This is a genomic window from Bacillus sp. AF62 (assembly GCF_050312695.1).
GTDB classification, from domain to species: Bacteria; Bacillota; Bacilli; order Bacillales; family Bacillaceae_G; genus Bacillus_A; species Bacillus_A cereus.
The window spans coordinates 57672-115164 of sequence record NZ_JBNPJZ010000069.1; the positions used below are offsets into that span (position 1 = coordinate 57672).

Sequence of the window (57493 nt, forward strand, 5' to 3'; positions counted from 1 at the left end):
TATACATTAAGCAGCTGAAAAAGTGGATTCTTCAGAAAATCATACTGATTATATTGAGTTGTAAATATGAAAATGGTGATGAAAACAATAGAAATTATCGTAGGTGCTCCCGAATGTTGGATTGCACCTTGTTTGTTGTTAAATAAACAAGGGATTCCTTTTTAAATTTTAATCTATCTTAACGTTAATTTATAAATAGAAGAATGGAAACATGTGAGTAATTCAATTAGATTGTACAAATAATTTGGTACGCGGATATACGCAATGTATTCACAGGTAAGAGGGTTGTCTCATAATATATATAGATTTTTCTATTAAGATGAACAGAGGGTGTGAATATATGGAAGATGTTTACGCTAAAATTGACAGTCTCAAGGCGGAGCAAAAAGAAATGATGAGAGACATTCGAAATTTAGAAACGCGTACTACTATTAATGAGAAAGATATAGCAACAATCAATAAGCAATTAGAAAAAATAAGTACAAACACTACTTGGATTTTGCGAATTATTATTAGTGCGATAATAATGTCAGTTTTAGGATTGATATTAAAAGGGATGATTTAAAAGAAAGAGGGGAGCTCCCTCTTTCTTTTATGTAAATGAGAAACTATAAATTTTCCGTTTCCTTTTCGTCTGCATACTTATCCTCTAAGGAAATTAATAGAGGGATTGATATAGTTACAAGAATGATTAAAGTGGTGATAAAAGATTTAGAAAGAGAAAAAGAACCTTCAATTAAAGGTGATAAAAACTTGAATGAAAGTATACTTGTTATGAAGGAAATTACTAAAAAGCTCAAAAGAGATATATTTTTATTCTTTATAGATGTCTCTATAAAGTCTTTAACACAGGTTATTACGACAAATATAGTTAATATGATAAGAGAAACAAAATAATGTGTTAAATTCGTCATATTAATAGTAGGATCGTCTATTATGTAAGCAAGTAACTTAGATACTAATATTCCTCCAAACAATAAAATAATAAAAGCAAGTAATCCTTCCAATATATAAGTGCTGAAATTGTCTTTCTTGTTAAAGAGTTTATAGTTTAGAGTAGATTGGGTTATTTGAATTAGGAATAGGGTAATAATCCATACATAATATACAAATGGTAATTCTCCTGAGAATAGAGAAATTAGAAAGTTTACTACTGTCCTTAAAATTTCAATCATTACGAAAGTCCTCCTACTTGTTCAGCTTTATGACATTAGGAATATATGAGTATATCATTTTATAATTAGGTTTATAGATTCAAACTATTTCTAATTATTCCATAATAAGGTGGTTATATCAAGTAGTTATCTTCTATGGCGTGTATTAGTTGTTCACTAATATAAAAAGAACATTTGAACGTTAATACTAGAAAAATAAAAGTAATATGTAATATAATTGAAAAAGTATATTTAAAAATCGATGTTAATATTACCCTCCTATAAGTATTAACATACGTAATTGAGGTGTTTTCTTTGTTGTTTTATGACCGGATTTCTATAATGGCCCCTCCTGTTCCGTAGCTAAGGAAAGTCTTTTTACTTCTGAGATTTTCAAAGTTATAGGAGGGTATGAAAAATGAAAAAAGTCTCAGTACCATCACTTTTGTTAATGATTATTCTTGTCGCATTTCCGCAAATTAGTGAAACGATTTACACACCGTCTTTACCAGACATTTCAAAGGCATTACATGTAAGTAATAATGAGGTGCAGTTAACACTTAGTGTGTATTTTGCTGGATTTGCGTTAGGTGTATTTTTTATTGGGTGGTTATCAGATATAATTGGCCGTCGCCCAGCAATGTTATTTGGAATTGTAATATATGGCGTTGGGAGTTTCTTATGCTTTATTGCAAATTCCATTGAAGTTTTATTGGTAAGTCGTTTTATTCAAGCGTTTGGAGCAAGTGCAGGATCCGTTGTTACACAAACGATTCTTCGGGAAAGTGTAGAAGGGCATAAGCGGCATGTTATGTTTGCTCAAATTTCGGCAGTCATTGCTTTTACACCAGCGATAGGACCTTTAATTGGTGGTTTTCTTGATCAAATGTTTGGATTTAAAATAGTATTTTTAAGTTTAGTAGTTATGAGTGTCGGAATTTTTCTGTATACATTTGTTTCTCTTCCCGAAACTAAGACGGGTTCAGTAACGAATAAAATAAATGTGTTTTCAGTCTTGAAGAGGCTAATTACAAATCCGAAAGTAGTAACATATGGGCTATTAATTGGAGGAGCAAATGGTGTTTTATTTAGCTATTATGCAGAAGCGCCGTTTATCTTTATTGAATACTTTCAATTATCGCCTAGTATGTATGGATTTCTAGGAATTGTTGTAGCGTCTGCTTCTATTGTTGGAGCGAAAGTTTCGAAACGTTTACTTGCTACTTATAAACCAGAGAAAATTATATATATCGGTTGTCTCGTAATGACAGGAGGAGCTATCCTTTTATCTGTTATTACGTTTGTGGAATCAAATCCGAATGTAATATATATGGTTGTATTTTTAATAGCGATGTTTATATTGTTATTAGGGATTGGAGTAGCGTTACCTAATTGTTTAAGTTTAGCGTTAGTAGATTTTCAAGATGTCATTGGTACAGCTGGAGCGTTGTTTAGCTTAGGGTACTATATAGTAGTAACGATGACAATTTGGGGAATGAGCCAACTTCATACGGGTTCATTAATGGTGATGCCACTTTATTTTCTGGCTATAGTAGTTGTAATGTCAGTGTTTACTAGAGTGTTTATTTTTGGTAAGCAAACTTTGAAATCGGTTTAAATATGAAATCGTAAAAGAGTCTCATTTTTAAATGAGGCTCTTTTATATTTTGGCTGGGGTAAAGAAGTTAGTAGTTTATTAATATATTAAATTTCTCATTAGTATATAAATCGAATGTGTGGGAAATTACGTTATCAACTATAAAGGTTGAAGTATTTGACATATGAAACCGAGGAAGAAATGCTCTCCTCTGTTATTTATATTGTAATAATATACATGCCGGAATCATATTGAATAGATGTATTTTATTGTTAATTTAGTTAAAAATTAACCGGACTTATGTATAATAATTTATTGAAAAAATAATTGAATTTTTCAGATTAATTAATTAATATAAGGTAAGTAATTTTAAGATTTATAGAATATTGGAAGATGAAAGGTTTTGAGAATTTTATTAGGAGCACAAAACGATTTTAGGATAGCTTTAAAGCTAGTGTAAAATGACGTTTGCTTCATCATTTTCAGAGCCGAAAGGAATTAGGGGAAAACATCTTGTGTTAAAATGCGGCTATGAATCATCTAAGAGGGGGAAGTGAAGTGGCAAACAAAGAATTGAAAAGAGGTTTAGAAGCACGTCATATTCAAATGATTGCTTTAGGTGGAACCATTGGTGTTGGTTTGTTTATGGGGTCAGCCAGCACAATTAAATGGACAGGTCCGTCAGTAATGCTTGCTTATGCAATTGCAGGTATTTTCATATTCTTCATCATGCGTGCCATGGGAGAAATGTTGTATATGGAGCCAAGTACAGGCTCATTTGCGACGTTCGGTCATAAGTATATTCATCCGCTAGCTGGTTATATGACAGCGTGGAGTAACTGGTTCCAGTGGGTTATCGTTGGGATGTCAGAAATTATCGCGGTTGGAGCGTATATGCAATATTGGTTCCCGGATTTACCAGCTTGGATACCAGGTATAATCGCAATGGTTATTCTTGGTGCAGCTAACTTAATTTCAGTTAAGTCATTTGGTGAATTTGAATTTTGGTTCGCGATGATTAAAATCGTTACGATTCTATTAATGATTATTGCGGGATTTGGACTTATTTTCTTTGGAATTGGTAACGGCGGAGAAGCGATTGGTATATCAAATCTTTGGTCAAATGGCGGTTTCTTTACAGGTGGTTTTTCAGGATTCTTCTTTGCATTATCACTTGTAGTTGGAGCGTATCAAGGTGTGGAATTAATCGGAATTACTGCTGGCGAAGCGAAAAATCCGAAGAAGACACTTACAAGAGCGATTCAAAGTACAATTTGGCGTATTTTAATTTTCTACATCGGTGCTATTTTCGTTATTGTAACTGTGTATCCGTGGGATCAATTAAGTACAATTGGTAGCCCGTTCGTAGCAACTTTTGCGAAGGTTGGTATTACAGCAGCAGCTGGACTTATTAACTTTGTTGTTATTACAGCAGCAATGTCTGGTTGTAATAGTGGTATTTATAGTGCTGGTCGTATGCTTTATACGTTAGGTGTAAATGGACAAGCACCGAAATATTTCACGAAACTTTCTGGAAATGGTGTACCTTTATTCGGTACAGTTGGCGTAATTATCGGTCTGGCGGTTGGTGTTGTTTTAAGTTACATCGCACCGAAAAATTTATTCGTATACGTATATAGCGCGAGTGTACTCCCTGGTATGGTACCATGGTTTGTCATTTTAATTAGTCAAATTAATTTTAGAAAAGAAAAGGGAGCAGAGATGAAAGATCATCCGTTCAAAATGCCATTTGCTCCTGTAACAAACTATTTAACGATTGCCTTTTTAATTATGGTATTAATCGGAATGTGGTTTAACGATGATACTCGTATTTCATTAGTTGTAGGTATTATTTTTTTAGCTATCGTTACAATTAGTTTCTATGCTTTTGGAATAGGAAAGCGAGCTCCGTTAGACGTTCAAAATAATAAAGAGATTTCAAGTAAATAAAGAAAAGGCTGTTCATCTGGAACAGCCTTTTCTTATTGTTGCTATTTGTCGATAAATCGATATACCTTGACGAATCGTTGATATAATTTGATTTATGATAGATATATTTGAAAAATCGTTGATATATTGTACGTTATGATAGATATATTCGAAAAATCGTTAATATAGTTTCACATACTATCTGTCACTATCATGATTAAAATCTCTCTAATACGATTTTCCCAATGGTGTGCCCGCTTTCAAGTAGTGCATGTGCTTTCTTTAAGTTTTCAGCGTTAATCGGTGTTAATGTTTCATTTTTATGTAAGCTGTACTGATAGTCTAGAAGGAGTTTATTTCTAAAAAGAAGAATTTTTTATTGTATTACTTTATCCCAAACTAAATGTAAAGGTGGATACATAATGACAGTAAAGAAGCTTTATTTCATCCCAGCAGGTCGTTGTATGTTAGATCATTCTTCTGTTAATAGTACACTCGCGCCGGGGAATTTATTGAACTTACCTGTATGGTGTTATCTTTTGGAGACAGAAGAGGGGCCTATTTTAGTAGATACAGGTATGCCAGAAAGTGCAGTTAATAATGAAGGGCTTTTTAACGGTACATTTGTTGAAGGACAGATTTTACCGAAAATGACTGAAGAAGATAGAATCGTGAATATATTAAAGCGTGTAGGTTATGAGCCGGACGACCTTTTATATATTATTAGTTCTCACTTACATTTTGATCATGCAGGAGGAAACGGTGCTTTTACAAATACACCGATTATTGTGCAACGAACGGAATATGAGGCAGCACTTCATAGAGAAGAATATATGAAAGAATGTATATTACCGCATTTGAACTATAAAATTATTGAAGGGGATTATGAAGTGGTACCAGGTGTTCAATTATTGTATACGCCAGGTCATTCTCCAGGCCATCAGTCGCTATTAATTGAGACAGAAAAATCCGGTCCTGTATTATTAACGATTGATGCATCTTATACGAAAGAAAATTTTGAAGATGAAGTGCCGTTCGCGGGATTTGATTCGGAATTAGCTTTATCTTCAATTAAACGTTTAAAAGAAGTTGTGATGAAAGAGAAGCCAATTATTTTCTTTGGTCATGATATAGAACAGGAAAAGGGATTTAAAGTGTTCCCTGAATATATATAATGCAAAAAGTCATGAGCTTACGTGCTCATGACTTTTTCGTTTAAATAATTTTTTTGAATAAGTTATAAACCTTTTTTGAGCTATCTTCATTTAATTGATAGTACGTAAGGTTTACATCATCAGGAGTATCTTGCTGAGCAATCATCACTTCGCTGCTGTGATGATCAACTACCCATATGAAATATTTTTTATAAGTTCCATCCTCGAAAGTAATCCACATATCACAATCTATTAAGTCTGATCCTTCTTCATCTAATGTTAATTTACCTTTTTTTGCGGTATTCATACTGTTAATAAACGTTTTTAATTCATCTGTTTTTGTGAGAAAGATATCCTGTTTTGTTTTAATTGATTCTACATGTATATCTTTTATTTCCTGTTTTCCTAAAAAAACAGGGGGCTCATTTGGATCTCGCGAGCTTGAAATAATAGTAGCTTTCTTTTTCGGTTTATTTGCAGTATAGAGATCTTGAATAGATTTTCCCGAGTTTATAAACCATGCAATTCCAGAAATAATTAATACGCTACCTAGCAATAAAATAATTTTTTTAATAGGATTTTCTCCTCTCTATTACTTCGTGTGAAGAGCTTTTCTATTAATATATGATAGGTAAGCGTAAAGTATTATAGTTGAACTTGGTTATGCTTCACAGTTTTTATCGGGCGATCTATGAGTAAATTGTAAGTGAGCCCAATTAATACGAAAATGCCACCGATAACTTTACCAATTGAGAGTTCATTTGTCAGGAAGAAATCAATAATAGTCCCCGCAAATAATTGTCCGATAAAGATGAGTAATGTTAAATAAAAGGCTGATATTTTAGGAGTAATATAGTTGGATAATGAAATAACGATAACGCCTACTAATCCGCCTAAGTATACGGCGATAGGAATAGATTGCAACTTATGAATAGGGATATACAATGAATCTGAACTGAAAATTAAAAATAACATAGAGAAAAATAATCCAGTAATATAATTGAAAAACGTGCCTTCCCAGTTTCCAATTTCCTTTGCTAAATTCGCGTTAATAATTCTAGCAACAACGATAGAAACACCAGCTAAAATAGCGATCGTAATATATAACATTTTCTTGCCCCCCATTAATAAATTGTCATGATTATAATTCCAGAAGAGATGAAACATAATCCAATTAGTTTTTTCTTTTCACACTTTGCAACTTTCATTCCTAATAAGCCGAAATGATCAATAACGATGGAAGCAATAGATTGACCGAGTAAACTTAATGCGATCGTAATAGAAGCACCAAGGACGGAGAAACTTATATTGTTAAAAAGAACAGTGAATACTCCAATCGCTCCAGCGCTATATAAAAAAAGTGGAATACTTTTATCGAAACGAATTTTATTTTTGTTTATGATTAAAATGAAGATAACTGCAATTAAACCGACAAGGTGAATGACCACGCTTGCTGTGTACTTGCCAATTAACTCAGATAAAATCCCATTCAATGGAAGCATAACGGCGATGAGCACACCAATAAAGACAGAAAGAAAGTTATACAATGTAATATCCCCTTTGTATTTCATATTTGTAATGACTGTATCATGCTGAAATTGTGTATTGTTATGACATATGTCATAGTGGAAGAAGAAAATTTTGATTACAATGGGGATGAGTTGTAAAGGTGGGGAACTATGAAGAAAGTATGTAATTCTATTAAATTAGCAGAGTATATGAAGAAAAATAATATTGATTCATTTTTTAGTCATGATATGAAGCCATATATGGAACTTATATTTTTTAAAAAGAATGAGTTTATTTGTAGAGAAAATGAAGAGATAGATTATTTATATTTCTTTGTTGAAGGAAAAGCGAAAGCGTTTAACACATTAAGTAACGGGAAATCCGTATTACTGTGTTTTTATGATAGTTTGCAGTTACTTGGAGATGTGGAGTTAATTCATTCCCAAAGGATTACTTCAAATGTACAAGTAATGGCAGATTCATATTGTGTTGGTTTACCATTAGGAAAAGTGAGAAATCAGCTATTTCATGATGCGAAATTTTTAAGATGTATTTGTGGATCGTTAGCACATAAGTTAAATCGACTTTCAAAAAATAGTACAATTAATTTATTGTATCCGCTTGAAAATAGACTTGCGAGTTACATGTTAGCAGCAGGGGAACGAGCAGTTCAGCATGAAAATAGAATTGTATTTAGTGGGAATTTAACGGAAATAGCGGAATTGTTAGGAACGAGCTATCGGCATTTGTTGCGAACATTAAATATTTTTTGTGATAAAGAGATAATAAAGAAGAACGATGGATGCTATGAAGTAGTAAACGTGGATGTTTTGAGAGAATTGGCAGCAGATGTTTATAAATAGGAGGAGAGTATAAATGATAACACCTATATTTAGAATTTTTGATATTGAAAAAGCAAAACTATTTTACTTAGGTTTTTTAGGATTTAAACTGGATTGGGAACATCGGTATGAGGAAAATATGCCATTATATTTGCAAATTTCGTTACAGGATGCTGTGATACATTTATCAGAACATCATGGTGATGCCTCACCAGGTGGTGCGATTCGGATCAAAATAGATGATGTAAAGGATTATCATTCTGTATTATTAAGTAAAGAATATGCTTATTCGAAGCCGAATATAGAAAAAACACCTTGGGGTACAATTGAATTAACTGTAATTGATCCGTTTTCAAATAGAATTACACTGTACGAGGAAAAATTGTAGAAATGGAATGAAGAGTAGTTCATAGAGCAGTGAACTGCTCTTTTTTATTTTGAGTAGATATTGAATCATATAAAAAGAAAATGTTATGATTATGGAAACGTATGAATATATGAACAAGTATTCATATGTTTAAGAAGAGGAGGGATTAGAATGAAAGATCTAATTATTATTGGGGCGGGTCAAGCTGGATTAACAATGGGGTATTACTTGAAGCAAGAAGGGTATAATTTTTTATTACTTGAGGCAGGAAAACGAGTTGGTGATTCATGGAGAAATCGATATGATTCTTTGCAGCTTTTTACCTCAAGGTCTTACAGTAGCTTGCCGGGTATGACGTTAATAGGTGAAAAAAATGAATTTCCATATAAAGATGAAATTGCAACTTATTTAGAAGAATATGCAAGACATTTTCAATTACCGGTACAATTACAAACGGAAGTTTTAAAGATAAAGAAAGAAAAAGAAATATTTGAATTACACACTCCTACAGAAATTTTACAAACGAAAAAAGTTATTATCGCATCAGGTGGTTTTCAGCAACCGTTTATTCCCTCAGTTTCAGCAAATCTATCATCACATATTTTTCAAATACATTCATCACAATATAAATCACCATCACAAATTCCTAAGGGAAAAGTACTAGTAGTAGGTGGTGGGAATTCAGGAATGCAAATTGCAGTAGAACTGGCAAAGACTCATGAAGTTACGGTGTCTATTAGTCATCCTTTAACGTTTTTACCGTTACAACTTTTTGGAAAAAGTATTTTTAATCTGCTAGAAAAAGTGGGTTTATTGTACGCTGAAATAAATACAAAGAGGGGAAGATGGTTTCAGAAGAGAAAGGACCCTATTTTCGGTTTTGAAGGTAAGAAACTTATTCGTAATGAAGCAATCAAACTGCAAGAAAAAGTAGTAAGTGCATCAGGAAATAACATTATGTTTCAGAATGGTGATACTTATAGTGCAGAAAGCGTTATATGGTCAACTGGTTTTGTACAAAATTATAATTGGATTGAAATTGAACAGGCAGTGAATGAGAAAGAATTTCCTAATCATATAAAGGGAATCAGTCCAGTAAAAGGATTGTATTATATCGGTTTACCTTGGCAATCTCAAAGGGGTTCCGCACTTATTTGTGGTGTAGGAAAGGATGCAGCGTATGTACTTTCTGAAATCAAAAAAATAGATCAGTAGCAATAACTACTGATCATCCATATGTACATGAATTAGGAGAGGTCAAACATTTATTAACTTTATTATAATAGATTTTCATAGAATTAAAAACTGAAAATTCAAATTTAATGTTGAGAAAGTTTTTTGTATCGAAATATATGAAAAAATAGGAATTTTTATTAAAACAGAAAAAGATATTTCTATTTTAGTAAATTATGATATAGTCTAAATAAGCGTGTTTTTCCATAAATGTAATTATTTTCATTGTAGTTTTGTTTATATGAGGGAAGGAGAAGTAATTATGAAGTTTGATGATCAACGCTTACTAGGAGTCCGATTAGGTTCTGTACTTGTGACAGAGGAAAATCAATATTTAGTAATTAAGAAAAAAGATCATTATGCACTGTTAAATATACATAATTTAGAATGCACTCATGTTGAAGTGCAGTTAGAACATTTGGAAGAAATGTTGCGGGAAGATTTCCAAGAAAGTATAACGGAGATTATCGCACCAGAACATATAAAAATTGTTGCGAAAAATGTTATATAGATAAAGAAGCTGGAAGGAACAGCTTCTTTATTTTCATTATAAGGATAACGTTTTTACAACCTCACCAATGATCCCTTCCATTTGATGAACACCTAAATCGGAATTAGTCATAATAACAGCACCATTCCCGCAGTATGGATAACAAACCATCATACATTGAAATCCAACGCCCCATCCGAGTGAATAAACCTGTAATTTCCCATTAGAATCATCTAGAAAAACACCTAATCCAGTCCATTTTGAGCAACCTTGAGGAGAAATCATGTCTATTACTAATTTTTGAGAAAGTTTTAGTTTGCCCTTTCCTTGTAAGGAATGAATGATTTCAATAACTAAAGCTGATAAGTCAGTTGGTGTTGTCCAAATACCTGAAGCAGCTGCAAATGGATAAAATGGATACTCCTCATTTGTTACAATTCTATCTTTATTATGTCCGCAAGCAAAAACATCGGTTTTATCTATGTCTTTTGGAGAAAAAAGTGTACTATTTTTCATTTGTAATGGCTGGAAGATGTGTTCTTCTAATAACTGACTAAATGATCTTCCTGTAATATCTTCAAGTAGTAGTTCGATTATACAAAAGTTTGCGTCTGAGTAGTGAAATTCACTTTCTGGTTTATAAGTTACCTCTATAGGTACGGGGCAATATAGTGTTTTACCGGAAAGGAGCTCAGACATATTAGGTAAGCCTTTTGCAGGTGTATAATGTTCAAAACTATTAGGTGGATCAATGAGTCCAGATTGATGGCTTAATAAGTTTCTCAAAGTGATGCTTTTTTGTGAAGTAAATAGATTAGTAGGAATGTTCCAAGATGTGAGTTTATCATTTACGTCTTCGTCTAAATGCAAGATTTCTTGATCTGATAACATTAGTACAAGCATTGTAGTGATGAATTTGCTGATAGAACAAGAATTAAAGAGAGAATTTGTAGTAACAGCTCTAGTTGTTCCAGCTTCAAGTGTTCCAAAGGCAGTCGCTTCATCTAGTTTGCCATTACATATAACAGCGAGGCTTAAACCTGCAACGGAATATTGGTTCATTTTCTCGTATATATTGCTACTTTTTAAGTTCATGGTGACTCCTTTCTTTAAAGACAGAATATTATTTTTATTATACAGTAGTAAAAAAAAGAAAACACTTCGTCATTCACCAATGAAGTGTTTTCTTTTTTAGTTAGTTTGAAGTGAACTTTTGAAAAAATTTGTCTCGGTACATGTACATAACCCATGAGATTGTTATTAAAGAAATGATGATTTGTTTGTTTTTAATTGGTGCATTGAAAACAAGCCAACCAACTATATCAAATAACAAATGTAGCACGATTGAAAGAACTACAAATTGAAGTAACGTATTTAAAAATCTTTTCATAAAGTGTCCCCCTAAAATAATAGGTTTTATTAACAGTTTGATATAGTGATATTATACATTAAATGTGTATTGTGGTAAAATTTACATAAGTTAGTGGAATAAAGCAAATGAAAGTTAGTAAGGGGGAACATTCATGGAATTCTGGATGGTTATACTGATAGTAGCTGTTGGTTTCATTTATATCGCTGAAAAATTAACTACAATTGAAAAGAAAAATGATGCGCGTTTAAAGAGAATTGAAGATAGATTACAATTAATTACGAAAGAAATGGGAATTATAGAAAGAGAACCTGAAATTAATAAAGAACTACGCCAGCTTGTAGAAGAAGGCAAAAAAATTACAGCAGTTAAGAGAGTAAGAGAAGCTTTTGGTTTTTCCTTACTAGAAGCGAAGCAATATGTTGATAAATTATAAAAAAGATCATCCATTTGGGTGATCTTTTTCACTGCACCATGCGTGTATTTACATAAGCCGCGATTATAAAGTGTCCAATTAGAGTGATAGGAATAACGATTGTGACATTAGGCGTAGTGAAGACACTACCGATTGTCGCAATGACACCAGCAATTAAATTATAAAGACCTACTATTTTTGATAGTTTCACTTTATCAGGCACGCGGCGTTCGTTGAATCCTGATAAGAGCCAAGTGTACTGCTTTACTCCGATGAAATAAGCTAGTGCAAATGAAATGATTGCTACTATAAATAATGTTGGTGAAGCGAAGAGAGTCATTGCAAACACCTCCGTTAATGGGCTATAAATAAATTATAGTCCGAATGTTATAATTTAACAAAATATAATTTTGGTTTTAAGTGTAATAGAAAAATGGAGTATTGGTAATGAGGGGAGATTAAGTATGAATATTGTGGAGTTTCAGAGGTATGTATCAAATTTCAGTAAAGAAAAAGGATTTCAAGATACAACAATTGAAGAGCGTACGATATATACGATGGCGGAATTAGGTGAATTAGCGGAAGTCATATTAAAGCGTGATACAATACAAGATGCGAAAAGAGAAATCGGTTTAGAAATGTTTGATGTAATTTGGAATGTATGTGATTTAGCAAATAAATTAAATATTGATTTAGAGAAGGCGTTTAAAGAAAAAATGAAAATTAATAAAAAGCGTGAATGGTAAGTAGAATTTTAATTTGTAAAGATGGGTGATATGAATGAAAAAGAAGCTTTTTATAGGAGGAATCTTTACTTTAATTAGTGTAATAAGTGTTGTCGTTTACTTAGTTTTTCAAGGCATATTCATTCCGAATCAAATAAGTGCTGATAAGTATGAAATAAAAGGTGTAGATGTCGCATCGTATCAAGGGGATATAGATTGGAGAGAGTTGGAAAAGCAAAATATGAAGTTTGCGTTTATAAAGGCGACTGAAGGAAGTTCGTTTGTGGATGAGTACTTTTCGAAAAATTGGAGGAATGCGAATAAGACAGATATGCGCATCGGAGCGTATCATTTTTTTAGTTTCGATAGTAAGGGTGAAACACAAGCAGAGCAATTTATACGAACTGTTCCAAAATATAAACAAGCACTGCCACCCGTGATTGATGTTGAGTTTTACGCTAACAAAAAAGATAATCCGCCTAAGCGTGAAGATGTTACGAAAGAGTTGGCGGTCATGATTGAAATGCTAGAAAAACATTACGATAAGAAAGTAATATTGTATGCAACGCAAGAGGCGTATGATTTATATATAAAGGATGCGTATCCAAAATGTAATATATGGATTCGTAGTGTTCTTACAAAACCGAGTTTATCTGATGAGAGAAAATGGACGTTTTGGCAATACACGAACCGCGGGAGATTAAGCGGTTATAATGGAAAAGAAAAGTATATTGATTTGAATGTATTTTATGGGAATGAGGAAGAGTTTGAGAATTATGGAATGGAAGATTAAGTTTTAAAGCGTACAAAATTGTGTACGCTTTTTTGTTAATTACATAAAAGTATGCAAATGAAGATGGAACAAACATTTGAGATGAATTGTCTAATATAGGTAATAACTATTTAGCTTGAAAGAAAGGGTTGATAACATGAAAAAGAATACGTTGTTAAAAGTAGGATTATGTGTAAGTTTACTAGGAACAACTCAATTTGTTAGCATGATTTCTTCTGTACAAGCATCACAAAAGGTAGAGCAAATAGTAATCAAAAATGAGACGGGAACCATTTCAATATCTCAGTTAAACAAGAATGTATGGGTTCATACGGAGTTAGGTTATTTTAATGGAGAAGCAGTTCCTTCGAACGGTCTAGTTCTTAATACTTCTAAAGGGCTAGTACTTGTTGATTCTTCTTGGGATAACAAATTAACGAAGGAACTAATAGAAATGGTAGAAAAGAAATTTCAGAAGCGCGTAACGGATGTCATTATTACACATGCGCACGCTGATCGAATTGGCGGAATAACAGCGTTGAAAGAAAGAGGCATTAAAGCGCATAGTACAGCATTAACCGCAGAACTAGCAAAGAACAGTGGATATGAAGAGCCGCTTGGAGATTTACAAACAATTACGAGTTTGAAGTTTGGCAATACAAAAGTAGAAACGTTCTATCCAGGGAAAGGACATACAGAAGATAATATTGTTGTTTGGTTGCCACAATATCAAATTTTAGCTGGAGGCTGTTTAGTAAAATCTGCGGAAGCTAAAGATTTAGGAAATGTTGCGGATGCGTATGTAAATGAATGGTCTACATCGATTGAGAATGTGCTGAAGCGATATGGAAATATAAATTCGGTAGTACCTGGTCATGGAGAAGTAGGAGACAAGGAATTACTTTTACATACATTGGATTTATTAAAATAAGAAATTGTAGAAATACAAAAGAAAGGAGAAATAATTTTCTCCTCTCTTTCTTCTAACTATATTTAAATGCTGAATCTGTCGATTACGTCAGCATATATTACTGAGATTTTAATTCCAAGTATACAAATACTAGTACTGTCATAATTGCAATAACAACGTAAGTAGCATCAAGCATTATAAGTGTTTTTAAAGTTTCAGTCATCGTAATTCACCCCTGTTATAAAAATATAACATGATCTTTTTATTGATTAGATTAGAGATCATAAAGATAAAATGTATATGAAATTTCTTAAGTAGCTTCTATATAAATATATCATATAAATAATGTAAGTAATGTTAAGATAGTGTAAATGTATTGTAAATAAAGAGGTTTACAATGAAGGCTTTAATAAAAAAATGATAGTTCCTTAAAATAAAAAATACGCTATTCTTTCTATTGAATGATAGAAAGAATAGCGTATTTGTATGTCTATTTTCATATGTGATGAATTGCAATTATTTGTATAAGGGATTCAAAAAAATTTTTTCGTTGTATATATTTCTCCAAATTAATTATTTAGCTATTTAAAAGTATCGAAAGATGTGTGCACACTAATGTATATTTTTTTGGATGTCAATAAAAGTATTATGTCAACAATATGGACTGACACAAATCTTTATATATTATTGTGATTGATATCACATCACTTTTTTTCAATGGGTATTATGCTTAAGGTGTAACGAATGATTGGGAGAGGGTGGGATGATATGTTTTGTTATCAATGTGAACAAACGCCAACAGGCGGATGTAAAGTAATGGGTGTTTGTGGCAAGAATGAAACGATTGCGAGTTTACAAGATACGATTGTGTTTGGGCTAAAAGGAATTGCAGCTTATCGCACACATGCTGCTCAGCTAGGGTATACGGATGCATTTGTAGATGCTACAACACAAGAAGCTTTATATATGACATTAACAAATTCTAACTTTAACGAACAAGAGCATATTGATATGGCTATGAAAGTTGGGAAATCAGCTTTACGGGTGATGGAGTTATTGGATGAGGCACATACGAATCATTTTGGTGTGCCAGAGCCTGTACAAATTACACAAAATCGTATAGAAGGTAAAGCAATTGTAGTTACGGGCCATAATTTATTTGCATTAGAAGAACTATTAAAGCAAACAGAAGGAAAAGACATTAATATTTATACGCATTCTGAAATGCTACCAGCACACGGATACCCGCAGCTGAAAAAATATAAACATTTAAAAGGAAACATCGGTAAGGCATGGTATGATCAAAGACGCCTTTTTGAAAAATTTACTGGTGCCATATTAGCTACAACGAACTGTGTTATGCCAATTAAAGGCTCGTACTCTGATCGATTCTTTTCATATGAAATTGCAGGTTTAGAAGGTGTACAAAAAATTGAAAATGATGATTTTACACCATTGATTCAAAAAGCACTAGAACTTCCAGAAGTACATATGGAGTCGGATGAACAGTTAGTGACAGGGTTTCATCATAATACAGTATTATCATTAGCTCCAGAAATTATTGATGCAGTAAAAGAGGGGAAGATAAAGCGTTTCTTTGTTATCGCCGGTTGTGATGCACCGGGAAAAGGCGGAGAATATTATCGTGAATTAGCAACGTCACTTCCGCCAGAAACGGTTATTTTAACAACTTCTTGCGGGAAATTCCGCTTTAATGATGTGGATTACGGTGTTGTACCTGGTACGGAAATTCCGCGTTACATTGATTTAGGACAGTGCAATAATTCAATTTCTACAGTGAAAATAGCGGCTGCTTTAGCTGATGCTTTTCAATGTGAAGTGAATGAATTGCCAGTAAGTATTGTACTATCATGGTTTGAACAAAAAGCGGTTGCCATTTTACTAGGGCTATTTAGTCTTGGGATTCAAGATATTCGCATCGGTCCAAAGGCTCCTGAATTTATTTCACCTGGCGTGCTTGATGTATTACAAGAAGCATTTGGTTTAAAACTAATTACAAATGCAGCAGAAGACATGGCTATGATGTTATCGTAACGGAAAAGATGTTTTCACTTAATTGTGGCTTTATAAATCATTTGTATGTGTGTGAGTAAACGCACATACAAATGATTATTAATAAAGAAAATCGCTATATCTATAAATTTTATAGAGCTTTTAAAGTATAACACCACATGCCCATCACCTTAAGATTTTAAGTATCCCCAAAACGAAATTTCTACATGAATATCTATAATTTTACCTCTTTTTCATTTGATTTGAAAATAAGCTTTCTATTTTTAAAAACCAACGATACCACCTCAAATTATAGGAATAAAATCCATTCATTTATTAGGAAAATGGATTGAAAATAATAAGGTAGACTAAAAAGTAAAATATTATTTATGATAATCATTCTTTTATAAAATTTAAATTGGAAATAGCCCTACTCATTTTGATTGCGCATTTTCAAAATGGAGGGGCTTTTTTTACTGTAAAATCAATAACTGCATCTTATTTTTGTTGAAAAAATTCTCATTCTTATTTTGAAAGTGATATGGGTACATTTACATGCACATCAATCTTTTATTATGAAGTGGACCTTGAATATATTGTTTTTTATTGATAGACATAAAAATGATTTATTTGCTGTATTGATAATTTGTAGACGTTATAATAAAATGTTTATGTATATGTAAACTTAATTTATTTTTGTTTGGTTTTATTAGGAGGTTAGGTAGTGTTGATAACAATAAAATAATGGATGTATCACCTGTAAAAAGAATGAAACTAATACGGAGAAGATGATTTCGTTAAAAATTCGAAAAATAAGCGTTATTAGCTCTTGAAGAAAAATTACAAGCATATGGAAAATAGGGTTATACAAAAAGTCCTAAAGGGGGGACGGAATTATGGAGAAAAGAAAGTATTCAGTAACACCACAAGATCGAATGAATTATGTATTAGGTCTTTATTCTGCAGATCAACAAATTAATGCAGTTCTTTATTTTCCTGTAGGTATATCCAAGGAAATACTTGAAGAATCAATAAGGATAACGTTGCAATTGCAACCAGTTTTGAACAGCCGGTTTGTAGAAAATGATATTCCTTACTGGGAGGAACATTCATCTGACACTAACTCATCTATTTGCTTTTTTGCAGAAGGAAATAATCAAGAACTTGAAATAATGGCAATAGATTTTATTAAGGAACCTGGTGATCGTATTCAGGGGCCTATGGTTCAAACGAAATTATTACGGGGCACTACAATAGATATGTTAGTTGTGAAATTGTCTCATCTATGTTCAGATGGTGCAGGAGTCAAGGAATATATAAAATTGCTTGGAACAATATATACTCACCTTTCATTGGGACGGTCTAAGAAGCAAATTATAAAGGAATTTGATGAGGGAAATGAGAGTTGTCGAGATCAATCACATGTATTCAAATACGCTGGAATATCGGACATAAAAAGTGCGTATCGTCCTAACCAAGAACAACAGGCATCGTTATGGTCTTTTCCATCTCAACCTAACAAAAATAAATTTCCCCAAATGTCCGTACGGCGATTGAGCCATAAGCAAACTCTACGTTTAACCCAATGGACAAAAGCACAACAGGTTACCTTGAATGATGTAATCATGACTGCTTACTTCCGAGTTTTATCACATTTCACTGTGTATGCAGAACCTCGCACTGCAGAAAAAATGATTGGTTTGACAATTGATTTACGTCGATATTTGCCTAATAATACAACTGGTGCTATTTGCAACTTATCCGGTATGGAAATGCCAGTGATTAAAATGGAAGACGATGAAACATTTAAGCAGACTCTTGTTCGAGTTAAACAATCAATGGATAAAATAAAGTCTCAAAATCCAGGTCTTTCTTCAGCAGCAGGAATGGAGTTACTGGCAGAAATGAAGCTATCTACAGTGAAGGAAATGTATAATCAGCAATATGAACAGGCTGTACAGATGGGGATGGCGTTGCCATTACTGACAAATTTGGGAGTGATTGCTGAGGAACCTATTCAGTTTGGTCAAATTCAAGCTGAGGACGGGTATATGGCATCACCTATTATGTATGCACCATTCTTTTCAATGGGAGCAAGCTCTTATAATGGAAGGCTTACATTTACGATCGGTTATCATGCGCCGGATACATCAAAAGAAAAGGTAGAAAAATTTTTAGATAGTGTTGCTAATCAACTATCAGAAATAAAATAAAAGAGAATATAGAGAACAGATTTCTAACAGAATTGTATTTTAGGGGCTCGTATCATGTACGGATAATCTCTGGAAATTTTCTCTGACCGCACTTGCCTTTATGCTTTATATGCAATGGGAATGGTAGTGAGAAACAATTTGTATCGTGAAAAAACAAGATATATCGGTATAAAAACAATAAAACAGAGCTGATTTAAATTACACTTTGAATCAGTTCTGTTTTGCTAGTGTGATGGTCCTTTCAACAAAAAAAGTAGGCTGTATCCGGTTAGGGTAAAGCGGATTTTTAATTTTTTTGAAAATAAAGTTGACATCCATAACTACTTAGTCATACAATGTAGATGTAATAAGTGATACTGAATAGTTCGGATTCACAAAAACTGTTCAGTAAAAAATTCGCCTTAGTACTCTGTGATACTGAATATAAGTCAGACAGAATAGGGGGTAAAGGAGGATCAGGACATGGAAAATTTAACTGAAATGCTGAAAGGTTCACTGGAAGGGTGTGTACTGGAAATCATTAGTCGCCGTGAAACGTATGGCTATGAGATTACCCGCCACCTGAATGATCTTGGGTTTACCGAAGTTGTGGAAGGTACGGTGTATACCATCCTCGTACGATTAGAGAAGAAAAAGCTTGTGAATATTGAAAAGAAACCATCAGATATGGGACCGCCTCGTAAGTTTTATTCATTAAATGAAGAAGGCCGCCAGGAGCTTGAATTGTTTTGGGAAAAATGGGATTTTGTATCGTCAAAAATTAACGTCTTGAAGTCAAAATAGGTTCATAAGATAAAATGTTCCGGCCGATATTTTGAGAATTTCTTGTTCGGTTTTATAAAAAAGGAGGAAAATAAGATGTTAGAAATGTTCAAAAAGTTAATTGGTGATAAAAAAGAGTACAAAATGATGATGGCACGAGTTGAGGCTCTGCCAGAGGACTACCAATTTGTATTTAAGAAAATTCAAAACTACATGTGGAATTTTTCAGCGGGTAACGGGATGGATATGTTACACATACAGTATGAATTAATCGATTTGTTCGAAGCGGGTGCAGCGGAAGGAAGACAAGTGCTTGACATTACTGGGGATGACGTGGCTTCCTTTGCTGACGAACTAGTGGCAAATGCTAAAACTTACGTCTCCAAGTATCGTGAAGATTTGAATGAAAGTATTATGAAGAAATTGAGAAAAAAATAAATGGAATAAGTAGTACCGACTGATTAGCTGGTTACACATATGAATTGCCATCATAGCTATTCAGTTATATTTTTAACTCGGTACTAAGTAATACAGAATATCGGTGATACTAAATAGATAGAGGTAAATAAATAGTCTTCGCAAAACATTTTTATAGGGAGGAAAAAAGTATGAGTCATGCAGCGATTTCTGTAAAAGGCTTGAAAAAATCCTTTAAAGACAAGGAAGTTTTAAAAGGGGTAGATTTTGAGGTGCAGCGTGGAGAAATTTTCGCGCTGCTAGGCTCAAATGGAGCTGGAAAGACGACAACGGTTAACATCCTTTCGACGCTAATGAAGCAAGATAGCGGTGAAGTAAGTATTTGCGGATTTGATGTACAGCGTCAACCAGATCATGTTCGTCAAAGTATCAGTTTGACAGGGCAGTTCGCAGCTTTAGACGGTATGCTGACAGGGAGGGAAAACTTGATAATGATCGCCAAATTACGTGGTGTTTCCAATCCCGCTCAAGTTGCTGACAATCTACTTGCAAGATTTAGCCTGACTGATGCGGCAAACCAAAGGGCAGATCAGTATTCAGGCGGGATGAAGCGCCGGCTTGATATCGCGATGAGTTTGATTGGGGCGCCAGCAGTTATTTTTCTTGACGAACCAACGACTGGACTTGATCCTGAAGCGCGAATCGAAGTGTGGGATACAGTCAAGGAACTTGCTGGTAGCGGTACAACTATTTTGCTTACGACTCAGTACTTGGAGGAAGCAGAACAACTGGCAGACCGTATCGCTATTTTGCATGGCGGAAAAATTATTACGACAGGTACTCTTGCTGAACTAAAAGAGATGTTCCCGCCAGCAAAAGTGGAGTATATCGAGAAGCAACCGACATTGGAAGAAATATTCCTTGCGATCATTGGCAAAAAGGAGGAGATGTAAATGAAAAGTAAAACAGGTGTATTACTAGGTCGTTTAATGCGTAACATTATGCGTAGTCCGGATACAATTATTACAGTAGCGATTACACCGATTATGATGATGCTATTATTTGTCTACGTGTTTGGCGGCGCAATAAAAACTGGAACGGAAAACTACGTTAATTATTTATTGCCGGGAATTTTGCTAATGGCTATCGCATCCGGTGTAGCTTACACTTCCGTGCGACTCTTTACGGATGTAAAGAGTGGGCTGATGGCACGTTTCATTACGATGCCTATTAAGCGCTCATCGATATTGTGGGCTCACGTTCTAACCTCTCTGGTTGCTAATGTACTTACTATCGTGGTGGTTATTCTTGTTGCACTCTTAATGGGTTTCCGTTCCAGTGCTAATATTCTAGATTGGCTCGCGGTAGCTGGGATACTTGGGATGTTTACGCTGGCGCTAACATGGCTAGCTATCATTCCAGGATTGAAAGCGAGGTCTATGAAAGGGGCGACTGCTTACTCGTACCCGCTAGTTTTTCTTCCATTTATTAGTTCGGCCTTTGTGCCTACCGAAACGATGCCAAAAATTGTTCGTGCGTTTGCAGAGAATCAGCCTGTAACTTCAATCGTGAATGCGATTCGTGCTCTTTTATATGAAGGAACTGTTGGAAACGATATTTGGATTGCGCTTGCTTGGTGCGTAGGTATAATGGTCATCTCTTACTTTTTCGCCAGTAAAGCATTTAAACGTCAGTTAGGGTAAGAAACGTGATAAACGAAACCTTCAGGAATAATATATATTTAGAAAAGCACGGGAGATTTTCCGTGCTTTTATTATTTATCATGCTCTCATTGTAGTAAATGAAATGGTATTTAAAAATAGGATAATTATCCAGTGATAAAGCTTAATATTTGAGGCTCACTGCTTATGGAATGTATAAGCACACTCGTTTTTGTAAATCTGCTAATACTTCATCTGGTATTTCTTTGATTTTAATATCCTTCCCTAGAAAAAGCAGCCAATTTATTATTTCCGTCACTTCATCGGGATTGTTAACATTGATAAAAGTTTTTAAAATGGCTGTGGATTGGTAAGGATTAGTATAAGATATTGAAATTTTTAAAGGATGGTATTTTTTGAACTGGGCAATTGCTGTCGGACCAAGTTCAAATACAAGGTTAATTGCTTCGTCCTTCTTACTTAGTTTTTCTAAAATCTTTTTCTTATTTAGCCTTTTGTTCGTCGTGTATGGTTCGATATTAATGAGATCATCGACAGGAAACATCATCTTCTTTTCTTCTTTTAAGTCAAACCCTTCAATGATCCAATGGCTTTTTTCTTGATAAAGGTGCAATAGATAAATTGGATAAGTCTTGATTTCTTCATCTTTTTTCATAGTAATCAATAAATGGTTATCCAAAAGAAGGATTTGAATAAGTTTTTCTAACATAGGATGGGGGAGATCAGAAAGCTCAAGTAGATCGGGATTATGAGGGTTAGTCCCTTGGAAAAGCAAGAGTTGATTTAAAAGAACGAGGTCATCTTGCTGGGTTTCTGAGATGAGTCCTAGTAGTTTTTCGGCTAAAGATTGACGACTCTTTAGGTAGGGAAGTTGTTGATTCCTCGTAGCCATAAAGGCAATAAAAAGAGCTTTCACTTCATTATCAGTAAAGCGAACAACGGGCAGGATAGAATTATGCATAACAAAATATCCACCCGTTCTCCCAACTTCAGCGACAAGTGGCATTCCCATAGCTTCAATTTCTCTAATGTCTCTAATAGCTGTCGACCGTGATATGTTAAATTCTTGTATAATTTCAGAAATTGTAAAGTGAGAGCGGTTGTTGATATACCGCATAATTATATTAATCCGTTCAACTTTTTTCATTTTAGTCTCCTAAACAGTATCATTTTTTGACATGGTTTAAAGGTATTATAAACGTATCAGATGAAAAGATAAATCGTTTGATTAATAAAAAAAGAGGCAGGTTTTGCATATGAAAAATTATACTATAGAAGAAAAAGATAGCTTTATTGTGTTAGGTATTGGAACTGAAATTAAGAGTGAATACACAGACTTTGCTGGAATAAATAAAGAAAAGGAAGACTTTTGGTCGGCTGTTAAAGAAGATGGAAGGCTGGACACTTTAAAAGCTTTAGCGACAAATGAATACATTTTTTCTGTGAGCGAAGCGGTGAATAACAAAATGATGTATTATGCGGGTGTCATGACAGAAGCACAAATAGAAGAAGAATCTAGAGTGATTCAGTTTCCTAAGGGAGAATACTTAGTAGTAAAAGGGGAAGACAAAACAGCTGAAGAGTTAAGTAATAAGTTGACTGGCATCGCCTTCGGTCAAGCTTTACCAGAAGCAAAGGATTTTGCCTATGTTGGTGGACCGAATACAACGGTTGAGATGGGGCAGAGAAATGGCTTAGTATTTGGTGAAATGTGGATTCCTGTTGTTAGGAAGTAAAGTGATAAAAGGTGCGAATCTGGAAAGTAGAGGCTAACGATCTTGGATTGTTGGCCTTTTTAACATGAATATAATATTCATGTGCTGCTACGCAGTATGTTCTGATAAAATGGAATAAAAGGTAATTTCTGTAAGGTGGTGGTGGGGTGAATAAAAAAAGGTTATTTGAGCTATTCATAGTAACGTTTGTTTTTCTATTCCTTCATGTAAGTACATTTACTAATGAAAAATTTAACGATAAATTGGGATCCTTTACTTTCATTGTGCTACTTCTTATGCTTTCTATTTACACTGCATTTATAGAAAAGTATTTTGATGATATACAAAAGTGGATTCGAAATATTACATGTTGCTTTATCCGTAGTGGTTTTAGTAGCCCTATGGATAGGTTATTTTTAGTCCTTACTTAAGAGAATGAGAAATATGTGATTACACTACATTCGATTCGATAATATTACTTAGTTGCATCGGTCTATATTAATTTTTTCTCTCCCCAATCAGGATAAAATGTACAATAGGAAATTTTATGTAACATAAAGAAGGAAGGTTTATGGTGAGCCTGAGTACTTTGCTAGCTTTTGCGCTTGTTTCACTTAGTATGGTTTGTTCACCTGAGCCTATTTTGATTTATCTTATTTCTCATTCCATTACGTAGGGGCGTATGGCAGGATTTATTTTTTTATTGAGCATCATGCTTGGATTTGTAATTCATATAAATGAAGCAACTTTAGTATTCACTCAAAAATCCATTGTCTATGAAACAACTAGATTTGTAAACGGCTTTAATAGAAAGATGTCTATTGTATTTTTTGCGGCAAGATTAAATAGCTTTTTTGTTACTTTACAATAAAGTATACTTAATATCAGTAATTCATGTAATTAGGGGTGGTTTCTATATTTAGAGAAAATACAAAAAGGATACTTCTGTCATTAGTAACAAATCCAATACTAATAATTGTATACGGGATTTTTTGTTATGAGTTGGCCTTATACTGTAAGTACGGAAGAATGAATTATAATATTTACATTTTGTTATTATGTATAGTACTTTTTATATCCATAACTACATTTACTACAATACGGGTGATAAAAAATAGAGAATATGAATCTAAAAAATTAACTAATTCAATAGCATGGAGATCCATTTCTATTATCATTATTGCTGTAATTACATCATTTTATGGGATGCAGATTTATAAAAGTGCAATAAATTACAATGGTAAATTGGCATGGTTTATAGAAAAGTTAAAACATGAAAGGTCAGTTAAACTTAAACATAATAATATATATAAGTCTGGAGTAGAAGGTATTTTTGAAGATATAAATAAAAAATATCCTTTGCCAAAGAAATTGTATATGGCAACTGATTTTGATCTTACATTTCATTCAGACGGAACAATCACAGCGTTTGATACATTTGTTTATGGGAAAAATGATGATGGGAAAGAAGAAACTTATTTAATCTCTTATAATAAGAAGAAGTCAGAAGATATTACTATAATACGAGACGGATACGCAAAGCCTGATTATAATGATGATAAATTAGTAGAACCTTTAATTGAAACGGTTAAAGCGATTCCAGTTAAGCAAACGGTTAGAAAATGGAATGAAAGTAAGTATGGGTTGATTTATTATGGAAAAAGAAATTGGGGATCCAATACAGAGGGAATTATTAATATTACTGAGGATGGTAAGGGGCAGATTCTTAAAAAAGCAGCTTCAGATATCATTGGATATACTGTATCTATATTTGTCCCTGGAAAAGAGCAAGAGCTAGTCCCTGCTAGATATAATTTAATAAGTGACGCAAGTTGGAGTAAATCAAAGACGCCTCCAAAAGAAGATATGCTTAAAGAGAAGAAACAACAAGATTTAAAGAATGAAAAAGAACAGTTTTTCCTATCGAAAGAAGTTGGTTATAAACTAAATATGACAGATAAAGCATTAGGGAGCGCCTTTTATTCATTAAGCAAGACTAGTGATGAAGGGAAAACATGGGAGGTTATCAATCCAGACCCATTTAATGGGGGGATTGGTAGTGTATCAGGAATCACTTTTATAAATGATAAACTTGGGTTTTTAGGAGCAATTAGGCCTTCTGGTAATGAAGGAGAGTTATATCGCACAGATGATGGGGGAGTATCTTTCAAAAAGGTAGAATATCCGCCGCATGAAGTGAAATTAGATCATACACAGTCCACAATAAGTCCTTTTGATTCACCTAGTATGCCATATGAGAAAGATGGGGTTTTTAATATGTTAGTTGGACAAGGGGCAGATGGAGACTACAATGGCGATAGTAGTGCACTTTATCAATCAAAAGACAACGGAGAGACATGGGAATTTGTAGAAGAAGTGAAAAAGAAATAATCAGAATGTTTTTTTGAAAAATAAGGTAACTACTCAGCTATACATTTTATTTAGAAGTTTGGTAAGGGGTATAATTCCAGCCATGAAGATAAAAATGGACCTATACCTCGCTGTCTTTCTTTGTTTTATTTCTTATGCTTACTATCAACGCTATATTTATAGAAAGGTATTTTGGTGATATACAAAAATGGATTCGAAATATCACATGTTGTTTTGCTTTATTTGTAGTGGTTTTAGTAGCTCTATGGATAGGGTACTCTTAGATCCTTACTTAGGAGAATGAGAAGTATGTGATTACAATACATTCGATCCGATAATATTACTTAGCTGCATCGTTTTATATTAATCTTTTCTCTCCTCAATCATGATAAAATGTACAATAGGAAATTTTATGTAAAATAAAGGGGGAAGGTTTATGGTCAGTTTGAGTACATTGGTAGCTTTTGCAATTGTTTCGCTTAGCATGGTTTGTTCACCTGGGCCTAATATGATTTACCTCATTTCCCGTTCCATTACGCAAGGACGTATGGCGGGATTTATTTCTTTATTGGGCATCATGCTCGGATTTGTAATCTATATAATCGCAACTATGTTTGGACTTACAGTTCTATTCGTTGCTGTTCCCGCTGTATATGAAGCAGTAAAGTGGGCAGGTGCTGCTTACTTGCTCTGGCTCGCCTGGAATTCGATTAAACCGGGTGCTACATCTATTATGGAACCTCGTATGATTTCTAATGAGCCACCAAGGAAATTATTTCTGATGGGACTCATGACGAATCTTCTGAATCCAAAGATTGCTATTTTGTATGTATCACTTCTACCTCAATTTGAAGATCCAGAGAAGGGATCGTTGCTTTTTCAAGGTGCAGTTTTGGGGCTTACGCAAATCACTGTTAGCTTTATAGTTAACCTTGTAATTGTATGTACAGCAAGTAAAATTGCAAAATGGTTTGGCACACGCCCGACGTGGTTACGAGTGCAGCGTTGGCTTATGGCAAGTGTTTTAACGGGGCTTGCTGTACGTCTTGCTTTTGAACGTCGACAGTAAGAGCCTCTTTACCGTCAGTTTCTATAATATAACCTAATAAATATTAATATAATTTATGTATAGTAGATATTTACCTTATAAAATAAGGGGGAATATTATGACTGAGACAAACGAATCTTCAGGAGTTAATTTGAAAAAAGATGTGAAGTTTTCTATTATAATTCCTGCGCATAATGAAGAAAAGTACATTAGAAAATGTTTAGATTCAATTGCAAAGGCATCAGAGGCATATAAAGAGCAAACGGAAGTTATAGTTGTTTTAAATCGTTGCACAGATAAAACAGAGGAAATAGCAAAATCTTATAATTGTGTTACATTGAAAAATAACGATAAAAACTTATCTAAAATTCGAAATGCAGGGGCTAAAATAGCTAATGGAGAAATAATCGTCACTATAGACGCTGATACCATAATGACAGAGTCTATGTTGTCTAATGTAGATAAATATTTAGCTTCAGGTACATACATTGGTGGTGGGGTAAATGGGAAGTTTGAAAGAATATCTTTAGGAATATTTCTCTCCGCAATGTTAATCATAATCCCCTTACTTTTTAAGTACGGAGCTATATCTGTAGGGATTTTTTGGTGCTATAGAAAAGACTTTATGGCAATCAACGGATTTAATGAAAACATGCTTATGGCAGAAGATGCAGATTTCGCTAAACGTTTAAAAGAGTGGGGAAAGAAAAATAATAAGAAATTCGGTACTATTAAAAATGGAATGATAACTTCATGCAGAAGATTTGATACATATGGAGACTGGACTTTACTTAAAAATCCAAAAGTAATTTTAGCTTATCTAAAAGGAAATGATAGAAAATACGCAGATAAGACATATTATGATAACCAAGAAAGATGAAAATGGAGAAAATCGGCAGAGGATAGCTAGTACTTTTTTAGATATAATGAGAATCCAACTTAATTTAATAGATATTATAAGAAAACCATCAATTTGATTATCTTTTTTCAAATTGATGGTTTTTATTTTTGAAATAAATATGTATTTTTTTATGAAAATATTTTTTGACCCCCATAAAACTATGTATTCCTCCGAATATGTATAGTGAAAAAAATAAATAGAAGAAAAATGACTATGAAAGAATATAGAAGCATTAATAAAATTACTAGATTAAGTGGGCATCCAAAATGGAAGGATGAAATTACCAATTATATAAAGAAGAGTTATTCAAGGATTGCAGATAAAATAGAAAGAGAATAAGCAAAACGAACGGTAGAAAATAAGAAAGTAGATAAAAATACAAACTTAACTGTAGTGCCGAGAGAAAAGGAAAAATCATTAAGAAAACGTTAGACTCTAAAAATATAACTAACAGCAAGAAAACAAGACCGAAGAAAAGTACCAAGAAAATCTGGTTAAATGGTCACTTGTGTAGTGGCCATTTTGCTATTTGAAGGAGGCTGGGAGATTACAAGTGTTGAGTTTAGTAATGAAGATCTTAAGAAAACCGAAAATAGAAGATATCGTATGTAACATACAAAACAACGAAGAAGATAAAGAAGCGTTTATCGTACAGTATCAGCCTTTTATTAGAAAATCAATCTCATCTGTCTGCCGCCGATATATTACAGAACAGGATGATGAATATAGCATTGGATTGTTTGCATTTAACGAAGCAATTGAACAGTATTCATATACAAAAGGAAAATCCTTTTTAGCGTTTGCTGATCTTCTTATAAAAAGAGATGTAATTGACTATATACGTAAGGAGTCTAAACATAACTTTGTCTTTTTAAAAGAAGATGAGCAAGAGGAAATGTTAGAAATGCAAGTGTCGCTTACGGAGTATATGAAAGAGATGGAAAATAGTAACCGTAAGGAGGAAATTCTTCATTTTCAAAGTGTGCTAGCTGAGTTTAAAATCACATTCTCAGAGCTTGCTAAAGAATCTCCTAAGCATCGTGATACGCGTGAGCACTTAATAGAAATTGTAAAAATTATTATAAAAGAAGAGGAAATGATGGAAGAGCTGTTCCGAAAGAAAAAGTTACCGCTTAAACATATTGAACCGCGTGTTAGGGTAAGTCGTAAAACGTTGGAACGACATAGAAAATACATTATTGCAATGTGTATTATTTTTGCAAACAACTATACATATATTCTGGATTACATAAGAGGGGAAAAGCATGATGAATAAAGGAATTGTGATGGATATAAAAAAGCATAGCGTAGTTGTTTTAACACCAAATGGAGAGTTTATTACGTGTAAAAGAAAAGGGGATTCTTGCATGATTGGGGAGGAAATCTCATTTGATGAGCAAGAACAAAAAGCATCGCATTTTTCGATCCCTTCCTTTTTAAAACCTGCATCAATACTTGTTGCTTGTTTTCTATTTGCAGTGCTGTTTTTCTACAACCAACCAGAAGAAAAAGTATTTGCTTACGTCTCAGTTGATATAAATCCAAGTTTAGAGGTGAGCGTAACGAAGGATTTTCGTGTTATAGATTTACAGGCTTGTAATGATGATGGAAGGCGTATTTTAAAAGAATTGAAGCAATGGGAAAATAAACAATTGCAAGAAGTAGTACGTACTATTATACAGCAAAGCCAAGAGGATAAGTATTTAACGAATGATAAGCAAGTTATGCTAACAGCAGTTGCAAAGGACAAGGCGCTAGAACCACAGTTAGAAAAGGCAATGAAAGAATTGAAGAAAGAATATGAGTTAAAACATATTACAGTTGAATATCAAAGTAGCACGATGCAAGTACGAGAGAATGCTAGAAAAGCTGGAATTGGCACAGGTGTCTATATAAAGCAAGAGAATGAGAAAAACAAATCGCTTACTCCTCCTGCCACGCCGCCTAATCCGGTGGAAAATGAAGAAGAGGTGCAATCACAGCCGGAGTCATCTCCTGATGCATCAATGGATTTATCTCCTGTAGACGAAAAAAAATATGAAAAGCAAGAGCAGAAAGAACAAAAGAAAACAGAGGAACAGCCATCGAAGCAAATAAAAGAAAACAATGGAAGAGGATCTCAGCAAGAAAATAGAGGGAATCAGCAGGAGAATAACAGTAGAGAATCTCAACAAGGAAATAATGGAAAGCAGCAAGAGAATAATGGAAGAGGATCTCAACAAGGGAATAATGGAAAGCAGCAAGAGAACAATGGAAGAGGATCTCAACAAGGGAATAATGGAAATGGGCAAGGGAACAACGGAAGAGGATCTCAACAAGGAAATAACGGGAACGAGCAAGGGAACAACGGAAGAGGATCTCAACAAGGAAATAATGGAAATGGGCAAGGGAACAACGGAAGAGAATCTCAAAAAGGAAATAATGGGAATCAGCAAGGGAACAATGGAAGAGGATCTCAACAAGGGAATAATGGAAATCAGCAAGGGAGCAATGGTAGGGGGTCTCAGAAAGAAAATGATGGAAACGAGCAAGGGAACAATGGTAGGGGGTCTCAACAAGAAAATAGAGGCCACCAGCAAGGGAATGAAAAGAAGAATCAATAGAATATGGAAGTGAGAGATTCATTTCAAAGCTAAAAGGATTTCTCTCGCTATTGTGGGCAGTAAAACTCCCATCTCAAAATTTGGCTGGGGCAAAGAAGTTAGGTGGGAGTTGGGCTGCTTGTAAATGCCCAATTGGTGAGGGCTGATTAAAGTTGCACTTTATTATTTTATAGTTCTATTAAGAAGGAGTATGTGAAAAATATAATGGAGAAAAACATTCAACAAGAGAAAGATAAAGAAAAACCTGTTTTTTATGATCCGAAAGGAAGGAGAAATATAGCCTTTATTTGGTTTCTATGTATCTCAATAGTTAGTGTAGGTGTTGTATTCTATTTTTTCTTTCAAAGTATTTTTTCAACACCAGAAATTCCAAATATGAATACCGCTGTACAACAAGATACTAAACTTGTACCAATTAATCAAAAACTTAGTGATCAGCAGTTAAAGAAGGAAGAATTTAACCCAAATACCGAAACGAAGGATAATAAAAATTTGGTGAATCCACCGAAGGATAGTAAACAACCTAAAGAAGTGTATGGTTTTTATGTAAATTGGGATGAAAATAGTACCGCTTCTTTAAAAGAAAATATCGATTCCTTAACTACGTTAGTACCAGAGTGGTATCATTTAAAAGCAGATTTAACGATTAGAAGTGAGATAAAACCTGAGATAGTAAAGTTGGCAGAAAAAAATCAAGTGAAGATTATGCCTTTGCTTACTAACTATACTGAGGAAGCTTCTGGTCCTGATAGTGGGCTAATTCATAAGTTACTGAATTCCTCAAATGATGTAAAGACAAAGTTTATTAATGATTTAGTAAGCCAAGTTAAAAAGAATCATTTTTCAGGAATTAATATTGACTTTGAGGCCGTACCTGAAAGTGATAGAGAAAACTTAACAAATTTTATGAAAGAACTTACTACGGAATTTCATCAACATGATTTGCTCGTTACACAAGATGTTCCAGCTAATGATAAGGCTTTTGATTATAGTGCGTTAGCAAAAATAATAGATCGAATGATTGTAATGATGTACGATGAGCACTATGGAGCCGGGGAACCAGGACCAATTGCTTCAAATAAATGGTTCCAACATACATTGAAAGAACTGAATATTCCGTCTAATAAGCTTATAGTTGCTTTCGGTAACTATGGATATGATTGGCAAGTAAATAGTAAAGAAGCTGCGAAGTCTTTAACTTTCTCAGAAGTTATGGCAATGGCTCATGATTCAAATATGAAAATTCAATGGGATAAAATGAGTGGAAACCCTTATTTTAGGTATAAAATAGAAGGGAAAGAACATACTGCTTGGTTCTTAGACGGTGTAACTCTTTATAATCAAGTGAAAATCGCAATGGACAATCATGCAAAGGGATTTGCGTTATGGAGACTAGGAGCAGAAGACCCTACAATATGGAAAGTTTTAAAAAATCCTAATGTATTACATAAAATCAATAGTTTAGATGAAGTAAATTATTCTGGACAAGGTGAAATTTTACAGATTGAGAATGAAAGAAAAAATGGATTGAGAGATTTTAAAGTAGGCAAAGATGGTTACCTTACAGATGAAGTATATCAATCCTTACCATCTGCATATGAAGTGCAACGATATGGAAAACCAAATGGGAAACAAGTAGTATTAACATTTGATGATGGACCAGACCCGAAATATACGCCAGAAATTTTAGATATATTAAAAGAGAATCAAATAAAAGCTGCTTTTTTTGTACTTGGTGAAAACGCACAACTAAATACTAGTATTGTAAAAAGAATATACGATGAAGGGCATGAAATTGGCAATCATACTTTCAAGCAACCTAACATAGCTGATACGTCTTTACTACGAACGAAAGTAGAACTTAATACGACGCAACGTTTAATTCAGGAAGTAACTGGACATTCTACGGTTTTATTTAGACCGCCATATGAAGCGGATGCTAACCCGGATTCATCAAATGAAATATTGCCTATTTTACGTGCACAAAATATGAACTATACAATGGTAGCGGAAAAAGTTGATCCCGAAGACTGGGCAACACCATCAACAAATGAATTAGTAAAGCGTGCTCTTAATCCCATTTATAAGGGAGAGGGAAATATTATTCTTCTCCATGATGCGGGAGGGAATCGTACACATACAGTAGAGGCGCTCCCAATCATTATTAAAGACCTAAAAAAGCATGGATATAGTTTTGTAACAATTTCAGATTTAATGAATAAAGAACGAGATGAAATTATGCCTCCTGTTTCTTCTGAGGGGAAGCAATATTTACTTTACAATAAAGCTGTCTTTTCAGGAGCTGGATATTTTAAGCATATATTAACAACTATTTTTTATATCGCTATTGGATTAGGGGTTTTTCGATTCTTATTCTTAATTTATTTTGCATGGAAGCAGAAAAGACAGACGTTATCTCGCTATATTAATTCGTCTTATCAACCTTTTGTTAGTGTTGTCATAGCGGCATATAATGAAGAAAAGGTGATAGCTAAGACGATTCGCTCAATTTTGAATAGTAATTATAGAGAATTTGAAGTTATTGTTGTGGATGACGGATCGACAGATGGTACGTCAAAAGTAATGAAAGAAACATTTTATAAACACCCTAAAGTTCGTTTCATTCAGAAAGAAAACGGCGGGAAATCATCGGCAATGAACCAAGGGTTTCAACAATCGCGAGGAGAAATCATTGTCACTTTAGGTGCGGATACTATTATTGCGCAAGATGCTATTTCTTTAATGGTTAGACACTTTGAAGATCAGAATGTAGCTGCAGTTTCAGGTAATGTCAAAGTGGGGAATAGACGGAATTTGTTAACTACTTGGCAACATGTTGAGTATATTACAGGGTTTAATTTAGAACGTAGAGCTTTTGATGAGTTAAATTGTATTACAGTCGTTCCAGGAGCTATTGGGGCGTGGCGCAAGAAGAATGTAGTTGAATCTGGATATTTAAGCGAAGATACATTAGCAGAAGATACGGATCTTACTATTACATTTTTACGTCAAGGGCATAGAATTGTATATGAAGAAAAAGCGCATGCTTTTACGGAATCACCTGAGGATGTGAAAAGTCTCATTAAACAGCGATATCGTTGGTCATATGGTACACTTCAATGTCTTTGGAAACATCGAAAAGCGTTGTGTAATTCAAAACATAAAACATTAGGATTTATTGCACTGCCTAATATGTGGTTATTCCAATATGTTCTGCAATTCATTGCTCCTTTTGCAGATATATTAATGATTATAGGACTATTTAGTAGTAATCCGCTAAAAGTTTTAGGATTTTATTTTGTATTCTTTTTAATGGATCTTCTCGCTTCTCTGTTCGCATTTAAATTAGAGGAAGAGAACCCAAAACCATTGGCATGGTTAATTTTACAACGTTTTATTTATCGTCAATTTATGACTTATGTTGTCATTAAATCTATATTCTCATCGCTTCGAGGAGTAGCGGTAGGGTGGAATAAACTAAAGAGACTGGGGAGTGTTAAACATTCCACGGAACATAAGGAGGCATCATAAAAGAGCGGACTATCTGCTCTTTTTTTCATTGATTTTAGTTAGTTGAATGTAGAGTTGTAGCATAAAAACTGCTGCTTCTATAACGAGATTCCTATTCATCATGAATAGTGAGACATTATGTTAAGCTAATCCTTTAGTTTCGGATTAAAGTTTTTTTATATTTTTTTAAAATGACGGACACAAAAACGCATATACCTTCGAATTATATATATGGATAACATAAATATGTATATAAAAGGGGAGAAATAAGATGAAAGAAAAAAAAGAAATGTTTCAAGAAATCGCTGAGGTGTTAAAGGTATTGGCGCATCCAGTTCGTCTATCTTTAGTAAAAATAATGCTTGCAAAAGGTCCTACTAATGTAACAACAATGTATGGGGATTTACAAATGCCTCAAAGTACAATTAGTCAACATTTATCTAAACTAAAAGCTGCTAAAATGGTTACAGGTACTCGGAAAGGATTAGAAATTTATTATGAGGTAACTGACAATCGCACAAAATCAATATTAGCATGTTTAGTTTAAATAATGACTTCTATTTCAAAATAAAAAACGCTATTCTTTTCTATGATTTTACAGAGAGAATAGCGTTTTTTATTTTTAAGGAGTATCTTTTTATATGCCTATAGAATGGAGTGAAAGGTTTATGGGTCTAAATGTACCTACTATTACCTTAGGTTCTAGTGCGTCTAATAATAAAAAAATTCTCGGTTTAGGGGTGATTCTTTATAGCTTACGTACAATTGAGATTAGAAAAAGTAGAGCGAGCGTTTAATGAGGCGGAAGTAGTGTTTATATGCGAAACTTTATAGAAATCTCATTTTTCTAATTGTATCTTTTTAGATTGATGGATGTGGGGTCACGTCCATCAATCTAAGAAAACAAGTTAGCTAAAAAATGATGAAAATAAACTTTATAAAAATAAAAAATATGAATGTAGAGGATTAAACAAAGTATATAGTGCTTTTTTAGTCATGTAATCTTTTAATCTGATGATCTTTTCCCCATTCAAACAGATCATTCATTATTTGCATTAAAGATTTTCCGTATTCACTTATGGTGTACTCAACCTTTGGTGGTACTTCTTGATATACGGTACGATAGATAATCCCATCAGCTTCAAGTTGCCGAAGTTGTTGTGTAAGAACCTTTTGTGTAATGTTTGGGATTTCTCGTTTAATTTCATTTGTTCGCATTTTTCCATCCGACAAAATACATAAAATATGAACTTTCCATTTTCCACCGATTACATCGAGTGTTGTTGCAATTGGGCAATTATCATTTTGATTCATATAACACCTCCAAAGGTACTTCAAGGTTCCTATAGTACCTGAAAGTACGTACTTTTCAATTATATGTAACTCATTCATACTAATACGTAAAGGATTGATTAATTTATAAAGGGGCTGGAAAATGATGAGAACACTTGTAATTGTAGCACACCCTCATATTGAAAAATCAAAAATTAATAAAAGATGGATAGAAGAACTTGAGAAACATTCAGATGAAATTACGGTGCATGAATTATATAAGGTGGCACCCGATTGGGAGTTTAATATTGAAGAAGAGCAAAAGTTATTAGTAGAACATGACAGATATATATTTCAATTTCCGCTTTACTGGTACAGCACACCACCATTATTAAAAAAATGGTTCGATGATGTATTAACATATGGATTTGCGTACGGATCACAAGGAGATAAAGTGAAGGGGAAAGAATTTGGTGTAGCTATTTCTATAGGTGGATTAGAAAAAGACTATGAAAATAGTGGGATTACAATGGATGAGTTGACGAAACCATTCCAAGCTACATGCCTATATACAGGTATGGAATTTATACCTTCCTTTTATTTATATGGTGCAGAATATAAACTAAGTGATGAAGAGATTGATAAAAGTGCACCTGAGTATGTGCAATATGTAATGAACAAGAAGTATTCTAATATATAATGAAAAATAGCCATTTACTTGTGAAGTAAATGGCTATTTTATATTCTTCTTATATTCACTAAGTGTAATCTTTAGTAAATTAATAATTAATCTGGTAAAATAAAAAATCTAACATATATAAAGGGGAGTTTTACTTGAGAACGATGCGAAAATTATTACAAAAGAGAGCAATGCAGTCACCAAATTTGGAAGCGCTTGTAGGAGGGAAGAAAAGATATTCGTTTCAGCAATATAATGAACGAGTAAATCAGCTTGCACATTATTTGTTACATAATGGTGTGCAAAGAGGAGATCGTATAGGAATACTATGCAAAAATAATCACCCATTTCCAAGCGTTATGATGGCAAGTTTAAAAATTGGAGCGGTATTTATTCCGCTAAATCATCAGCTTACTGTATATGAATTAGAAACGATTGTAAAAGAAGCGAAATTAAAAGTGTTAGTTATTGATGAAGAATTTAGTGAAGTGTTATTAAATGTTGATGCTGTTAAAGAAATTCCTTATGTAATTCAAACGACAAAAGAAGGTTTTGGTTCATTTGAATTAGAGCTGCAAAAACAGCCAACGACAGAACCGAACGTAGAAGTTCATGAAGAAGACGACGCCATTTACTTATTTACTTCAGGAACGACTGGACAGGCGAAAGCATGTGTAATTGGACATAAAAACTTACATCATTATTTTGCTGAAATTGCGGGACAAAGAGAAATCCCAGCAGGTGAACGCTTTTTATCTGTGCATCCATTGTTCCATATGAGTGGCGTGCTTTCTATTTTAAATTGTATTTATCATGGCGTTACGATGATTTTCTTAGCTGATTCGAATCCTACTCTTATTTGGGATAAGATTGAAGAAGAGAAAATTACTACGATGCTTGCGTTCCCTGCTGTTTATAGTTACATGCTTGATGAATTAAATAAAAAAGAACGTAATATTTCAACCTTTAAAGTAGCACAAAGCGGTGGTACAAAAGTGCCAGAAACACTCATTCAAAAATATATGGAAAAAGGAATATATATGGTGCAAGGTTATGGTAGTACAGAAGGTTGGGTTGTAACCTCATGGCATCCAATGATGGGAAAAGAAAAGATGTCTTCTGTAGGAAAGACCTTGAAAAATGTAGAGGTGAAAATTGTTCATCCGGAAACAGGACATGAACTAACAACAAATGAAGTTGGAGAGATTCATGTGAAAAGTCCATACATGTTTAAAGGATATTGGAATAATGAAAAGGCGACAAAGAAGGTAGTAAAAGATAATTGGTTTAACATGGGTGATGCTGGCATGATAGATGATGATGGATTCCTGCATATTATGGGAAGATATAAAGATGTTATTATACGCGGTGGTGACAACGTATATCCAGATCAGGTAGAAGATGTTATTCATGAAATACATGGTGTTTTAGAAGTTGCAGTAGTTGGAGTTCCGGATGATTTTTGGGGTGAGGTTCCAAGAGCTTATCTTGTGAAGGATGGCGAAACAACATTAACAGAAGAAAGTATTACTCAGTATTGTAAAGAGAAATTAGCAAGTTATAAAATACCAGAAGTAGTATTCATAGATGAGTTACCGAAAAACGCTTTAGGAAAAGTGTTGAAGAGGGAATTACGAGATGCAGTTCTTGTGAAATAGAAAATTATGAAACGATGGAGAACCCAGTTATGTATAAAGCATGACTGGGTTTTTATGTATCAAAAACATAATGATTTACTAGATTTTGTATTTTGTGTAAGATAATAAAGAAAATTCAATTAATATTCTGAGGGATGAAATTAAATGAAGCTATCGTTATTAGAAGTAGAGACGGATAGACTCATTATCCGTCCATTTCAAAAAGCTGATTATGGAAGCTAGTTAGATCAATTTTCTTATTGATTATAAAAATAAAGAAATGGACAAATAAGGGGAAAAGAAAATGAAGACTATAAACGTATTTCATTACGACGCATTTACGAATAAACCAAATAAGGGAAATCCAGCAGGTATTGTATTAGAAGCAGATGGATTAACGGAAGAGGAAATGCAAATTATTACTGGAAAAGTTGGATATAACGAAACAACTTTTGTTCTTTCCTCAGAAGTAGGAGATATAAGAATGCGCTATTTTACACCTGGTTTTGAAATGGATTTATGTGGTCATGGGACAGTAGGGACGATATATGCCTTGCGCGAAAAAGGTTTATTAGAAGAGAAAAGTAACCTTACGATTGAAACGAAGGCAGGGATTTTACCAATACAAATAGGTGTAAATGAAAATGGAGAAACCTTTATTAAAATGAGGCAGACAGCACCTCGGTTTAAAGATTTTGCAGGTTCAAAAGAAGAATTAGCTCATAGTATTGGTTTAGAAGTAAATGATTTAGATGTAAGTTTACCGATAGTATATGGAAGTACAGGAAACTGGACTGTAATTGTGCCGATTAAAAATCTAGATACGTGTGAGAGAATGAAACCTAATAATGCTGCATTTCCGTTAGTATTAAGAGAAATACCTAATGCTTCTATTCACCCAATTTGTCTAGAAACTTATGATGAACTAGCACAAATGCATGGCCGTCATTTCTCGTCAGCTTTTGCTGGCTTTTGCTGGGACGATTGAAGATCCAGTGACAGGAACAGCTTCAGGTGTAATGGGAGCGTATTATGCGGAGTATTTAGAGAAAGATTTTGAACATGAATTGGACTTAATCGTTGAGCAAGGACAGGAAATAAATAAAGATGGTCGTGTAACTGTTTATGTAACGAAAGGGATAGAAAACGAAAAGTTACAAATAGATATTGCTGGAACAGCGGTGTATGTGAAAGAGTTTGAAGTTTTAATATAAAAAAGAAAGCCCGGCATACATCCGGACTTTCATTATCTGTTCAACACTTCAATATACGAAGCATCTCCAGTTGTTCTTAAAGCAGAGCGAAAATTGTTATTTTCTAGCGTTTTAGCGACTTGTTGTAATTGCTGTGCATCATCATGATGGATAAGTAAGCTGTCAGCACCGCTTTCTTCTATATGAATATGTTCGACGTTTCCAATGGCATCATGTACAGCTTTTAAAAATTCAGGTTTCATGGTGTCCTCCTATATGTATGTAACGTTTTATTTAGTATTTCCTTATTTTTGAAATATAAAAGTAAATGAAAGGAGAAATAAAATGAATATAAAGCAGTTTAACGAACATATAACATCACTATTTGGAGAGCATCTTCATAAATACGGCGATGATGAATATGGTTTTACTCATATAAGTAAAGATGAATTTCACAAAATCGGTTACACAACAAATTTAACGTTAGAAACTATTGAAGAAGCGTATAGAAATGGAGTCGATATGATAGTTACACATCATGCGCCGTGGCGTTTTTTATTTGGTATGGAAGAGGCTTGTATTGAGAAATTGAAGCAATATGAAATGAATCATTTTTGGGTTCATTTGCCGTTAGATTTTGTAAAGTTTGGCACGTGTACATCGTTATTTAACGGAATTGGGATAGATACAATACTGGAATATTCCACGTATGAGGAAGAAGAACTACCGGGAATAGGAGAATATAAAGAAGCGATTCCTTTTTCAAACTTAGTTGGAAAACTTGAAGAAAAAATGGAAGAGAAAGTGAAGAGCTGGAGAAATCACGATAAACCAGTAAAACGGATTGCGATTTTAACCGGTGCAGGAAACAATACAAATTTGATTGAACGTGCATTAGAAAAAGGGTGTGACACGTACATAACAGGTGAAAAAACATTATATACAGTGCAACATGCGAAATTTAAAGGGATTAATTTAATTGTAGGCAGTCATACGTTTACAGAAGTGTTTGGTGTAGAAAGTTTGGCTCATAAATTACAAGACATAGACCCTGCAATAGAAATTATTAGAGTATATGAAGAGCATTTAGAGTGATAAAATCACGTTATCATAAATGAGATATGGAAGAAAGCCATTGTAATAAAATAAAATTGTTGTTTGTTATATTAGGATGGTTGGGAGGATTTCCCTTGCGTTTGTCAAATAATAGTAAAGTTGTCTTTTGAATTAAGGGAATCTTCCGAATTAAAGGGTGAGAGAATGGACATTTCAATAATCACTGCACAACTAGTTAAGGAAAAAGTTAGTTCACATTATCCAAATAGCGTAAAAGCATTAAACGGGGGAACGGCAAGTACTATATATTTGTTAGATGAACAATACGTTGTAAAGTTGAATGAATCGGATGTCATACGTGAAGAAGTTTATTTTCTTCAGTTTTATAAAAAGGACGAATTATTTCCAAAGCTTTTATATAAGGAACCTTTAAATCGCTATATTGTTTACTCATTCCTTGAGGGCACAACTTCTTGCAAACTAGGCTATAAACGGAGTGTTCTTTGTAAACTTGTAAAAGAAGTTATCAATGAGTATGAAGTAGCTACAGAGGTTGATGGCTGGGGATGGAAAGAAAACCTAGTTCAATCTTGGAATGAATTTTTAACGACAAATGTGATGGAAGCTCATGAAAATGTAAGACGTTACATAAATGAGGAAGAGTATAGAACGGTTTTTAAGTTAGCAAATATCCAAGTAGGGGGACTGGAATAAATCAGCCATTTTTATTGCATGGTGATCTTGGATTTCATAATTTTATATTTCAAGAGAATGAGCTGCACGGTGTAATTGATCCTTTACCAGTGTTAGGAGATCCTATATATGATTTAATTTATGCGTTCTGTTCAACTCCGGAAGATTTAACAAAAGAAACGATTGGTTATGCGATGAAACAATGTGTATTTCATAAAAATGACCGTGATTTATATGAAGAAATAGTCATAGGATTATATTTGCGTATAGATACATGTTTACGGCACCACCCGAAAGATTTAGAAGATTATTTAGAAGCTTGGCGTTATTGGATGGGTGAGGTTGAGGTGACTTTATAGTACAAATATTTTTGGGGAGATAGTGAGATGAATGTTGCAGAAGCGAAAAAGGATTTAGCAATAAAAACGAAGAGAGGCCTACCGATTATATTAGCCGGCGTTTTATTTTGGATAGTTATGAGTATAACGGGATTTGTTCTTTCTGAAAAACAAGTGGTGTGGGTATATTTAATCGGTATGGGCTGTGTGTTTCCTTTTGGCTTAATGATAGCTGCTATATTGAAGATTGATATGTTTGCGAAAGGAAATCCGTTAGGGGTTTTGGCAGGCTTAATTGGTGGAATAAATGTATTGAATATTCCACTTGTATTACTTGCCTATTTTCAATTTCCAGAATGGTTACCTTTTGTAGTAGCGATGTTAATAGGTGTTCATTTTATTCCGTACGTATGGATTTATGAAAGTAAAAGTTATGGTTTATTGTCAGTAGGGACTGTATTTGTAACGTCAGTTTGCGGGATTCTTTTTGCAGAAAAAGGATTTACTGTAATTCCATTATCGGTTACAGTTGTCTATTTACTTACTTTTATAAGTTTAATAATTGAAAATAAAAAAGCAGATCATTATCAACAAAAGTCAGCTTAATAAAAATATAGGGATAGGGGAAATTATGATGAAAAATTTCGTTTGTACAACGTGTGGCGTGCAGTATGCAGCGAGTGTAGAAGAACCGGTGAGTTGTCATATTTGTGATGAAGAGAGGCAATATGTGAATCCAAAAGGACAATCTTGGACGACACTAGAAAGCTTACAAATTGGTGATACATATAAAAATGAAATAATCGAAGAGGAAGATGGACTTTATAGTATTACAACAAAACCAGGATTTGCGATCGGTCAAACGGCATTTGTAGTGAAAACAGAGTCATATCGTTTACTGTGGGACTGTATTACGTATTTAGATGAAACGACAATTACGAAAATAAAAGAGCTTGGCGGATTAGATGCGATTGCATTGTCTCATCCTCATTATTATTCAACGCAAGTAGAATGGGCAGAGACATTTGATGTACCAATTTATATACATGAAGATGATAAAGAGTGGGTGATGCGTCCGAGTAGTCGTATTATTTATTGGTCTGGTGAGTCTTTACAATTAGCTGATGGATTAGTCATTCATCGTTTAGGGGGACATTTTAAAGGTGGATCTGTCTTACATTGGGAAGAAGGTAATGACGGAAAAGGAATTTTGTTAACAGGTGATATTATTCAAGTTGTAGCAGATGAGCGGTGGGTAAGCTTCATGTACAGCTATCCAAACTTAATTCCACTACCAGCGAGAAAAGTGGAAGAAATGGTGAATCGAGTGAAGCCGTTACAGTTTAATCGTTTATACAACGCTTTTCATCGAGTAGTAAAAGAAAATGCAAATGAGGCAGTTGAACGTTCTGCTGACAGATATATAAAAGCAATAGAAGGAAAGTTGTTTCATACGTAAAAGGAGAGTAGCTTAATGAAAACGTTAGTATGTTTTGGAGATAGTATTACAGCTGATGAAACATTTTTTGATGGAATGCCGAGATTAACACCACGTTTGCAAGAGATGTTTCCGAACTGGAAAGTAGTGAATGCAGGTGTTCCAGGTGATAATACATTCGATGCGTTAAATAGAATTGAAGAAGATGTAATATCATATAAACCAGATTTCGTAACAGTTTTTCTTGGTACGAATGATGCAGTTTCTTTTTCTCAAGTGTCATTACAAGCATATAACGAAAACTTAGAGAAGATTGTGAACCAAGTTTCATCAGATAAAGTACTACTGATTAGTCCTGCACCAGTTGATGAAGAAAGACAGCATAATAGAACAAATAGAGTGCTGAGTCAGTATGCAGACGTGGTAGAGGAAGTGGCAAAAGAAACAGGAAGCTATTTTTTAAATTTGTATGCTGAAATGATTCAAGAACGGGATTATAAAAGATTTGTAGAAAATGATGAAAAAGATGGATTACACTTTGGGCCAGAAGGTTATGAGTATGTAGCGAAGTTAATTGGTGAAAAGTTAAAAGGGATTTTATAAGGAGCAAAGCACTTAGTGCTTTGCTTTTTCGTATTTCTTTCGCGGTCCATAAACTTATTGATCGCTGTAATTTGGACAGATATTTTGCGTTTTTATCCCGCATTAACTGTCCGTAAACGCCCCATTGGTGAGGGCTAATAATCAGTGGGGGATGAACAAAAACCCCACTGATTAAAGTTTCACTTTATGTGCTTAAAAGGCGAGTTCTGTTTTAAAGTAATATAAATTTATTTTTAAAAATTTATATTTCGTAGTTGAAAATCAATAAAGGTGTAACTATAATAGTTACAGTAAGTTTGTTATTTTGAAATGTACACATTGAATTACAAGAATGAAGGGAGTTTTTATGTAAATCAAAAAGTTATAAAAATCTATTAATTTTTATAATAAGATAAAATGCTTTTCAGTTCATACACATTATGAAATATGTTATTTCTAATAGAAAACTAGAGGTGGAAAAATGAAAAATTTTAAAGGTATGTTGATATCATCACTTGCAATTACAACTTTTGCTGGGGTAGGTACGACATTTGTAACAAATACAGTACATGCTGCTAATGACGATTCTAGTAAAATACAAGTTCGTTCTAATAAGAGTATAAATACAACAACTGGCTCGAGATTCCCTGTATTATCATCAGTCAATCCTTATGATGAACCTAGATTTTCGAGACAGGGATATCTTGAAGAGGCACCTTTAGGAATTAATGCTCCTTATGCTTGGGGAATTAAAGGAGGGAATGGTCAGGGGGCAACTTTTGTAGATTTGGAAGAAGGCTGGTTATTAAATCATGAAGATTTAGTCGGTCAAAATATTGAATTTATGTCTGGAAAAATGAGTAATGATCTTTCTCATGGTACTTCAGTTCTAGGTGTTGTTTCTGCAGCTGACAATGGGAGAATTGATGTAAGAGATGCTATTTTAAGTGCCGTAGATTCTTTACAGGCTGGAGATGTTTTATTAATAGAAGAATCCTTTAAATATGATGGATATGGAGATGACCCTTTACCAGTAGAAGTATACCCGAGTATATTTAACGCAATTCGCAAAGGTACAGATAAAGGCATTATTATTGTAGAAGCAGCTGGTAATGGTGGGATTGATTTAGATGAATTTAAAGACCGTAATGGTAAACAGATTTTAAATCGAAACAGTCAAGACTTTAAAGATTCAGGAGCTATTATAGTGGGAGCATCTACTGCAAGAGTTCCTCATAAACGTTTAGCTTTCTCTAACTATGGTAGTAGAATTGATGTATATGGTTGGGGAGAGTATGTTGATACATTAGATACATATCAAAATCAAAATAGTAAAGGACAAAAAGTTACAGATCAGAACATAACTAATCGTTATACTTCTAATTTCCGTGGTACTTCTAGCGCTTCGCCTATAATTGCTGGGGCTGCTGTATCGATTCAAGGGATTGCTAAAGAACATTTAGGTAAGGCATATACACCAAAAGAATTGAGAGCAATTTTAAGTAATCCTAATACAGGCACAAAGTCTAATAACCCATCATCTGATAAAATAGGGGTTTTACCAGATTTAAAAGCAATTTTGTCTAACCTTGGATTTCATAGTGATTTGACTACCAATGATCCTATGGTATTTCCAGATAACGTAGAAAAAAATGAAGGAAAAGAAAATTCAACTTTCGTATTTCCAGGTGAAGAAACAAAAAGAACAGGTGATAAAAATTCAACTGTAACCTTCCCAGAAGAAGATTTAAAACAGGAGGAAAAAGAAGAGGGATTAATTGTTTTTCCTGATTAATAAAAAAATACTACCTTCCATTTGGGGGTAGTATTTTTTATTTCTTGTCATTAACAAGCAGGCATGAAATTTGTATTTGTTTATCTTTTATAATGAATTTAACTAAAAAAATCGAATATTTGACTGTTAATTTACTTTTTTGTCTCAATCAATTACATGAATCAATCTAGAAATGCTTGCTGCAATGCTCTCAGTCCATCACTGTAAATGCCATGAAACAGATTAATTGCCTCTTCATCACTAACTTCAACAGGAGTGAACGTACCAGACCACTCTACTAACGATGTGTTACTTTCAGTACCTCCTTTAACCTGGATTGTAGATAAATAATTAGTGACTGGGAATGGTGCATTCATGATTGAATATGTGTAGTAGCGCTCTTTATCATTGAATACTTCTAATCGTTCTATAATTGTATCGCCATCTGGATTAGCTAGATGACGTACACGACCGCCTTCAGTTAATTTACTGCTAGGTATATAAGGTAACCAGTCTGGAAGGGAGTTGAAACCTCCGATTAATTGCCATACTTGTTCCGGTGAAGCAAAAATTTCCATAGATGTAGTAGTATGTGCCATATTCATTACGCTCCTTTTCATCCCGGTATTTACGGGTAAATAATCAGTGGGGGATGCTCCCACTGATTAAAGTCATATTATTATTTTACGTTGATTGGTAGTGGTGCATTAGGTGCTACTAATTTTTGTTCGCGCATTTCTTCCCAGAATGCTGCTGGAATTACTGTGTTTAAGGCATTTTGGTCTTCTACAATGCGTTCCGGTTTACTTGCACCAGGAACAACAGCAGCAACTGCTGGATTGGCTAGTGAAAATTGTAGTGCAGCAGCTTTGATGCTGATTTCGTGACGATCTGCAAGAGCTTTGATTTTCTCAACTTTTGCAATAATTTCTGGCGATGCTTTTTGATATTCGAAGTGAGCGCCGCCAGCAAGAATACCTGAGCTATATGGGCCACCAACAACAATATCCATATTATGCTTTACAGCTGCAGGCATTACTCGTTGCAATGCACGTTCGTGGTCTAATAATGAATAGCGACCAGCTAGTAAGGATATATTCGGTTTCGCTTCTTCTAAATCAAGCATAAGTTCAATTGATTCTACTTTGTTTACTCCAAGCCCCCAGCCCTTAATAACTCCTTCTTCACGTAAACGTGTTAGCGCACGGAATGCTCCTGTTCGAGCTGTTTCAAATTGTGAAATCCACTCATCACCATAAAAGTCTTGTGCTAAATCATGAATGAAAACAAAGTCTAGACGATCTGTTTTTAAACGTTTCAAACTTTGCTCGATAGAACGAAGTGTTGCATCTGCGCTATAGTCATTGATCATTTTATTTTTGCGACCAAATTCGAAAAGTCCGCCTTTTTCACCTAAATCACGTGCAGATGGATCTTCTAGTTCATCTGAAATCGTTCGACCTACTTTGGTGCTTAAAAAGTAATCATCACGATTTCTTTTTGACAGTGCTTCACCAAGACGGATTTCCGCTAATCCAGATCCATAAAGTGGAGCTGTATCAAAGTAACGAACGCCATTCTCCCAAGCAGCATCCACTGTAGCGATTGCTTCTTCCTCTGGGATATTACGGTACATATTTCCTAGTGGTGCTGTACCAAACCCGATTTTTTCTTTTAGTAATTTACTCATTATAGATATCCTCCTAAAATGTATTTGAAAATTATTTATTCATTGTGAATGGATGTGAAAATGAAAACATGTCATTTCATCGTCTGACAAAATGTATGATAAAAATACTCACTTTAAAGTACAGGTACTAACAGGTAATTTCTAACACTGCATGACTCACTCAACTCTTACAAATGCTATTATGAAATGTATTTTACATAATGAAAAGTACGTACTTTAAAGTGATATAGATACTAAAAAGTAATACAGGTACTTTTTGGTGCCGTACTACTCATCTGCTGTTTACGTATGCTATTATGAAACATGTTTAACACAATAAAAAGTACGTACTTTAAGGTGCTATAGATACTTAAAAGTAATATTTAAATATTTTAGCTTATTTGTCTTATAAAATTATTAAAGGAGATTTTTATATGAAAACATACAATATTCCTGTAGAGGCAACTTTAGAGGTTATCGGTGGAAAGTGGAAAGTAGTTATCCTTTGTCATTTAAAGAAAGACAAAAAGAGAACGTGCGAATTAAAACAATTAATGTCTGGTATTACACAAAAGATGTTAACGCAACAATTACGTGAATTAGAAGAAGATGGTGTAATCGAGAGAAAAGTGTATAACCAAGTGCCACCAAAAGTAGAATACTCTTTAACTGATTACGGTCATTCTTTAGATTCTATACTCGATACTCTTTGTAACTGGGGAGAAAATCATCTTGAAAAGAATGGTAACACGTCTATGCTTATAACCGCAGCTGAATAAAGAAAGAAAAAACGAACGAGAATACGTTCGTTTTTTCTTTTTGTATAGAGGGAGATTTTTAAGCAGCATAATTACTTTTTTGTAATATAGGTACTTTTTTGTGCTGTAGGAACTAAAATGTGCCGTATAGAAAATTATTTATTTTTACGTAACAATAGATAAGGAATTTATAAAAAAGGAGAGGAGATCGCGTGAAACAATATAATATACCTATAGAAGCAACTTTAGAAATTATCGGGGGAAAGTGGAAGGTCGTTATTTTATGTCACTTAACAAAAGGGAAGAAGCGAACGAGTGAGTTACAACGTTTGATGCCTGAAATTTCTGTTAGAATGTTAACGCAGCAACTACGTGAGCTGGAAGAAGATGGTGTGATTACACGTGAAATTTACAAAGAAATTCCCCCTCGAGTAGAATACTCCCTAACCGATTATGGGTGGTCTTTACAAAATGTATTAAATCAATTAACCGCGTGGGGAGAACGATGCATAGATAGAAAAAACACAGAAGTTAAGTGAAATCTCTATATGTAATATTGAAAACACCACCTAATGACGAGGTGGTGTTTTTCGTTTTAAAACTTTAGAAAGTTGTTATGATGAAAAGTAAAATTTTTGAGGACCTGTTTCAGTCATGGGTACTTAAAAGTGCCTACATCACTTTAAAGTACGTACTATGCTTCATAATATAACCGTTTTATAATGACACTCGTAGCAAGAAGTCATAACGATTTTAAGCTATGTTCAAAAAGACTTATTAACTAGTATAGTTTTTTGTTCAATTTTTTAGTAGGAGATGTTTTTATGGTTGAAGAACTTTTTTATAAAAAAATACTTAAAAATCTGTTTTCAGATCCAGTTCAAATTACACTTTGGAATGGAGAAACAATACAATATGGCGAAGGGGAACCTCAATTTCATATAACATTCCATAAGCCGCTCTCAAAAAAAGAAATTGCTAAGGATCCTTCTATTGCATTCGGTGAAGCATATATGAATGGAGACCTTGAAATAGAGGGTAATCTTGAAAAAGCAATTCAATCTATTTATAAAAGGCAGGATAGCTTTTTAGGTGATAGTAAGTTGCAATATTTCAAAAGTAAATGGAATTTCTCAAAACAAAAAAATAAAGAAGATATTGCTCACCATTATGATATTGGGAACGATTTCTATAAATTATGGCTTGATGAGACAATGACATATTCTTGTGCGTATTTCCAAAATGAACAAGATTCTTTAACGACAGCGCAGCATAATAAAGTGAATCATATTTTGAAAAAGTTGAACCTTCAAAAAGGTGATACGCTATTAGATATCGGTTGCGGGTGGGGTGAGCTCATTACAGCTGCCGCTAAGCAGTACGGTGTGAAAGCGATGGGAGTAACATTAAGCGAGGAACAATTTGCAAAGACTTCCGAGCGAATTAAACAAGAGGGACTTACGGATTTAGTTGAAGTATCTTTACTTGATTACCGCGATATTAAGAATCGTAAATTTGATAAAATTGTTAGTGTAGGTATGATCGAACATGTAGGAAAAGACAACATTACGCAATACTTTGAAACAGTTAACAAACTACTAAATGATGGCGGGATTTCTCTGCTGCATTGTATTACTTCTCCGGCTAATGGTGGTGCTACGAATGGTTGGATTGAAAAATATATATTCCCTGGTGGGTATGTTCCTGCTGTTAACGAATTAATCACGAACATGACAAACGAACAATTTTTCATTGTTGATGTGGAAAGCTTACGTAGACATTACGGGAATACATTACAACATTGGGCTCGAAATTATGAAAATGTACTAGAGGAAGTTCGCAAAACGAAAGATGAGCGATTTATCCGCATGTGGCGTTTATATTTAAATGCATGTGCAGCTTCGTTCTTTACAGGTAATATTGATTTACATCAATTTGTATTTACAAAAGGGATTAATGATACAATTCCGATGACACGTTCTTATATGTATGAATAAGAGTATATAACTAAGTAGCTCTCAAGTCATTGAGTATAAATAAAATGATGATAGGATATAAGTCTATAACGTAAAGTCGAGATGGGAATCAGAAAATGATTTCTTTCTCGACTTTTTGATATATAATTTTGAAATTAAAACTATATACTTTTAAAGATAAAAATATACAATAAATGTAGAAACGAAAATTTATGAGCAAGGAAGTTGAAGAACATGACATTAACAATGGGCTTTATTGGATTTGGAAAATCAGCTAACCGTTATCACCTACCTTATCTAAAGACACGTAATAATATAAAAGTAAAAACAATTTTTGTACGTCAAATAAATGAAAAATTAGCGGCTCCATATGAGGAAAAAGGTGTTTACTTCACTACTGATTTAGACGAATTGTTGAATGACAAAGAAATTCAAGTTGTGACGATTTGTACGCCAGCACATACGCATTATGAATTAGCAAAAAAAGTTATACTAGCCGGAAAATCAGTTATCGTTGAAAAACCATTTTGCGATACAGTAGAACATGCGAAAGAATTATTAGCTTTAGGACGAGAGAAAGGTGTAGTCGTTATGCCTTATCAAAACCGTCGTTTTGATGGTGATTTTTTAGCTGTAAAGCAAGTAGTTGAGCAAGGATTCCTTGGTGATATTATTGAGATTGAATCACATATTGATTATTTCCGTCCTGGTTCAATCACTCATGAAGCTCCAAAAGAAGAAGGTTCATTTTACAGTTTAGGTATTCATACGATGGACCGTATGATTTCATTATTTGGCCGTCCAGATACGGTAACATATGATATTCGTAATAATGAAATGGAAGGTGCGGTTGATAACTATTTCGATGTTGGTCTACATTACGGAAATCACCTGAAAATTAAACTGAAAACGAACCATGTCGTAGCGAAAGATTATCCACGCTTTATCGTTCATGGAACAAATGGATCATTTATTAAATACGGTGAAGATCAGCAAGAAAATGATTTGAAAGCGGGGATTATGCCTGAGAGTGCAGGGTTTGGTGAAGATTCACCGATGTACTATGGAGTTGCTAAGTATCGTAATGCAAATGGTGACTGGATTGAAAAACAAATTAAAACACCGCTTGGTGATTACGGTCGTTTCTATGATGCAGCGTATGACACAATTGTAAATGGTGCACCAAAACTTGTGAAAGATGAAGAAGCAGTAACGAATATTGAAATCTTGGAAAACGGATTTGCTGCCCCATCACCTTCAGTTTACAAACTTGAGGCTTTACATTTGAATGAATAGAAGAGAGTTTGCGGTATAAAGGAGGTATGGAAATGGCAAGCGGATCAACACAAGTAAAATACCTCGGCATTTATCAAAAGATTAAACAGCAAATTTTAGACGGTGAATATAAAATCAACGAAAAAATTCCGAGTAGCTCCGTCCTTGCTGAAGAATTCGATGTTTCAGCACTTACGATTAAAAAAGCGTTAGATCTATTAGTAAGAGACGGCTACATTATCCGTCGGCGCGGAAGTGGAACAGTGGTACAAGATTGGCATCAGCAGGAAAAGGCACGAATGATTCAAACTTTAACAGGTACGAAAGCTGTTTACGGTAGTGAGGTAGAAAGTAAAATTATCGAGTTTGCGATTGTAGGTGCTGATGAAGTAGTTGCTGAGAAATTGGGAGTTTCAATTGGTGATTTCGTCTATAAAATCATTCGCCTTCGCATCATTCACAGCATTCCGACGATTATGGAGCATACATGGATGCCAATTTCGGTTATCCCAGGTGTTGAGGCTTCTGTTTTAGAGGAGTCGATATACTCACATATTCAAAATAAACTTGGTCTTGAAGTAGGGACATCTGTTGTCAGGGTTAAAGGAATTCGCCCAGATGATAGGGAAAAGCAGTTTATGAACTTAACAAATCAGGATTTCCTAATGCGAGTTGAGCAAGTAGCTTACTTAACGGATGGACGAACTTTTGAATATTCTTACGCAGATCATTTACCGGAAACCTTTGAGTTTGAAACAGTCATTACGGCAAAAAATTATAAAGAGACATAAAAAACGGTTGAGGCAAGTATTGTCTCAACCTATTTTATGTCTTCTACAGTTATTATTCATCAGCAGTAATCAGCATGGATGTGTTCCCGGTTTTTTCAAGATGAACTTCTCCCCAGGAACAGAGGGAATCAAGTATAGCTCCTAAAGACGAACCGTAATCCGTTAAAGAGTACTCTACTTTCGGTGGTATTTGGTCATATACTTTCCTTTGGATTACACCATCTTCTTCTAGTTCCCGTAATTGTTGCGTTAACATTTTTTGCGTAATACCAGGCATTAAACGTTTTAATTCACTCGTTCTTTTTGTTCCTTTTTTTAAATGACAAAGGATAACAACCTTCCACTTTCCACCAATAACTTCTAAAGTCGCTTCTACAGGAATATTATATGTCTTCATAAAAAAAACTCCTTTGATGAATTTAGATTACAGTTGTGAGCCTACATCCGTTGTAATACTAAAATTATTTCTTTTTAGTACCTATAACACTTTAAAGTGCGTACTATTTATTGTGCTAAATATCGGTCATAATAACCGATGTAAGAGAGAAATAAGCAGAATGGCACTTGAAAATGCATATGTTCCTTTTTAGTACCTATAACACTTTAAAGTACGTACTTTTTATTAGGATGAATATAATCCATAATAGCACTTGTAAGCAAGAAATGCGTGAAATGTGCTTTGAAGGAGCCATCATGCTATGGGGAATTTTACATGAGAATAATTTGTTGTGTTATTAAAATTAATCCAAGACTTAACAGTTGATTAATTGAACTGTAAAGTTTAAAATTACAGTAAGATTTTTAAAAGTGAGTTGTTAACGTCTGTAAAATGTAGCATGAATAATAGAGATAAATGAAACATTGCTGAATAACTAACATTATGTGAATTTGATTCTAAACTGTAATTTTTTTTAATACATTTCAATAAGCGATATTTAAAATGCACGTTTAATAACATTAAAGGAGTGAGTTAAATATGGTAATTCTATATACAACAGCAAGCTGTGCGTCATGCCGAAAAGCGAAAGCATGGCTTGAAGAGCATCAAATTGATTATATTGAAAAAAACATCGTATCAAATTCTATGACAGTTGATGAGCTTAAATCGATTCTTCGTTTAACTGAAGAGGGGGCTACTGAAATTATTTCAACTAGATCCAAAACTTTTCAGGACTTAAATATAAATATTGATGAGCTCTCGCTAAATGAATTTTATACATTAATAATTGAGCATCCACTAATGTTGCGTCGCCCGATTATGCTGGACGAAAAAAGATTGCAAATTGGTTTTAACGAAGAAGAAATTCGCAAATTTTTACCACGTAGCGTCCGAACATTTTTAAACATTGAACTGCAAAAGTTGGCTAATTAATAAGTAATATTTTTTAGGAAAAGTGGTATGAAAGGAGGAAGCAGAAAATGATAGAAGTATGTGTTACAGTCAATTATAACGATAGAAATTATCAAACAAATGTTATTGTAAGTAAAGATATGATATGGACAAAAATTAAACAATTGGCAGAAGAACAAGTCAAAAAACAGTGGGGCTTTTAAATTGGATTATTTAAAAAGTGAAGTTACACGTTAGAGGCTTTAACTAAATCTAAGACTTTTCAGGACTTAAATATAGATAAGAAATTTGTATGAAAGGAGGAAGAAGGAAATGATAGAAGTATGCGTTACAGTTAATTATAACGATAGAAATTATCAAACAAATGTTATTGTGAATAAAGATACGATATGGAAAAAAATTAAACAGTTGGCAGAAGAACAAGTGAAGAAACAGTGGAGTGTTTAAATGTATTTTTAACTTAAAAAGCTAAATGAAGTTATGGAATCTATTTCTTTATGCTAAGAGTGGTTCTTATATATTTTAACGTTCAACTAACCTATCTGTAATGTTTATGGCTACAGTATGTTAATATAGGAGAAACAATATTTTTGATTGTAGGAGGAAAACAATGAACAGCGACTTTACCTTGGCCATACACAGTTTAACTTATTTAGCTTTACAGCCAGATCGGATGTCAACAAGTAATGCTATTTCAGAAAGTGCAGGTGTACATCCAGTACGCATTCGCAAAGTACTAAGTTTGTTAAAAAAACATAAGTTTATACAATCGAAAGAGGGGACTGGTGGCGGTTTTATTTTCGCTCGCGATTTAGATGAAATTAATCTTTGGCATATTTATCAGATAACCTCTGAAGGTGCTTTGCAGCCGAAGTGTCCAGAATCAAACAATCAGTGTGTTGTAGGTTCGAACATGCGAAAAGTTCTTTTCGCTATTTTCTTAGGTGCTGAAGAGCATCTAGGTGAATACTTAAAGAATTATACAATGAAAGAAGTTGTTGACCTTATCAATCAAGAGCGTTAAGCGGCTTAATTATTATATAGCCGTGAGTTCTTAACACTTAAATGTAATGAAAAATATTACAGTATAATTTGTTTTTATATCTTTTTTATCGCCACAAAAAATATTTATAGGAAGGTGAAACGGTATGATGTCAAATAATAATCATGTTTTAAAAGTAGGAGATTGGGTTCGTGGAATATCAAATGAAGGTGAATTAATAGTTGGTTATATTGTATCACTTGATGATGTAGAGGATATAGTTACAGTTAGTATTGTGAAACGTGACGGCCAGTACACAATAAACGAAGCGATTTTACTCTTTAGTAAACACGTTAACAAGCTCCCTGAATCAAAGGTAATAAATAAGGAACAAATCCTTTATCTTATAGATCTTGCATTATTAACAGGGGATGAAGAATGGTTTATCGAGCTTTCTTCAAAATTAAACTCGATAAACGAGCTAGTTAATGGGGGAGTTTAATTTTTTAGCCTATGCCCTAATCAATAATATCCTCTCTTTTGTTGCATCTTAATAAAAGAGAGGATTGATGTTATGAAAATAAGATTAACAATGGTTAGCATCATATGTCTGTTTAGTTTTTTATTACCTTGCATTTCTGCTCAAGCAATTGTAAAAAAGGAAAATGATATAAACAGAAATTTTTGCATAGATTTAACCGGTTATGAACTTTATTCGTTTGGAGGCTTTAACCAATTAGATTATAAGATAACGCCACTTACTCAGTTGTTTTTAGGGATAGTGCAAACAGAAGGTGAGTGGATTAATGAACCACGATTATATACTAAGGGAAATAAAGGTTATTTTCATCTTTTGAAAGCGGACGGTACGAATGTTCTTTATACCGTTGAAAAGAGCGGGGATTTTTGGAGGATTATAGATGTAAAAAGAAAGAAAATCAACAGAATACCTGTACCAAAAAAACTTTTAAAAGAAGTAGTAATTGAGCTCTTATTGGAGCCGATAAGCAAAGAGGTTGAAAACTATTATAAGGAACCAAAACTTTGGTATCGAGGTTCTGAAAAAATACTTGAAATAAAAAAAGATACAACAAACTATACTTTTTATGTAACTGTTCAAATTCAAACTTTTGAGGGTGCACACAATCCGCCTTATGGAGAGGACACAATTACTTTTCGCATAAAAGGAAATGATGTAAAAACGATTCATTACAAACATAGAGATATCCCTGAAGAAGAGCCGAACAAACTACAATTAAGATGATATTGAAGTGATTTGTTTGTGTATTCCTGATAACGATAATTATGTAAATGAGCTGTCCATATGGGGCAGCTTTTTTGTTTTTTGCTCAGTGTAGCTTTTTAAATTGTATATGAATTCAATATTAATAATATATATCCTAAAATTTGGTTTTTGTATTTTGGGATTTTTTTCTTTTTACCTACATTAATTATTTATTAGAATATCTTTTATGTTTAAAATAAAATTTTTTGATAAAAGGGGATATAAGTATCTTTATAATAAGTCACCTAGAAAAACAATGTATTATTGTATTTTTTTACTAACTAATTCAGCTTTAAGCGATAAAAACAATGGCTACATGCTAACTGTAAAATATTATCCATATAAAATTATTCCTCTTTAATATTTCTGAAAATATAAAAATATTAATTTTATAAATATACACGTTATAATGAGGGCGTCGAGAGAAATTTTATTATCTCTGGAGAAAATATAAAAAATGCGATTATTAGTAAGAAAGGTGTGTGATTAGAGGCGAAATGTATGTAATGTGCTTCAGTGGCTTGTGTAAGCAATATCATCAGTGCTACCGAAGTTATGAAAGTAATGTATAGAATTGAGAAAGAAATGCCTCGCAAATGAAGAGAGGCCGGTTTAGCTAAAATTACTGTTAAAAGTAAAAAAGAGAAACCATTAAAGTAATACACTGTTATTAGAAATGTTGCAACGTATTTATGAAGTCTATTCTATATCGTTCTCTTAAGGGGTCTTTATATAAAGAGCGGATATTACGAGTAAACTTTTTTGTGAACGCTAACAATTATATTAGGACGCTAATTAGCGAATGTTTCAATTTGGATTCATTATGATGAAGGACATACAATGTGGGGCAACTTGTAAGGAATTCATTTTCCGAAAAGGGAATATTTGTTAGGTGCAAAGAGAGATGCAGGAATAGATACAAGGGGGAGTTATTATATGAACGGGAATACTGCAAAGAAAATAGAAGTTCAAGCTGAAAATACCGCACTAAAAAATGAGCAATATGCAGATCCGAAAAAATGGCATAAGCAGGATACTACATGGGCACTCAGTCTATTTGGAACTGCAATTGGAGCAGGGGTGCTCTTTTTACCGATTAATGCAGGTTCAGGTGGTTTATTATCTTTACTACTAATTACATTGCTTGCATATCCAGTTATGTACTACTCACATAGGGCACTTGCTAAAATGATATACGCTTCTAATTCTGCTGATGAGGGGATCACAGGTACAATTAGAGAGTATTTCGGAAATAAAGCGAGTATCATTTTTAACATCGTATATTTCGGTTCAATTTATACAATCGTACTAATGTATTCGGTTGCGCTTACAAACACTGCAAGTAGTTTTATCGTGCATCAATTGCACATGCCAGAACCTCCAAGAGCTATTTTATCACTTGTATTAGTTCTTGGTCTTATCGCTATACTGAATTTTGGTCAAGATATTACTGTAAAGGTAATGAGTATGTTAGTGTATCCTTTCATAGTTTCTCTACTTTTTATCGCAATATCTTTAATTCCACAGTGGAATACGTCAATGCTTAGTTTTTCAGCTGTTTCAACTGCTTCAACAGGAACAGGCTATTTTGGGACGATATTGATGATTCTACCAATCATCGTATTCTCATTTAATCATTCACCTATGATTTCATCATTTGTTGTGAAACAGAGAGCTACGTATGGAATCGAAGCCACTGATGCTAAATGTGCGCAAATACAAAAGGTTTGTTATATCATGACATTCGCTGTTGTTATGTTCTTCGTTTGGAGTAGCGCATTGAGCTTGACTCCAGATGATATAAAAATGGCAAAAGAACAAAACTTATCAATTCTTTCATATCTTGCTAATGAGCTTAATTCACCTGTAATCACTATTGCAGCTCCAATTATTGCTTTTGTGGCTATTACAAAGTCTTTCCTTGGCCATTATATAGGAGCATTTGAAGTAATGCGTGACATGATTATTAAGTTCGGTAAATCACGTGGAAAAGATATTGAAGAAAAAACAATTAAGACAATAATCCTTACTTTTGTTGTATTATCATGCTGGTTTGTTGCTTATACAAATCCAAGTATTCTTGGACTTATTGATTCTCTAAGCGGTCCTTTAGTTGCTGCTATCTTATGTCTATTACCGATGTATGCGATTCAAAAAGTGCCAGTACTAGCTAAATACAAAGGGAAAATGAGCAACGTATTTGTTATTATTGTAGGTGTACTTACTGTCTTAGCAAGTATTAAGTCATTATTCTAATTCACTACTGTTGGTTTTAGTATCAAAATAGTTGGATCTGAGAAAATAAGGAGCAAGTTTTGAATAGTTTTTTTCAAAACTTGCTCTTAAAATATTCTACGGAATTAATTTTACAAATAAGTTTATTCATATTAGTCATCTAGCGTTTTGGTCATATACTCATCCAATATTATCAAGACCTAAATCGAAAAATTTTAAATATCAAGCGCCTAACGTATTATATATCCCTAATATGTTAGGCGCTTTTATTTTGGATAATAAATTTTGAACCTGAATTTGAATAGTATATTTCTCTATTTGATGCTTATTTAATATTGTAAAATTTGTATTGAAAATTCGGGGTTTTAAAAGTATCATATACATATTCAAACATTTGAAGATGTATATGATACTTTTTGAAATTGAGGAAAAGTAACGGAGGGATTTCAATGGGAAACGAAATGCAACAATTTAAAGCAGATTTCTTTAAAGCCTTAGCACACCCTTTGCGAATAGGTATTTTAGAATTATTGTCAGAAGGTGAAAAAAGCGTAAACGAAATTCAAGATATTTTAAATAAGGAAGGCTCAGCTGTTTCTCAGCAATTAAGTGTACTACGTTCAAAAAATATTGTTGTTGGTAGGAAAGATGGAAAAAGAGTTTTATATTCTTTACGAGACCCTATTATTGTGGATTTATTGGTGGTTGCACGGAAGATTTTTAACAACCATTTAATTGATGCGATTTCAATGTTAGAAGAGCTAGATGGAGCAGAAAGTGAAATGATGGCTAAGGAGGGATAGGTTGAG

62 protein-coding genes and 6 pseudogenes (2 of these 68 only partly in view) are annotated in these 57493 nt (G+C 33.7%); 55 read left to right on the top strand and 13 right to left on the bottom strand.

The annotated features are described in order from the left end of the window. Positions 1 to 10: the end of a hypothetical protein gene (locus ACQRBL_RS16565; RefSeq protein ID WP_000865006.1), read on the top strand. Its footprint begins 269 nt before the window's first position; 10 of the gene's 279 nt are visible here — the last part of the coding sequence; its start codon lies off the left edge, out of view; it ends in the stop codon at positions 8 to 10. A gap of 330 nt (positions 11 to 340) precedes the next feature. Beyond that, a complete protein-coding gene (locus tag ACQRBL_RS16570; protein WP_000390469.1) occupies positions 341 to 565 on the top strand; it encodes a hemolysin XhlA family protein in 225 nt (74 codons plus the stop codon). A 43-nt stretch (positions 566 to 608) separates the two neighbouring features. Here ACQRBL_RS16570 and ACQRBL_RS16575 read toward each other — a convergent pair whose 3' ends face one another. Further along, positions 609 to 1175 carry a DUF5823 family protein gene (locus tag ACQRBL_RS16575; RefSeq protein ID WP_065484590.1) on the bottom strand — a complete coding sequence of 189 codons (567 nt, stop codon included), beginning with the start codon at positions 1173 to 1175 and terminating at the stop codon, positions 609 to 611. Positions 1176 to 1572: 397 nt separating this feature from the next. Between ACQRBL_RS16575 and ACQRBL_RS16580 the strand changes: the two genes are divergently transcribed. From ACQRBL_RS16580 to aiiA, 3 genes are all read left to right on the top strand, one after another. Continuing rightward, positions 1573 to 2772 carry a multidrug effflux MFS transporter gene (locus ACQRBL_RS16580; protein WP_097920422.1) on the top strand — a complete coding sequence of 400 codons (1200 nt, stop codon included), beginning with the start codon at positions 1573 to 1575 and terminating at the stop codon, positions 2770 to 2772. Between the two features lie 537 nt (positions 2773 to 3309). After that, entirely contained in the window at positions 3310 to 4701 is a 1392-nt protein-coding gene (locus ACQRBL_RS16585) for an amino acid permease (RefSeq protein WP_001284410.1), read from the top strand. Positions 4702 to 5102: 401 nt separating this feature from the next. Next, entirely contained in the window at positions 5103 to 5855 is a 753-nt protein-coding gene (gene aiiA / locus ACQRBL_RS16590; protein ID WP_023522604.1) for a quorum-quenching N-acyl homoserine lactonase AiiA, read from the top strand. A 40-nt stretch (positions 5856 to 5895) separates the two neighbouring features. Here aiiA and ACQRBL_RS16595 read toward each other — a convergent pair whose 3' ends face one another. The 3 genes from ACQRBL_RS16595 to ACQRBL_RS16605 all read right to left on the bottom strand — a co-directional run bounded on the left by ACQRBL_RS16595 (position 5896) and on the right by ACQRBL_RS16605 (position 7405). After that, a complete protein-coding gene (locus ACQRBL_RS16595; RefSeq protein WP_000901701.1) occupies positions 5896 to 6390 on the bottom strand; it encodes a hypothetical protein in 495 nt (164 codons plus the stop codon). A gap of 89 nt (positions 6391 to 6479) precedes the next feature. Next, the gene (locus ACQRBL_RS16600; protein ID WP_000965811.1) at positions 6480 to 6944 is read right to left on the bottom strand and encodes a DMT family transporter; all 465 of its coding nucleotides are present in this window, start codon (positions 6942 to 6944) and stop codon (positions 6480 to 6482) included. A 14-nt stretch (positions 6945 to 6958) separates the two neighbouring features. Next, positions 6959 to 7405: a DMT family transporter gene (locus tag ACQRBL_RS16605; protein ID WP_043924688.1), complete on the bottom strand. Its 447-nt coding sequence runs from the start codon at positions 7403 to 7405 to the stop codon at positions 6959 to 6961. 108 nt (positions 7406 to 7513) lie between these two features. On the opposite strand from ACQRBL_RS16605, the gene yeiL reads away from it, so the two are divergent. The 4 genes from yeiL (at position 7514) to ACQRBL_RS16625 (ending at position 10296) form a co-directional block, all read left to right on the top strand. After that, positions 7514 to 8206, top strand: coding sequence for a transcriptional regulator YeiL (gene yeiL, locus ACQRBL_RS16610; protein WP_000754830.1), 693 nt, complete (start codon positions 7514 to 7516; stop codon positions 8204 to 8206). A gap of 13 nt (positions 8207 to 8219) precedes the next feature. Continuing rightward, positions 8220 to 8573 carry a glyoxalase superfamily protein gene (locus ACQRBL_RS16615; RefSeq protein ID WP_000632403.1) on the top strand — a complete coding sequence of 118 codons (354 nt, stop codon included), beginning with the start codon at positions 8220 to 8222 and terminating at the stop codon, positions 8571 to 8573. A 150-nt stretch (positions 8574 to 8723) separates the two neighbouring features. Beyond that, a complete protein-coding gene (locus ACQRBL_RS16620) occupies positions 8724 to 9767 on the top strand; it encodes a flavin-containing monooxygenase (protein WP_411995885.1) in 1044 nt (347 codons plus the stop codon). A 280-nt stretch (positions 9768 to 10047) separates the two neighbouring features. Next, complete coding sequence (locus tag ACQRBL_RS16625) at positions 10048 to 10296, top strand: hypothetical protein (RefSeq protein ID WP_000666948.1); 249 nt, start codon at positions 10048 to 10050, stop codon at positions 10294 to 10296. Between the two features lie 36 nt (positions 10297 to 10332). Here ACQRBL_RS16625 and ACQRBL_RS16630 read toward each other — a convergent pair whose 3' ends face one another. Beyond that, positions 10333 to 11370: a serine hydrolase domain-containing protein gene (locus tag ACQRBL_RS16630; protein ID WP_109737412.1), complete on the bottom strand. Its 1038-nt coding sequence runs from the start codon at positions 11368 to 11370 to the stop codon at positions 10333 to 10335. Positions 11371 to 11470: 100 nt separating this feature from the next. Beyond that, positions 11471 to 11665, bottom strand: a complete 195-nt coding sequence (locus ACQRBL_RS16635; RefSeq protein WP_000819660.1) for a hypothetical protein — start codon at positions 11663 to 11665, stop codon at positions 11471 to 11473. A 133-nt stretch (positions 11666 to 11798) separates the two neighbouring features. Here ACQRBL_RS16635 and ACQRBL_RS16640 point away from each other — a divergent pair, with 133 nt between their 5' ends. Continuing rightward, the gene (locus ACQRBL_RS16640; protein WP_000397724.1) at positions 11799 to 12080 is read left to right on the top strand and encodes a hypothetical protein; all 282 of its coding nucleotides are present in this window, start codon (positions 11799 to 11801) and stop codon (positions 12078 to 12080) included. 28 nt (positions 12081 to 12108) lie between these two features. Here the strand turns inward: ACQRBL_RS16640 and ACQRBL_RS16645 are convergent, their stop codons facing one another. Then, entirely contained in the window at positions 12109 to 12399 is a 291-nt protein-coding gene (locus ACQRBL_RS16645) for a DUF3784 domain-containing protein (protein ID WP_000171773.1), read from the bottom strand. Positions 12400 to 12523: 124 nt separating this feature from the next. Between ACQRBL_RS16645 and ACQRBL_RS16650 the strand changes: the two genes are divergently transcribed. The 9 genes from ACQRBL_RS16650 to ACQRBL_RS16690 all read left to right on the top strand — a co-directional run bounded on the left by ACQRBL_RS16650 (position 12524) and on the right by ACQRBL_RS16690 (position 21574). Then, positions 12524 to 12805, top strand: a complete 282-nt coding sequence (locus ACQRBL_RS16650; protein ID WP_001028132.1) for a MazG nucleotide pyrophosphohydrolase domain-containing protein — start codon at positions 12524 to 12526, stop codon at positions 12803 to 12805. A 34-nt stretch (positions 12806 to 12839) separates the two neighbouring features. Then, the gene (locus ACQRBL_RS16655) at positions 12840 to 13577 is read left to right on the top strand and encodes a glycoside hydrolase family 25 protein (RefSeq protein WP_000727664.1); all 738 of its coding nucleotides are present in this window, start codon (positions 12840 to 12842) and stop codon (positions 13575 to 13577) included. Positions 13578 to 13713: 136 nt separating this feature from the next. Next, the gene (gene bla2, locus ACQRBL_RS16660; RefSeq protein WP_153218189.1) at positions 13714 to 14487 is read left to right on the top strand and encodes a BcII family subclass B1 metallo-beta-lactamase; all 774 of its coding nucleotides are present in this window, start codon (positions 13714 to 13716) and stop codon (positions 14485 to 14487) included. Between the two features lie 747 nt (positions 14488 to 15234). Continuing rightward, positions 15235 to 16521 (top strand): hydroxylamine reductase, encoded by a 1287-nt coding sequence (gene hcp / locus ACQRBL_RS16665; RefSeq protein WP_411995886.1) that lies wholly within the window; start codon positions 15235 to 15237, stop codon positions 16519 to 16521. Between the two features lie 854 nt (positions 16522 to 17375). Continuing rightward, positions 17376 to 18692 (top strand): condensation domain-containing protein, encoded by a 1317-nt coding sequence (locus ACQRBL_RS16670; RefSeq protein WP_411995887.1) that lies wholly within the window; start codon positions 17376 to 17378, stop codon positions 18690 to 18692. Positions 18693 to 19154: 462 nt separating this feature from the next. After that, a complete protein-coding gene (locus tag ACQRBL_RS16675; RefSeq protein WP_000429487.1) occupies positions 19155 to 19475 on the top strand; it encodes a PadR family transcriptional regulator in 321 nt (106 codons plus the stop codon). Positions 19476 to 19550: 75 nt separating this feature from the next. Beyond that, a complete protein-coding gene (locus ACQRBL_RS16680; RefSeq protein ID WP_000891986.1) occupies positions 19551 to 19892 on the top strand; it encodes a DUF1048 domain-containing protein in 342 nt (113 codons plus the stop codon). 170 nt (positions 19893 to 20062) lie between these two features. Continuing rightward, positions 20063 to 20824, top strand: coding sequence for an ABC transporter ATP-binding protein (locus ACQRBL_RS16685; RefSeq protein WP_000017471.1), 762 nt, complete (start codon positions 20063 to 20065; stop codon positions 20822 to 20824). Continuing rightward, the gene (locus ACQRBL_RS16690) at positions 20825 to 21574 is read left to right on the top strand and encodes an ABC transporter permease (protein WP_411995888.1); all 750 of its coding nucleotides are present in this window, start codon (positions 20825 to 20827) and stop codon (positions 21572 to 21574) included. Positions 21575 to 21737: 163 nt separating this feature from the next. On the opposite strand, the gene ACQRBL_RS16695 is transcribed toward ACQRBL_RS16690, so the two are convergent. Next, entirely contained in the window at positions 21738 to 22700 is a 963-nt protein-coding gene (locus tag ACQRBL_RS16695; RefSeq protein WP_065484582.1) for a helix-turn-helix transcriptional regulator, read from the bottom strand. Positions 22701 to 22809: 109 nt separating this feature from the next. Here ACQRBL_RS16695 and ACQRBL_RS16700 point away from each other — a divergent pair, with 109 nt between their 5' ends. The 12 genes and pseudogenes from ACQRBL_RS16700 (at position 22810) to ACQRBL_RS16755 (ending at position 34497) form a co-directional block, all read left to right on the top strand. Then, positions 22810 to 23289 carry a GyrI-like domain-containing protein gene (locus ACQRBL_RS16700; protein ID WP_023522594.1) on the top strand — a complete coding sequence of 160 codons (480 nt, stop codon included), beginning with the start codon at positions 22810 to 22812 and terminating at the stop codon, positions 23287 to 23289. 146 nt (positions 23290 to 23435) lie between these two features. After that, positions 23436 to 23688: pseudogene (locus ACQRBL_RS16705) on the top strand (DUF3963 domain-containing protein). A 151-nt stretch (positions 23689 to 23839) separates the two neighbouring features. Continuing rightward, positions 23840 to 24005: pseudogene (locus ACQRBL_RS16710) on the top strand (LysE family translocator); the annotation flags it as partial. 169 nt (positions 24006 to 24174) lie between these two features. Beyond that, positions 24175 to 25659 carry a WD40/YVTN/BNR-like repeat-containing protein gene (locus ACQRBL_RS16715; RefSeq protein WP_411995889.1) on the top strand — a complete coding sequence of 495 codons (1485 nt, stop codon included), beginning with the start codon at positions 24175 to 24177 and terminating at the stop codon, positions 25657 to 25659. Positions 25660 to 25766: 107 nt separating this feature from the next. Continuing rightward, positions 25767 to 25922, top strand: a pseudogene (locus ACQRBL_RS16720) (DUF3963 domain-containing protein); the annotation flags it as partial. Between the two features lie 152 nt (positions 25923 to 26074). Further along, positions 26075 to 26707, top strand: coding sequence for a LysE family translocator (locus ACQRBL_RS16725; protein ID WP_023522590.1), 633 nt, complete (start codon positions 26075 to 26077; stop codon positions 26705 to 26707). A 97-nt stretch (positions 26708 to 26804) separates the two neighbouring features. Further along, positions 26805 to 27566, top strand: a complete 762-nt coding sequence (locus ACQRBL_RS16730) for a glycosyltransferase (protein WP_023522589.1) — start codon at positions 26805 to 26807, stop codon at positions 27564 to 27566. Between the two features lie 574 nt (positions 27567 to 28140). Further along, positions 28141 to 28863: an RNA polymerase sigma factor SigI gene (sigI, locus tag ACQRBL_RS16735; RefSeq protein ID WP_002082432.1), complete on the top strand. Its 723-nt coding sequence runs from the start codon at positions 28141 to 28143 to the stop codon at positions 28861 to 28863. Continuing rightward, complete coding sequence (locus tag ACQRBL_RS16740) at positions 28853 to 30190, top strand: anti-sigma factor domain-containing protein (protein ID WP_065484578.1); 1338 nt, start codon at positions 28853 to 28855, stop codon at positions 30188 to 30190. The genes sigI and ACQRBL_RS16740 overlap by 11 nt, the downstream gene beginning before the upstream one ends. 204 nt (positions 30191 to 30394) lie before the next feature. After that, entirely contained in the window at positions 30395 to 33721 is a 3327-nt protein-coding gene (locus tag ACQRBL_RS16745) for a glycosyltransferase (RefSeq protein WP_411995923.1), read from the top strand. Between the two features lie 250 nt (positions 33722 to 33971). Continuing rightward, positions 33972 to 34247, top strand: a complete 276-nt coding sequence (locus ACQRBL_RS16750; RefSeq protein ID WP_000660066.1) for an ArsR/SmtB family transcription factor — start codon at positions 33972 to 33974, stop codon at positions 34245 to 34247. A gap of 94 nt (positions 34248 to 34341) precedes the next feature. Next, positions 34342 to 34497, top strand: a complete 156-nt coding sequence (locus ACQRBL_RS16755; protein WP_023522586.1) for a hypothetical protein — start codon at positions 34342 to 34344, stop codon at positions 34495 to 34497. A 193-nt stretch (positions 34498 to 34690) separates the two neighbouring features. Here ACQRBL_RS16755 and ACQRBL_RS16760 read toward each other — a convergent pair whose 3' ends face one another. Beyond that, the gene (locus tag ACQRBL_RS16760) at positions 34691 to 35014 is read right to left on the bottom strand and encodes a winged helix-turn-helix transcriptional regulator (RefSeq protein ID WP_001072980.1); all 324 of its coding nucleotides are present in this window, start codon (positions 35012 to 35014) and stop codon (positions 34691 to 34693) included. A gap of 124 nt (positions 35015 to 35138) precedes the next feature. Between ACQRBL_RS16760 and ACQRBL_RS16765 the strand changes: the two genes are divergently transcribed. From ACQRBL_RS16765 to ACQRBL_RS16780, 4 genes and pseudogenes are all read left to right on the top strand, one after another. After that, positions 35139 to 35672, top strand: a complete 534-nt coding sequence (locus ACQRBL_RS16765) for an NAD(P)H-dependent oxidoreductase (RefSeq protein ID WP_016123075.1) — start codon at positions 35139 to 35141, stop codon at positions 35670 to 35672. A 143-nt stretch (positions 35673 to 35815) separates the two neighbouring features. Beyond that, a complete protein-coding gene (locus ACQRBL_RS16770; RefSeq protein ID WP_411995924.1) occupies positions 35816 to 37309 on the top strand; it encodes a class I adenylate-forming enzyme family protein in 1494 nt (497 codons plus the stop codon). A 144-nt stretch (positions 37310 to 37453) separates the two neighbouring features. Further along, positions 37454 to 37528, top strand: a pseudogene (locus ACQRBL_RS16775) (GNAT family N-acetyltransferase); the annotation flags it as partial. 64 nt (positions 37529 to 37592) lie between these two features. Next, positions 37593 to 38502 (top strand): annotated as a pseudogene (locus ACQRBL_RS16780) (PhzF family phenazine biosynthesis isomerase). A gap of 32 nt (positions 38503 to 38534) precedes the next feature. On the opposite strand, the gene ACQRBL_RS16785 reads toward ACQRBL_RS16780, so the two are convergent. Continuing rightward, on the bottom strand, positions 38535 to 38744 hold the full coding sequence (locus tag ACQRBL_RS16785) for a hypothetical protein (protein WP_000801653.1): 210 nt from the start codon (positions 38742 to 38744) through the stop codon (positions 38535 to 38537). Positions 38745 to 38826: 82 nt separating this feature from the next. Here ACQRBL_RS16785 and ACQRBL_RS16790 point away from each other — a divergent pair, with 82 nt between their 5' ends. The 6 genes and pseudogenes from ACQRBL_RS16790 to ACQRBL_RS16815 all read left to right on the top strand — a co-directional run bounded on the left by ACQRBL_RS16790 (position 38827) and on the right by ACQRBL_RS16815 (position 44383). Continuing rightward, on the top strand, positions 38827 to 39576 hold the full coding sequence (locus ACQRBL_RS16790; protein ID WP_016123072.1) for a Nif3-like dinuclear metal center hexameric protein: 750 nt from the start codon (positions 38827 to 38829) through the stop codon (positions 39574 to 39576). 165 nt (positions 39577 to 39741) lie between these two features. Next, a pseudogene (locus ACQRBL_RS16795) lies at positions 39742 to 40589 on the top strand (aminoglycoside phosphotransferase family protein). Positions 40590 to 40616: 27 nt separating this feature from the next. Continuing rightward, positions 40617 to 41174 (top strand): DUF7010 family protein, encoded by a 558-nt coding sequence (locus tag ACQRBL_RS16800; RefSeq protein ID WP_023522581.1) that lies wholly within the window; start codon positions 40617 to 40619, stop codon positions 41172 to 41174. 25 nt (positions 41175 to 41199) lie between these two features. Then, positions 41200 to 42027 (top strand): MBL fold metallo-hydrolase, encoded by an 828-nt coding sequence (locus ACQRBL_RS16805; RefSeq protein ID WP_078994376.1) that lies wholly within the window; start codon positions 41200 to 41202, stop codon positions 42025 to 42027. Positions 42028 to 42042: 15 nt separating this feature from the next. Then, positions 42043 to 42609 carry an SGNH/GDSL hydrolase family protein gene (locus ACQRBL_RS16810; protein WP_065484567.1) on the top strand — a complete coding sequence of 189 codons (567 nt, stop codon included), beginning with the start codon at positions 42043 to 42045 and terminating at the stop codon, positions 42607 to 42609. A 460-nt stretch (positions 42610 to 43069) separates the two neighbouring features. Beyond that, entirely contained in the window at positions 43070 to 44383 is a 1314-nt protein-coding gene (locus tag ACQRBL_RS16815) for a S8 family peptidase (RefSeq protein WP_411995890.1), read from the top strand. A 161-nt stretch (positions 44384 to 44544) separates the two neighbouring features. On the opposite strand, the gene ACQRBL_RS16820 is transcribed toward ACQRBL_RS16815, so the two are convergent. Together ACQRBL_RS16820 and ACQRBL_RS16825 are read right to left on the bottom strand one after the other, a co-directional pair. After that, positions 44545 to 44961: an SRPBCC family protein gene (locus ACQRBL_RS16820; protein ID WP_023522577.1), complete on the bottom strand. Its 417-nt coding sequence runs from the start codon at positions 44959 to 44961 to the stop codon at positions 44545 to 44547. Between the two features lie 80 nt (positions 44962 to 45041). Then, positions 45042 to 46052 (bottom strand): aldo/keto reductase, encoded by a 1011-nt coding sequence (locus ACQRBL_RS16825; RefSeq protein ID WP_006924216.1) that lies wholly within the window; start codon positions 46050 to 46052, stop codon positions 45042 to 45044. 413 nt (positions 46053 to 46465) lie between these two features. On the opposite strand from ACQRBL_RS16825, the gene ACQRBL_RS16830 reads away from it, so the two are divergent. From ACQRBL_RS16830 to ACQRBL_RS16850, 5 genes are all read left to right on the top strand, one after another. Continuing rightward, positions 46466 to 46810 carry a winged helix-turn-helix transcriptional regulator gene (locus tag ACQRBL_RS16830; protein WP_000860820.1) on the top strand — a complete coding sequence of 115 codons (345 nt, stop codon included), beginning with the start codon at positions 46466 to 46468 and terminating at the stop codon, positions 46808 to 46810. Between the two features lie 191 nt (positions 46811 to 47001). Next, positions 47002 to 47328: a winged helix-turn-helix transcriptional regulator gene (locus tag ACQRBL_RS16835; RefSeq protein ID WP_006924211.1), complete on the top strand. Its 327-nt coding sequence runs from the start codon at positions 47002 to 47004 to the stop codon at positions 47326 to 47328. Positions 47329 to 47613: 285 nt separating this feature from the next. Next, complete coding sequence (locus ACQRBL_RS16840; protein WP_006924209.1) at positions 47614 to 48786, top strand: cyclopropane-fatty-acyl-phospholipid synthase; 1173 nt, start codon at positions 47614 to 47616, stop codon at positions 48784 to 48786. Between the two features lie 213 nt (positions 48787 to 48999). Then, the gene (locus ACQRBL_RS16845) at positions 49000 to 50061 is read left to right on the top strand and encodes an oxidoreductase (protein WP_023522575.1); all 1062 of its coding nucleotides are present in this window, start codon (positions 49000 to 49002) and stop codon (positions 50059 to 50061) included. 32 nt (positions 50062 to 50093) lie between these two features. Next, entirely contained in the window at positions 50094 to 50831 is a 738-nt protein-coding gene (locus ACQRBL_RS16850) for a GntR family transcriptional regulator (RefSeq protein WP_016123066.1), read from the top strand. A gap of 52 nt (positions 50832 to 50883) precedes the next feature. On the opposite strand, the gene ACQRBL_RS16855 is transcribed toward ACQRBL_RS16850, so the two are convergent. Continuing rightward, entirely contained in the window at positions 50884 to 51228 is a 345-nt protein-coding gene (locus ACQRBL_RS16855; RefSeq protein ID WP_023522574.1) for a winged helix-turn-helix transcriptional regulator, read from the bottom strand. 579 nt (positions 51229 to 51807) lie between these two features. Here ACQRBL_RS16855 and spxA point away from each other — a divergent pair. From spxA to ACQRBL_RS16900, 9 genes are all read left to right on the top strand, one after another. Then, positions 51808 to 52203: a transcriptional regulator SpxA gene (gene spxA, locus ACQRBL_RS16860; protein ID WP_000236189.1), complete on the top strand. Its 396-nt coding sequence runs from the start codon at positions 51808 to 51810 to the stop codon at positions 52201 to 52203. Positions 52204 to 52250: 47 nt separating this feature from the next. Next, the gene (locus ACQRBL_RS16865) at positions 52251 to 52385 is read left to right on the top strand and encodes a BA3454 family stress response protein (RefSeq protein ID WP_023522573.1); all 135 of its coding nucleotides are present in this window, start codon (positions 52251 to 52253) and stop codon (positions 52383 to 52385) included. Positions 52386 to 52494: 109 nt separating this feature from the next. Then, positions 52495 to 52629, top strand: a complete 135-nt coding sequence (locus tag ACQRBL_RS16870; protein ID WP_023522572.1) for a BA3454 family stress response protein — start codon at positions 52495 to 52497, stop codon at positions 52627 to 52629. A 163-nt stretch (positions 52630 to 52792) separates the two neighbouring features. Next, positions 52793 to 53206, top strand: a complete 414-nt coding sequence (saiR, locus tag ACQRBL_RS16875; protein WP_001083465.1) for an Rrf2-family transcriptional regulator SaiR — start codon at positions 52793 to 52795, stop codon at positions 53204 to 53206. Positions 53207 to 53330: 124 nt separating this feature from the next. Beyond that, positions 53331 to 53666, top strand: coding sequence for an IDEAL domain-containing protein (locus tag ACQRBL_RS16880; RefSeq protein WP_000987464.1), 336 nt, complete (start codon positions 53331 to 53333; stop codon positions 53664 to 53666). Positions 53667 to 53738: 72 nt separating this feature from the next. Further along, complete coding sequence (locus tag ACQRBL_RS16885) at positions 53739 to 54428, top strand: DUF3888 domain-containing protein (RefSeq protein ID WP_023522571.1); 690 nt, start codon at positions 53739 to 53741, stop codon at positions 54426 to 54428. Between the two features lie 957 nt (positions 54429 to 55385). After that, positions 55386 to 56705, top strand: coding sequence for an aromatic amino acid transport family protein (locus ACQRBL_RS16890; protein WP_001014168.1), 1320 nt, complete (start codon positions 55386 to 55388; stop codon positions 56703 to 56705). A 428-nt stretch (positions 56706 to 57133) separates the two neighbouring features. Continuing rightward, positions 57134 to 57487, top strand: a complete 354-nt coding sequence (locus ACQRBL_RS16895; protein ID WP_006924203.1) for an ArsR/SmtB family transcription factor — start codon at positions 57134 to 57136, stop codon at positions 57485 to 57487. Between the two features lies 1 nt (position 57488). Further along, positions 57489 to 57493 carry the 5' end (the start) of a hypothetical protein gene (locus tag ACQRBL_RS16900; protein WP_000021461.1) on the top strand. 436 nt of this gene lie beyond the right edge of the window, so only the first 5 of its 441 coding nucleotides appear in the window; the start codon lies at positions 57489 to 57491; its stop codon lies beyond the right edge, outside the window.

Coding starts and splice junctions, on each gene's coding strand:
- ACQRBL_RS16570 (WP_000390469.1), top strand. CDS start 341: ATGGAAGATGTTTACGCTAAAATTGACAGTCTCAAGGCGGAGCAAAAA.
- ACQRBL_RS16575 (WP_065484590.1), bottom strand. CDS start 1,175: ATGATTGAAATTTTAAGGACAGTAGTAAACTTTCTAATTTCTCTATTC.
- ACQRBL_RS16580 (WP_097920422.1), top strand. CDS start 1,573: ATGAAAAAAGTCTCAGTACCATCACTTTTGTTAATGATTATTCTTGTC.
- aiiA (WP_023522604.1), top strand. CDS start 5,103: ATGACAGTAAAGAAGCTTTATTTCATCCCAGCAGGTCGTTGTATGTTA.
- ACQRBL_RS16600 (WP_000965811.1), bottom strand. CDS start 6,944: ATGTTATATATTACGATCGCTATTTTAGCTGGTGTTTCTATCGTTGTT.
- ACQRBL_RS16605 (WP_043924688.1), bottom strand. CDS start 7,405: ATGAAATACAAAGGGGATATTACATTGTATAACTTTCTTTCTGTCTTT.
- yeiL (WP_000754830.1), top strand. CDS start 7,514: ATGAAGAAAGTATGTAATTCTATTAAATTAGCAGAGTATATGAAGAAA.
- ACQRBL_RS16615 (WP_000632403.1), top strand. CDS start 8,220: ATGATAACACCTATATTTAGAATTTTTGATATTGAAAAAGCAAAACTA.
- ACQRBL_RS16620 (WP_411995885.1), top strand. CDS start 8,724: ATGAAAGATCTAATTATTATTGGGGCGGGTCAAGCTGGATTAACAATG.
- ACQRBL_RS16625 (WP_000666948.1), top strand. CDS start 10,048: ATGAAGTTTGATGATCAACGCTTACTAGGAGTCCGATTAGGTTCTGTA.
- ACQRBL_RS16630 (WP_109737412.1), bottom strand. CDS start 11,370: ATGAACTTAAAAAGTAGCAATATATACGAGAAAATGAACCAATATTCC.
- ACQRBL_RS16635 (WP_000819660.1), bottom strand. CDS start 11,665: ATGAAAAGATTTTTAAATACGTTACTTCAATTTGTAGTTCTTTCAATC.
- ACQRBL_RS16640 (WP_000397724.1), top strand. CDS start 11,799: ATGGAATTCTGGATGGTTATACTGATAGTAGCTGTTGGTTTCATTTAT.
- ACQRBL_RS16645 (WP_000171773.1), bottom strand. CDS start 12,399: ATGACTCTCTTCGCTTCACCAACATTATTTATAGTAGCAATCATTTCA.
- ACQRBL_RS16650 (WP_001028132.1), top strand. CDS start 12,524: ATGAATATTGTGGAGTTTCAGAGGTATGTATCAAATTTCAGTAAAGAA.
- ACQRBL_RS16655 (WP_000727664.1), top strand. CDS start 12,840: ATGAAAAAGAAGCTTTTTATAGGAGGAATCTTTACTTTAATTAGTGTA.
- bla2 (WP_153218189.1), top strand. CDS start 13,714: ATGAAAAAGAATACGTTGTTAAAAGTAGGATTATGTGTAAGTTTACTA.
- hcp (WP_411995886.1), top strand. CDS start 15,235: ATGTTTTGTTATCAATGTGAACAAACGCCAACAGGCGGATGTAAAGTA.
- ACQRBL_RS16670 (WP_411995887.1), top strand. CDS start 17,376: ATGGAGAAAAGAAAGTATTCAGTAACACCACAAGATCGAATGAATTAT.
- ACQRBL_RS16675 (WP_000429487.1), top strand. CDS start 19,155: ATGGAAAATTTAACTGAAATGCTGAAAGGTTCACTGGAAGGGTGTGTA.
- ACQRBL_RS16680 (WP_000891986.1), top strand. CDS start 19,551: ATGTTAGAAATGTTCAAAAAGTTAATTGGTGATAAAAAAGAGTACAAA.
- ACQRBL_RS16685 (WP_000017471.1), top strand. CDS start 20,063: ATGAGTCATGCAGCGATTTCTGTAAAAGGCTTGAAAAAATCCTTTAAA.
- ACQRBL_RS16690 (WP_411995888.1), top strand. CDS start 20,825: ATGAAAAGTAAAACAGGTGTATTACTAGGTCGTTTAATGCGTAACATT.
- ACQRBL_RS16695 (WP_065484582.1), bottom strand. CDS start 22,700: ATGAAAAAAGTTGAACGGATTAATATAATTATGCGGTATATCAACAAC.
- ACQRBL_RS16700 (WP_023522594.1), top strand. CDS start 22,810: ATGAAAAATTATACTATAGAAGAAAAAGATAGCTTTATTGTGTTAGGT.
- ACQRBL_RS16725 (WP_023522590.1), top strand. CDS start 26,075: ATGGTCAGTTTGAGTACATTGGTAGCTTTTGCAATTGTTTCGCTTAGC.
- ACQRBL_RS16730 (WP_023522589.1), top strand. CDS start 26,805: ATGACTGAGACAAACGAATCTTCAGGAGTTAATTTGAAAAAAGATGTG.
- ACQRBL_RS16740 (WP_065484578.1), top strand. CDS start 28,853: ATGATGAATAAAGGAATTGTGATGGATATAAAAAAGCATAGCGTAGTT.
- ACQRBL_RS16745 (WP_411995923.1), top strand. CDS start 30,395: ATGGAGAAAAACATTCAACAAGAGAAAGATAAAGAAAAACCTGTTTTT.
- ACQRBL_RS16750 (WP_000660066.1), top strand. CDS start 33,972: ATGAAAGAAAAAAAAGAAATGTTTCAAGAAATCGCTGAGGTGTTAAAG.
- ACQRBL_RS16755 (WP_023522586.1), top strand. CDS start 34,342: ATGCCTATAGAATGGAGTGAAAGGTTTATGGGTCTAAATGTACCTACT.
- ACQRBL_RS16760 (WP_001072980.1), bottom strand. CDS start 35,014: ATGAATCAAAATGATAATTGCCCAATTGCAACAACACTCGATGTAATC.
- ACQRBL_RS16765 (WP_016123075.1), top strand. CDS start 35,139: ATGAGAACACTTGTAATTGTAGCACACCCTCATATTGAAAAATCAAAA.
- ACQRBL_RS16770 (WP_411995924.1), top strand. CDS start 35,816: ATGCGAAAATTATTACAAAAGAGAGCAATGCAGTCACCAAATTTGGAA.
- ACQRBL_RS16785 (WP_000801653.1), bottom strand. CDS start 38,744: ATGAAACCTGAATTTTTAAAAGCTGTACATGATGCCATTGGAAACGTC.
- ACQRBL_RS16790 (WP_016123072.1), top strand. CDS start 38,827: ATGAATATAAAGCAGTTTAACGAACATATAACATCACTATTTGGAGAG.
- ACQRBL_RS16800 (WP_023522581.1), top strand. CDS start 40,617: ATGAATGTTGCAGAAGCGAAAAAGGATTTAGCAATAAAAACGAAGAGA.
- ACQRBL_RS16805 (WP_078994376.1), top strand. CDS start 41,200: ATGATGAAAAATTTCGTTTGTACAACGTGTGGCGTGCAGTATGCAGCG.
- ACQRBL_RS16810 (WP_065484567.1), top strand. CDS start 42,043: ATGAAAACGTTAGTATGTTTTGGAGATAGTATTACAGCTGATGAAACA.
- ACQRBL_RS16815 (WP_411995890.1), top strand. CDS start 43,070: ATGAAAAATTTTAAAGGTATGTTGATATCATCACTTGCAATTACAACT.
- ACQRBL_RS16820 (WP_023522577.1), bottom strand. CDS start 44,961: ATGGCACATACTACTACATCTATGGAAATTTTTGCTTCACCGGAACAA.
- ACQRBL_RS16825 (WP_006924216.1), bottom strand. CDS start 46,052: ATGAGTAAATTACTAAAAGAAAAAATCGGGTTTGGTACAGCACCACTA.
- ACQRBL_RS16830 (WP_000860820.1), top strand. CDS start 46,466: ATGAAAACATACAATATTCCTGTAGAGGCAACTTTAGAGGTTATCGGT.
- ACQRBL_RS16840 (WP_006924209.1), top strand. CDS start 47,614: ATGGTTGAAGAACTTTTTTATAAAAAAATACTTAAAAATCTGTTTTCA.
- ACQRBL_RS16845 (WP_023522575.1), top strand. CDS start 49,000: ATGACATTAACAATGGGCTTTATTGGATTTGGAAAATCAGCTAACCGT.
- ACQRBL_RS16850 (WP_016123066.1), top strand. CDS start 50,094: ATGGCAAGCGGATCAACACAAGTAAAATACCTCGGCATTTATCAAAAG.
- ACQRBL_RS16855 (WP_023522574.1), bottom strand. CDS start 51,228: ATGAAGACATATAATATTCCTGTAGAAGCGACTTTAGAAGTTATTGGT.
- spxA (WP_000236189.1), top strand. CDS start 51,808: ATGGTAATTCTATATACAACAGCAAGCTGTGCGTCATGCCGAAAAGCG.
- ACQRBL_RS16865 (WP_023522573.1), top strand. CDS start 52,251: ATGATAGAAGTATGTGTTACAGTCAATTATAACGATAGAAATTATCAA.
- ACQRBL_RS16870 (WP_023522572.1), top strand. CDS start 52,495: ATGATAGAAGTATGCGTTACAGTTAATTATAACGATAGAAATTATCAA.
- saiR (WP_001083465.1), top strand. CDS start 52,793: ATGAACAGCGACTTTACCTTGGCCATACACAGTTTAACTTATTTAGCT.
- ACQRBL_RS16880 (WP_000987464.1), top strand. CDS start 53,331: ATGATGTCAAATAATAATCATGTTTTAAAAGTAGGAGATTGGGTTCGT.
- ACQRBL_RS16885 (WP_023522571.1), top strand. CDS start 53,739: ATGAAAATAAGATTAACAATGGTTAGCATCATATGTCTGTTTAGTTTT.
- ACQRBL_RS16890 (WP_001014168.1), top strand. CDS start 55,386: ATGAACGGGAATACTGCAAAGAAAATAGAAGTTCAAGCTGAAAATACC.
- ACQRBL_RS16895 (WP_006924203.1), top strand. CDS start 57,134: ATGGGAAACGAAATGCAACAATTTAAAGCAGATTTCTTTAAAGCCTTA.